46 protein-coding genes, 1 tRNA gene, 2 rRNA genes and 2 pseudogenes (2 of these 51 running past the window's edge) are annotated in these 56,433 nt (G+C 61.8%); 21 read left to right on the top strand and 30 right to left on the bottom strand.

What is annotated here, in order from left to right:
- Together NVV79_RS12375 and rrf are read left to right on the top strand one after the other, a co-directional pair.
- Positions 1-939: ribosomal RNA gene (locus NVV79_RS12375) — 23S ribosomal RNA — on the top strand (it extends 1,785 nt beyond the left edge of the window).
- A 132-nt stretch (positions 940-1,071) separates the two neighbouring features.
- A 5S ribosomal RNA gene (rrf, locus tag NVV79_RS12370) occupies positions 1,072-1,187 on the top strand.
- A gap of 234 nt (positions 1,188-1,421) precedes the next feature.
- Here rrf and NVV79_RS12365 read toward each other — a convergent pair.
- From NVV79_RS12365 to NVV79_RS12325, 9 genes and pseudogenes are all read right to left on the bottom strand, one after another.
- Complete coding sequence (locus tag NVV79_RS12365; protein ID WP_303989806.1) at positions 1,422-2,150, bottom strand: proteasome-type protease; 729 nt, start codon at positions 2,148-2,150, stop codon at positions 1,422-1,424.
- Between the two features lie 36 nt (positions 2,151-2,186).
- A complete protein-coding gene (locus tag NVV79_RS12360; RefSeq protein WP_303989804.1) occupies positions 2,187-2,987 on the bottom strand; it encodes a transglutaminase family protein in 801 nt (266 codons plus the stop codon).
- A gap of 2 nt (positions 2,988-2,989) precedes the next feature.
- Complete coding sequence (locus NVV79_RS12355; RefSeq protein ID WP_303989801.1) at positions 2,990-3,931, bottom strand: alpha-E domain-containing protein; 942 nt, start codon at positions 3,929-3,931, stop codon at positions 2,990-2,992.
- Between the two features lie 12 nt (positions 3,932-3,943).
- A pseudogene (locus NVV79_RS12350) lies at positions 3,944-5,352 on the bottom strand (circularly permuted type 2 ATP-grasp protein).
- Between the two features lie 408 nt (positions 5,353-5,760).
- Complete coding sequence (locus NVV79_RS12345; RefSeq protein ID WP_303989798.1) at positions 5,761-6,120, bottom strand: RidA family protein; 360 nt, start codon at positions 6,118-6,120, stop codon at positions 5,761-5,763.
- Between the two features lie 22 nt (positions 6,121-6,142).
- On the bottom strand, positions 6,143-8,752 hold the full coding sequence (locus NVV79_RS12340) for a dipeptide ABC transporter ATP-binding protein (RefSeq protein WP_303989795.1): 2,610 nt from the start codon (positions 8,750-8,752) through the stop codon (positions 6,143-6,145).
- Positions 8,739-9,725, bottom strand: a complete 987-nt coding sequence (locus NVV79_RS12335; RefSeq protein ID WP_303989793.1) for an ABC transporter permease — start codon at positions 9,723-9,725, stop codon at positions 8,739-8,741. The genes NVV79_RS12340 and NVV79_RS12335 overlap by 14 nt, the downstream gene beginning before the upstream one ends.
- 32 nt (positions 9,726-9,757) lie before the next feature.
- Positions 9,758-11,251 carry an ABC transporter substrate-binding protein gene (locus tag NVV79_RS12330; protein ID WP_303989789.1) on the bottom strand — a complete coding sequence of 498 codons (1,494 nt, stop codon included), beginning with the start codon at positions 11,249-11,251 and terminating at the stop codon, positions 9,758-9,760.
- A 62-nt stretch (positions 11,252-11,313) separates the two neighbouring features.
- Entirely contained in the window at positions 11,314-12,978 is a 1,665-nt protein-coding gene (locus NVV79_RS12325; RefSeq protein WP_303989786.1) for an ABC transporter family substrate-binding protein, read from the bottom strand.
- Between the two features lie 151 nt (positions 12,979-13,129).
- On the opposite strand from NVV79_RS12325, the gene NVV79_RS12320 reads away from it, so the two are divergent.
- Positions 13,130-14,458, top strand: coding sequence for an aminotransferase class I/II-fold pyridoxal phosphate-dependent enzyme (locus NVV79_RS12320; protein ID WP_303989783.1), 1,329 nt, complete (start codon positions 13,130-13,132; stop codon positions 14,456-14,458).
- Between the two features lie 70 nt (positions 14,459-14,528).
- Here NVV79_RS12320 and NVV79_RS12315 read toward each other — a convergent pair whose 3' ends face one another.
- The 6 genes from NVV79_RS12315 to NVV79_RS12290 form a co-directional block, all read right to left on the bottom strand.
- Positions 14,529-15,287 (bottom strand): sugar phosphate isomerase/epimerase, encoded by a 759-nt coding sequence (locus NVV79_RS12315; RefSeq protein WP_303989781.1) that lies wholly within the window; start codon positions 15,285-15,287, stop codon positions 14,529-14,531.
- Between the two features lie 38 nt (positions 15,288-15,325).
- On the bottom strand, positions 15,326-15,829 hold the full coding sequence (locus NVV79_RS12310; RefSeq protein ID WP_303989780.1) for a VOC family protein: 504 nt from the start codon (positions 15,827-15,829) through the stop codon (positions 15,326-15,328).
- A 67-nt stretch (positions 15,830-15,896) separates the two neighbouring features.
- Positions 15,897-17,144 carry an ABC transporter substrate-binding protein gene (locus tag NVV79_RS12305; RefSeq protein ID WP_303989778.1) on the bottom strand — a complete coding sequence of 416 codons (1,248 nt, stop codon included), beginning with the start codon at positions 17,142-17,144 and terminating at the stop codon, positions 15,897-15,899.
- Between the two features lie 22 nt (positions 17,145-17,166).
- Positions 17,167-18,261 carry an ABC transporter ATP-binding protein gene (locus NVV79_RS12300; RefSeq protein WP_303989776.1) on the bottom strand — a complete coding sequence of 365 codons (1,095 nt, stop codon included), beginning with the start codon at positions 18,259-18,261 and terminating at the stop codon, positions 17,167-17,169.
- A 5-nt stretch (positions 18,262-18,266) separates the two neighbouring features.
- Positions 18,267-19,199, bottom strand: coding sequence for a carbohydrate ABC transporter permease (locus tag NVV79_RS12295; protein ID WP_303989774.1), 933 nt, complete (start codon positions 19,197-19,199; stop codon positions 18,267-18,269).
- Positions 19,196-20,092: a carbohydrate ABC transporter permease gene (locus NVV79_RS12290; protein ID WP_303989771.1), complete on the bottom strand. Its 897-nt coding sequence runs from the start codon at positions 20,090-20,092 to the stop codon at positions 19,196-19,198. The genes NVV79_RS12295 and NVV79_RS12290 overlap by 4 nt, the downstream gene beginning before the upstream one ends.
- Before the next feature lie 193 nt (positions 20,093-20,285).
- Here NVV79_RS12290 and NVV79_RS12285 point away from each other — a divergent pair, with 193 nt between their 5' ends.
- The 4 genes from NVV79_RS12285 to NVV79_RS12270 all read left to right on the top strand — a co-directional run bounded on the left by NVV79_RS12285 (position 20,286) and on the right by NVV79_RS12270 (position 24,041).
- On the top strand, positions 20,286-21,098 hold the full coding sequence (locus tag NVV79_RS12285; protein ID WP_303989768.1) for an aldo/keto reductase: 813 nt from the start codon (positions 20,286-20,288) through the stop codon (positions 21,096-21,098).
- Positions 21,099-21,252: 154 nt separating this feature from the next.
- Positions 21,253-21,696 (top strand): VOC family protein, encoded by a 444-nt coding sequence (locus NVV79_RS12280; RefSeq protein WP_303989765.1) that lies wholly within the window; start codon positions 21,253-21,255, stop codon positions 21,694-21,696.
- A 101-nt stretch (positions 21,697-21,797) separates the two neighbouring features.
- Positions 21,798-22,820, top strand: a complete 1,023-nt coding sequence (locus NVV79_RS12275) for a LacI family DNA-binding transcriptional regulator (RefSeq protein ID WP_303989762.1) — start codon at positions 21,798-21,800, stop codon at positions 22,818-22,820.
- Positions 22,821-23,033: 213 nt separating this feature from the next.
- The gene (locus NVV79_RS12270; RefSeq protein WP_369684723.1) at positions 23,034-24,041 is read left to right on the top strand and encodes a LacI family DNA-binding transcriptional regulator; all 1,008 of its coding nucleotides are present in this window, start codon (positions 23,034-23,036) and stop codon (positions 24,039-24,041) included.
- Here the strand turns inward: NVV79_RS12270 and NVV79_RS12265 are convergent.
- Positions 24,038-25,066 (bottom strand): LacI family DNA-binding transcriptional regulator, encoded by a 1,029-nt coding sequence (locus NVV79_RS12265; protein WP_303989759.1) that lies wholly within the window; start codon positions 25,064-25,066, stop codon positions 24,038-24,040. The two genes, NVV79_RS12270 and NVV79_RS12265, sit on opposite strands and share 4 nt — an antisense overlap.
- Positions 25,067-25,206: 140 nt before the next feature.
- Between NVV79_RS12265 and NVV79_RS12260 the strand changes: the two genes are divergently transcribed.
- The 5 genes and pseudogenes from NVV79_RS12260 to NVV79_RS12240 all read left to right on the top strand — a co-directional run bounded on the left by NVV79_RS12260 (position 25,207) and on the right by NVV79_RS12240 (position 32,483).
- On the top strand, positions 25,207-27,984 hold the full coding sequence (locus NVV79_RS12260) for a glycoside hydrolase family 2 protein (RefSeq protein WP_303989757.1): 2,778 nt from the start codon (positions 25,207-25,209) through the stop codon (positions 27,982-27,984).
- A 224-nt stretch (positions 27,985-28,208) separates the two neighbouring features.
- Positions 28,209-29,291 carry an ABC transporter ATP-binding protein gene (locus NVV79_RS12255; protein ID WP_303989754.1) on the top strand — a complete coding sequence of 361 codons (1,083 nt, stop codon included), beginning with the start codon at positions 28,209-28,211 and terminating at the stop codon, positions 29,289-29,291.
- A gap of 89 nt (positions 29,292-29,380) precedes the next feature.
- Positions 29,381-30,658: pseudogene (locus NVV79_RS12250) on the top strand (extracellular solute-binding protein).
- Between the two features lie 59 nt (positions 30,659-30,717).
- Positions 30,718-31,599, top strand: a complete 882-nt coding sequence (locus tag NVV79_RS12245; RefSeq protein ID WP_303989751.1) for a carbohydrate ABC transporter permease — start codon at positions 30,718-30,720, stop codon at positions 31,597-31,599.
- Positions 31,596-32,483 (top strand): carbohydrate ABC transporter permease, encoded by an 888-nt coding sequence (locus NVV79_RS12240; RefSeq protein WP_303989748.1) that lies wholly within the window; start codon positions 31,596-31,598, stop codon positions 32,481-32,483. The genes NVV79_RS12245 and NVV79_RS12240 overlap by 4 nt, the downstream gene beginning before the upstream one ends.
- A gap of 91 nt (positions 32,484-32,574) precedes the next feature.
- Here the strand turns inward: NVV79_RS12240 and NVV79_RS12235 are convergent, their stop codons facing one another.
- Positions 32,575-33,405: an alpha/beta fold hydrolase gene (locus NVV79_RS12235; protein WP_303989746.1), complete on the bottom strand. Its 831-nt coding sequence runs from the start codon at positions 33,403-33,405 to the stop codon at positions 32,575-32,577.
- Between the two features lie 130 nt (positions 33,406-33,535).
- Between NVV79_RS12235 and NVV79_RS12230 the strand changes: the two genes are divergently transcribed.
- From NVV79_RS12230 to NVV79_RS12215, 4 genes are all read left to right on the top strand, one after another.
- Positions 33,536-35,719 (top strand): mechanosensitive ion channel domain-containing protein, encoded by a 2,184-nt coding sequence (locus NVV79_RS12230; protein ID WP_303989743.1) that lies wholly within the window; start codon positions 33,536-33,538, stop codon positions 35,717-35,719.
- Positions 35,720-35,949: 230 nt separating this feature from the next.
- Complete coding sequence (locus tag NVV79_RS12225) at positions 35,950-37,161, top strand: lytic murein transglycosylase (RefSeq protein WP_303989739.1); 1,212 nt, start codon at positions 35,950-35,952, stop codon at positions 37,159-37,161.
- Positions 37,162-37,334: 173 nt separating this feature from the next.
- Positions 37,335-38,327, top strand: a complete 993-nt coding sequence (locus NVV79_RS12220) for an alpha/beta hydrolase (RefSeq protein WP_303989737.1) — start codon at positions 37,335-37,337, stop codon at positions 38,325-38,327.
- Between the two features lie 149 nt (positions 38,328-38,476).
- Complete coding sequence (locus NVV79_RS12215) at positions 38,477-39,094, top strand: nucleotidyltransferase family protein (protein WP_303989734.1); 618 nt, start codon at positions 38,477-38,479, stop codon at positions 39,092-39,094.
- Here the strand turns inward: NVV79_RS12215 and NVV79_RS12210 are convergent.
- The 3 genes from NVV79_RS12210 to NVV79_RS12200 form a co-directional block, all read right to left on the bottom strand.
- Positions 39,091-39,501, bottom strand: a complete 411-nt coding sequence (locus NVV79_RS12210) for a VOC family protein (protein WP_303989731.1) — start codon at positions 39,499-39,501, stop codon at positions 39,091-39,093. The genes NVV79_RS12215 and NVV79_RS12210 overlap by 4 nt on opposite strands.
- 107 nt (positions 39,502-39,608) lie before the next feature.
- A complete protein-coding gene (gene bfr / locus NVV79_RS12205; protein ID WP_146290484.1) occupies positions 39,609-40,094 on the bottom strand; it encodes a bacterioferritin in 486 nt (161 codons plus the stop codon).
- Positions 40,060-40,371 (bottom strand): (2Fe-2S)-binding protein, encoded by a 312-nt coding sequence (locus tag NVV79_RS12200; protein WP_146290483.1) that lies wholly within the window; start codon positions 40,369-40,371, stop codon positions 40,060-40,062. The genes bfr and NVV79_RS12200 overlap by 35 nt, the downstream gene beginning before the upstream one ends.
- 426 nt (positions 40,372-40,797) lie before the next feature.
- Between NVV79_RS12200 and NVV79_RS12195 the strand changes: the two genes are divergently transcribed.
- Complete coding sequence (locus NVV79_RS12195; protein ID WP_303989726.1) at positions 40,798-42,066, top strand: tetratricopeptide repeat protein; 1,269 nt, start codon at positions 40,798-40,800, stop codon at positions 42,064-42,066.
- A 123-nt stretch (positions 42,067-42,189) separates the two neighbouring features.
- Here the strand turns inward: NVV79_RS12195 and NVV79_RS12190 are convergent, their stop codons facing one another.
- On the bottom strand, positions 42,190-42,885 hold the full coding sequence (locus NVV79_RS12190; protein WP_146290481.1) for a DUF599 domain-containing protein: 696 nt from the start codon (positions 42,883-42,885) through the stop codon (positions 42,190-42,192).
- Between the two features lie 176 nt (positions 42,886-43,061).
- Positions 43,062-44,099: an aldo/keto reductase gene (locus tag NVV79_RS12185; protein WP_303989723.1), complete on the bottom strand. Its 1,038-nt coding sequence runs from the start codon at positions 44,097-44,099 to the stop codon at positions 43,062-43,064.
- A 319-nt stretch (positions 44,100-44,418) separates the two neighbouring features.
- Here NVV79_RS12185 and NVV79_RS12180 point away from each other — a divergent pair.
- The 3 genes from NVV79_RS12180 to NVV79_RS12170 all read left to right on the top strand — a co-directional run bounded on the left by NVV79_RS12180 (position 44,419) and on the right by NVV79_RS12170 (position 46,749).
- Positions 44,419-44,495, top strand: a tRNA-Met gene (locus tag NVV79_RS12180).
- A 171-nt stretch (positions 44,496-44,666) separates the two neighbouring features.
- Positions 44,667-45,887 carry an O-antigen ligase gene (locus NVV79_RS12175; protein ID WP_303989720.1) on the top strand — a complete coding sequence of 407 codons (1,221 nt, stop codon included), beginning with the start codon at positions 44,667-44,669 and terminating at the stop codon, positions 45,885-45,887.
- A gap of 70 nt (positions 45,888-45,957) precedes the next feature.
- Positions 45,958-46,749 (top strand): DUF268 domain-containing protein, encoded by a 792-nt coding sequence (locus NVV79_RS12170; protein ID WP_303989717.1) that lies wholly within the window; start codon positions 45,958-45,960, stop codon positions 46,747-46,749.
- Positions 46,750-46,751: 2 nt separating this feature from the next.
- Here the strand turns inward: NVV79_RS12170 and NVV79_RS12165 are convergent, their stop codons facing one another.
- Genes NVV79_RS12165 through NVV79_RS12145 form a run of 5 tightly spaced genes read right to left on the bottom strand, consistent with a single transcriptional unit; the run spans position 46,752 to position 52,677 of the window.
- Entirely contained in the window at positions 46,752-47,756 is a 1,005-nt protein-coding gene (locus NVV79_RS12165; RefSeq protein WP_303989714.1) for a glycosyltransferase family 4 protein, read from the bottom strand.
- A complete protein-coding gene (locus NVV79_RS12160; RefSeq protein WP_303989712.1) occupies positions 47,753-49,651 on the bottom strand; it encodes a nucleoside-diphosphate sugar epimerase/dehydratase in 1,899 nt (632 codons plus the stop codon). The genes NVV79_RS12165 and NVV79_RS12160 overlap by 4 nt, the downstream gene beginning before the upstream one ends.
- Before the next feature lie 25 nt (positions 49,652-49,676).
- Positions 49,677-50,387, bottom strand: a complete 711-nt coding sequence (locus NVV79_RS12155) for an NTP transferase domain-containing protein (RefSeq protein ID WP_303989709.1) — start codon at positions 50,385-50,387, stop codon at positions 49,677-49,679.
- A 9-nt stretch (positions 50,388-50,396) separates the two neighbouring features.
- The gene (locus tag NVV79_RS12150) at positions 50,397-51,422 is read right to left on the bottom strand and encodes an N-acetylneuraminate synthase family protein (RefSeq protein ID WP_303989706.1); all 1,026 of its coding nucleotides are present in this window, start codon (positions 51,420-51,422) and stop codon (positions 50,397-50,399) included.
- The gene (locus NVV79_RS12145) at positions 51,403-52,677 is read right to left on the bottom strand and encodes a glycosyltransferase (RefSeq protein WP_303989703.1); all 1,275 of its coding nucleotides are present in this window, start codon (positions 52,675-52,677) and stop codon (positions 51,403-51,405) included. The genes NVV79_RS12150 and NVV79_RS12145 overlap by 20 nt, the downstream gene beginning before the upstream one ends.
- 18 nt (positions 52,678-52,695) lie before the next feature.
- Between NVV79_RS12145 and NVV79_RS12140 the strand changes: the two genes are divergently transcribed.
- Complete coding sequence (locus NVV79_RS12140) at positions 52,696-53,817, top strand: hypothetical protein (RefSeq protein WP_303989700.1); 1,122 nt, start codon at positions 52,696-52,698, stop codon at positions 53,815-53,817.
- Here NVV79_RS12140 and NVV79_RS12135 read toward each other — a convergent pair.
- The 3 genes in view from NVV79_RS12135 to NVV79_RS12125 are tightly spaced (each overlapping or abutting the next) and all read right to left on the bottom strand, a layout consistent with a single transcriptional unit that may run on beyond the window.
- Entirely contained in the window at positions 53,783-55,090 is a 1,308-nt protein-coding gene (locus NVV79_RS12135; RefSeq protein WP_303989697.1) for a hypothetical protein, read from the bottom strand. The two genes, NVV79_RS12140 and NVV79_RS12135, sit on opposite strands and share 35 nt — an antisense overlap.
- Positions 55,083-56,036: a GSCFA domain-containing protein gene (locus NVV79_RS12130; RefSeq protein WP_303989694.1), complete on the bottom strand. Its 954-nt coding sequence runs from the start codon at positions 56,034-56,036 to the stop codon at positions 55,083-55,085. The genes NVV79_RS12135 and NVV79_RS12130 overlap by 8 nt, the downstream gene beginning before the upstream one ends.
- On the bottom strand, positions 56,029-56,433 hold the 3' end of the coding sequence (locus tag NVV79_RS12125; RefSeq protein ID WP_303989691.1) for a hypothetical protein. It continues 756 nt past the right edge of the window; the window shows 405 of its 1,161 coding nt (coding positions 757-1,161); the start codon falls outside the window, past its right edge; it ends in the stop codon at positions 56,029-56,031. Before NVV79_RS12125 ends, NVV79_RS12130 begins: the two co-directional genes overlap by 8 nt.

Below are 56,433 nucleotides of genomic sequence, written 5' to 3'. Positions count from 1 at the left end.
CGGGTAAGTTCCGACCTGCACGAATGGCGTAACGACTTCCCCACTGTCTCCAGTATAGACTCAGTGAAATTGAATTCCCCGTGAAGATGCGGGGTTCCTGCGGTCAGACGGAAAGACCCCATGCACCTTTACTATAGCTTTACGCTGGCATTTGTGTCGGCATGTGCAGGATAGGTGGTAGGCTTTGAAGCAGGGACGCCAGTTCTTGTGGAGCCGCAAGATGAGATACCACCCTTATCGTCATAGATGTCTAACCGCGGCATAACAGTGTCCGGGACCGCGTATGGTGGGTAGTTTGACTGGGGCGGTCGCCTCCCAAAGAGTAACGGAGGCGCGCGATGGTAGGCTCAGAACGGTCGGAAATCGTTCCTCGAGTGCAATGGCATAAGCCTGCCTGACTGCGAGACTGACAAGTCGAGCAGAGACGAAAGTCGGTCATAGTGATCCGGTGGTCCCGCGTGGAAGGGCCATCGCTCAACGAATAAAAGGTACGCTGGGGATAACAGGCTGATAATGCCCAAGAGTCCATATCGACGGCATTGTTTGGCACCTCGATGTCGGCTCATCACATCCTGGGGCTGGAGCAGGTCCCAAGGGTATGGCTGTTCGCCATTTAAAGTGGTACGTGAGCTGGGTTTAGAACGTCGTGAGACAGTTCGGTCCCTATCTGCCGTGGGTGTAGGAATATTGAGAAGAGCTGACCCTAGTACGAGAGGACCGGGTTGGACGAACCTCTGGTGGACCTGTTGTGGCGCCAGCCGCATTGCAGGGTAGCTAAGTTCGGACGGGATAACTGCTGAAAGCATCTAAGCAGGAAGCCTCCTTCAAAACTAGTATTCCCTTGAGAGCCGTGGAAGACCACCACGTCGATAGGCCGGGTGTGGAAGCGCAGCAATGTGTGAAGCTTACCGGTACTAATAGCTCGATTGGCTTGATCGTTCTCATTAATCTATGTCCGCATAGACTGTGAAATGATCGGTTAGAAACACCAGTTTCAACCTCCTTGCATGGGAGAGGTTGAAACCAATACAGAACCAAAAAACCAGAATTCACTCATACGTTTTTCGCTGACCTTGTGGTTTTTGCGAGGAGCCCAAGACCCGATCCCATCCCGAACTCGACCGTCAAATTCCTCTGCGCCAATGGTACTAAGTCTCAAGGCTTGGGAGAGTAGGTCGCTGCAAGGTCTGCCAAAAACGTATGATCTCTTAGATGTCGAAATGAAATTCAAACCTTTCACCGGAAACGGTGAGGGGTTTTTCGTTTTTGGCTGGTTCGGTGAGCTCCAGGTGACCTGCTCCCCATCCCCTTCGAATGTCGCATAAGGCAAGCACCATGATGCCATGCCGCTAAGGCGATCGAAGCCAGTTTGTTTCTCGTAAAACAGAGACATGAAGAGCACGCGCCGTGCCAGACCACCCTCAGGGCTCGAAATCGGGCAGGCTCTTGATCGCGGATTTGAGCGCGCTCGACCAGCCTTCGGAAACCGTACGGAAATAGGGATCGTCCTGCTCGATGCGCTTGCGGTAGCCGACGGTGAAGCTGTCGCGCTCGCAATAGGCGAGGTCGAGCGGCAGGCCGACAGAGAGGTTGGCCTTGACCGTGGAATCGAAGCTCACCAGCAAAAGCTTGACCGTTTCGGCAAAGCCCAGGCCCTTTTCATGGGCACGGATCAGAATGGGCTTGCCGTATTTGGTCTCCCCTATCTGGAAAAAGGGCGTGTCTTCGCCCGCCTCGATGAAATTGCCTTCCGGATAGACGAGGAACAGGCGCGGCTCTCCGCCCCTGATCTGGCCGCCCAGGATGAAGCTCGCCCCGAACGCGTCGGCATTCTGGCCGGCGGGGGCAGCTTGGCGGATCACCTCCTTGAGCGTATCGCCCACCAACTGCGCGGTTTGGAACATCGATGGGGTGGCCAGAAGCGAGGGCGCGCGCTCCTCGACCGCCTTGGTGCGCTCGTCCAGCAGGCTGATCACCGCCTGGGTGGTGGCGAGGTTGCCGGCCGAGAGCAGCACGATGACGCGCCCGCCCGGCACCTGCCAGGTCCGCATTTTGGAAAAGGTCGAAATGTTGTCGACCCCGGCATTGGTCCGGGTGTCGGACATGAAGACCAGGCCGGTGTCGATCTTGAGGCCTACGCAATAGGTCACTTGAATTTGCCCCGACTCGCGATATTCAGAAGACGATTACTGCTCGACGGTGATACGGACCGCAAGCCGTTCCTCGGCCTGGCCCAGCCTGATCCCCATGACGGGCATGGCATCGCGATAATCGCGCCCGCAAGCGACGCGCACATAGCGCTCATCGGGAGAGATGCCATTGGAGCTGTCGAACCCGGCCCAGCCCAGGCCCTCCACATAGGCTTCGGCCCAGGCGTGACTGGCTGTCTGTTCATCCGCGCCGTCCAGCCGCAGATAGCCGCTGACGTAGCGGGCAGCAAAGCCCAGCCGGCGGGCTGCGGAAATGAAGATATGGGCGTGATCCTGGCACACACCCTGCCCCTGGGCCAGCGCCTCCTCGGCGGTGGTGACCGCGTTGGTGGCGCCCACGGTATAGGCGACACGCTCGCGCACCAGAGCCATCAGGGCATGGAGTCTTTCGATCTCGCCGCCCTCGCCCTCGCCCACGACCTCCGCGAGCGCCGCCACGCCCTGGCCGGGCCGGGAGAGATCGGTGGGCTGGCGGAACAGCCACAGCGGAGCGAGGCCGCGATGGGGACCGAAAATACCGTTGGCGTCGACGGTATCGACCACCCCCGAAGCAGTAACGATGATGCGATGGGGCTCGTCATTGATGCTGAGCAGGCGCGTATCGTTGTCGAAGGCGTCGTCATAGCGCACCTCCTCGCGGGCGCCCTCGATCGAAAGCGACCATTCGGTCACCGTCTGAGTAGGCCCAGATTTGGGCACCAGCCGCAGGCGCTGGAGCGCGTAGAAGAGCGGCGCGTCGTAGGAATATTCGCTGATATGGGAAATCCTGAGCCGCATCTTCAATAGAACCGGTAATCGACCGCGATCTGGTCGGCGAGTGCGGCGTTGGAGCGCAGGAATTCGGTCAGGAACTCGTGCAGCCCCTCTTCGAAAATATCGGCGATGGTCGCCGATCTGAGCTTTGTAAGCATGTTCTGGGCCATCTGGTGGCTGGTGTGGCGCGTGCCGTATTCCTCGGCGAGAAAGCCCAGCGCGTCGCAGATGCCCGAATGGCAATAGGCCAGCGAGCGGGGCATACGGCGATTGAGGATGATGTAGTCGGCGACGTTGGCCGGGGTGTATTCGCCCTCATAGCTCCAGCGGAACGACCGTTGGGCCGATACCGAACGCAGGATGGTCTGCCACTGATGGGTGTCGAAGGTCGAGCCCACCCAACTTACCGAGGGCAGCAGCACCCAGTATTTGACGTCGAGGATGCGCGCCGTGGAGTCGGCCCGTTCCATCAGCGTGCCCAGCTTGGCGAAATCGAAGATCTCGTTGCGTAGCATCGTGCCATGGAAGGCGCCGCGGATCAGTGCCGTCTCGCGCTTGATGGCATCGAGCACCCAGGGCAGTTCGCGTTCATCCACCTTTTGCCCCAGGATGCGGCGCAGGGCCATCCAGGCTTCGTTGACGCTCTCCCAGACCTCGCGGGTCAGCGAGGTGCGCACCAGGCGCCCGTTGATGCGCGCGGTTTCCATGCACGTCATGACGCTTGAGGGATTGTCGGGATCGCGCAAGAGAAAATCGACGACGGCGGCCGCGTCATAGGGACGGTTGCGCGCATCGAACGCCTGGCGCACGCCGGCGCTGGTCATCACCGACATCCATTCGTCCGTGGCGGTTCCGGTCTGGGTGAGCGCCAGCCTGTGGCCGGTATCGACGAGCCGGGCCATGTTCTCGGCGCGCTCGATATAGCGGTTCATCCAATAGAGCCCGTTGGCCGCCCGGCCTAGCAGCATGGGCGCTTCCCCTCAGTCATCGAGCACCCATGTGTCCTTGGTGCCGCCCCCTGGGAGGAATTGACCACCAGCGAGCCTTCCTTGAGCGCCACGCGGGTGAGCCCGCCGGGAACGATGTGGATGCGGTCGGACACCAGCACGAAGGGGCGCAGATCCACATGGCGCGGCGCCAGGCCCTTTTCGGTGAACACCGGACAACTGGAAAGCGAAAGCGTGGGCTGGGCGATATAGTTGGAAGGACGGGCGCGCAGCTTTTCGGCGAACGCCTCGCGCTCCCTGCGCGACGCCGCCGGGCCGACCAGCATGCCGTAGCCGCCCGAACCGTGGACTTCCTTGACCACCAGCTCTTCAAGGTGTTCGAGCACGTAGGCGAGGCTGTCGGGCTCCGAACACCGCCAGGTGGGCACGTTATTGAGGATCGCCTTGCGGCCGGTGTAGAACTCGACGATCTCGGGCATGTAGGAATAGATCGCCTTGTCGTCGGCGATTCCCGTGCCCGGCGCGTTGGCGATGGCGACGTTGCCGGCGCGGTAGACGTCCATGATGCCGGGAACGCCCAGGATGGAATCGGGCGAAAAGGTCAGGGGATCGAGGAAATCGTCGTCGACCCGGCGGTAGAGCACATCTATGGTCTTGTACCCTTGCGTGGTGCGCATGGCGACGCGGCCGTCGACCACCCGCAGGTCCTGCCCCTCGACCAGTTCGACCCCCATCTGGTCGGCCAGGAAAGCGTGCTCGAAATAGGCGGAGTTGAAGATGCCCGGCGTCAGCACTGCGATGGTCGGGCCTCCGGCGCAGCCGGTCGGCTTGACCTTGGCGAGGGATTCACGCAGGAGCTGGGGATAGTTCTCGACCGGAAGGACCTTTATCCGGCCGAACAGCTCGGGAAAGAGCTGCATCATGGTTTCCCGGTTCTCCAGCATGTAGGAGACGCCCGACGGGGTGCGGGCGTTGTCCTCGAGCACGTAGAATTCGTCCTCGGCGGTGCGCACGATATCGACGCCGATAATGTGGGTATAGACACCGCCGGGCGGGCGCACACCGATCATTTCGGGCACGAACGCCCTGTTGCCGGCGATCAGCTCGCGTGGGATCCGGCCGGCCTTGACGATCTCCTGGCGGTGGTAGATGTCGTAGAGGAAGGCATTGAGCGCCCTCACCCGCTGTTCGATCCCCTGCACCAGCCGGCGCCATTCCTTGCCCGAGAGGATGCGCGGGACGATGTCGAAGGGGATGAGCCGTTCGGCCGCCTCGGCGTCGCCATAGACGGCAAAGGTGATGCCGGTGCGGCGGAACACTTTTTCGGCGTCGCTCGATTTTTCCTTCAGCCAGTCGACGTCCTGGGCGTCGAACCAGCCCTTGTAATCTTGGTAAGGTGATCTTGCCTGACCACCCAGGGTCATCTCATCGAATGTGCTCACGCCATACTCTCCTGCAATGATTGAATTGGAGAGCGTAAAGATTGGCAAGTATTTTCTTAAGGTTAGCCAAATTGATCAAAGAATGACCGGCTTGCGCAATTTTTGTTCAGTACGGCGGCGCAAGAACAGGCAGGACGGGGCCTTGGTCATGCCAGCATGGACGACAGCGCCGAGGCAGATTGACTCTGTCGGGCAATGAGAAAGCCTCCACTCATGCTACTGTCGACATGCCGGCGCCGGGCGAAGAAGCCCTCATGGGCGCCGGGACTGTTCGTTACAGCATCCAAACTGGGGCGCTAGCGCGGATGACAGACTTGGCCCCGGACCTGCTTTTGCGCGCCGGTCAAGGTGCAGCCATTTCGGGAAGGCGCGGCCTTCCGAGCTCGGCCAACGCCTCCCCCTGCTTTCCTAGTTTTGCGGCAATGCGGCGAGGACCTGAATCTCGACCTTGATATCGGGCAGCGCCAGGCGCGCCTCGACGGTCGCTCGGGCGGGCGTGTGGCCTTGCATGACCCACTTGTCCCAGACCTCGTTCATTTCGGCGAAAGTGCCAATGTCGCTCAGCCAGATATTTACCTGGACCAGGTGTTCCTTGCTGGTGCCGGCATCGGCCAGTAATTCGTCGATGCGAGCGAGGATGTCGCTGGTCTGGTCCGCGACGCTGCGGCCCTCGCGTTTTGCTGCAGTCATGCCCGAGAGATGGACGTTGTTCCCGTTGATAACGATGCCGCTCATGCGTGGGCCGACGTGTATGCGTTTGATGGTCATGGCAATTCCTTCGTGTTGAATGTCAGGCGGAGATCAACTCCGCGGCGCGCCGAGCCAGGCGGTCGCGTTCGATGACGGGATCGGGGATCGGCACGGCATCGAGCAGCGAGCGGGTATAGGCATGGATGGGGCGGTGAACGACCTGTTCGGCCGTACCCAGTTCGACCATTTCGCCACCCAGCATGACGCCGATGCGGTCGCTGAGTTCGGCTACGATGGCAAGGTCGTGCGCGACCAGCAGGTAGGCCACGCCGAAGTCGCGCTTGAGCTCGCCGAGCAAGGCAATGATGTCCTGTTGGATCGAGACGTCCAGCGCCGAGACGGGTTCGTCCAGAACGACCAGCTTGGGATCGAGCATCAGCGAGCGGGCGATCGCTATGCGTTGGCGCTGTCCGCCGGAGAATTCATGCGGATAGCGGTCGAGCGATGCCATCGGGAGACGAACACGATCCAGCATGGCGCGGGCGCGGGTTTCGACATCGCTGGTCGCACCATGGATCTGTGCCGGCTCGAGCAGCAGGTCGCGCACCGTCATGCGTGGATCGAGCGACGTATAGGGGTCCTGGAAGACCACCGACATGGAGCGACTGGCTGCCCTGCGCGCGGCTGGGCTGGCCCGACCGAGATCGACGCCTTCGAACAGCACTCGACCGGCGGTGGGCTTGTGCAGGCCAAGGATGGTGGAGAGCATCGTGGTCTTGCCGGAGCCGGATTCGCCGACAATGCCGAGCGTTTCGCCCGCATTGAGGTCAAAGCTCACATTGCGCAGGGCGTGCACCACGCGGTCACCCCCTTTGATTGTGCGCGAGCGTGGCCGCAGGAATTGGCGCGAGAGATTTTCAACCGTGAGAAGCGGCTGGGCCGAGGTCGAAACGGGTTGCGCCGGATTGGTGGTGACGGCCTCGCCGAGGCGCGGGGCCAGGCTCAATAGCCGGGTGGTGTAGGGATCGCGCGGGGCGGAGAAGAGCGAGAAGACATCCTGCTGCTCAACGATCCTGCCGGCACGCATGACGGCGACACGGTCGGCAATGCCGGCGACCAGAGCCAGGTCGTGGGTTATGAACAGCATGGCGGCATTGGTCTTTTCACGCGCGATGCGCAGGGCGTCGAGCACCTGGGCCTGCACAGTCACATCGAGCGCCGTAGTAGGTTCGTCGGCGATGATCAGGTCGGGGTTATGGATCATGGCCATGGCGATGACGATGCGCTGGCGAATGCCCCCGGACATCTGGTGCGGATATTGCTCAAGACGGGACTGCGGATCGCGGATGGCCATCAGCGTCATCAGCTCGATCGCACGTCTGCGCGCTTCGGCAGTGGAGATGTCGCCGGCAATGCGGAAGGATTCCTCGAACTGCGCCCCGATGGTCAGGACGGGATTGAGGCTCGTAGAGGGGTCCTGCAGAATGGTCGCAATGCGGCGACCGCGGAAGGCGCGCCAGTGCTGGAAATCGAGCCCGCCCATGTCCTGCCCGTCAAAGCTGACGCGGCCCGATTGCATGGCACCTATCGGCAACAGGCCAGCCAAGGCCAACGAGGTCAAAGACTTGCCACTGCCTGACTCGCCGACCAGGGCCAATACTTCACCTCGGGCAATGCTGAGATCGACATTGTCGACGGCTGGCCTGTCGGCGCCCGGAAAGCGAACGCTGAAGCTGGTGAGGTTGACAAGACCATTGGCCGGCGGGGCGGGCACATTGGTCTCCGCCTTGTAGCGCGCGCGGTGTTCGATCAAGGGATTGGTCGGGTTGGCCTTCGGATTGAAAGCATCGCGCAGGCCCTCGCCGACATAGTTGATGGAGAGTACGATCATGATGATCAGCAGGCCCGGCGCATAGAACATCCATGGACGGGTCAAGACGGCGGTCTGGGCATTGGCAATCAGCAGGCCGAGCGAGGTATCGGGCGGTCTTACGCCGAAGCCGAGGAAAGAGAGGCCGGTTTCCGAAAGAATAGCGACGCCGACCAGCAGGGCCGTGGCAACGATGATGTGGTCGGCCACGTTCGGGATCATGTGGCGGAGCATGATGCGGGCATGACCGGCGCCCATGACACGCGAGGCCTTGATATAGGGCAGCTCACGCAGGCTGAGCGAGACGCCGCGTACCAGCCGCGCCACCGAGGTCCAGAACAAGGCCCCCAACACCAGCGACAGGCCTAGCCAGGAGACGCCCGAATTGCTCATGGTGTTGCCGAGGAAGGCAGCCAGCGCAATGGTGGGAATGGTCAGGACCAGATCGACCAGGCGCATCAGCGAGGCATCGACCAAGCCGCCGAAATAGCCGGACATCACGCCAACCAGCGTGCCGATGACCGTGGCGATCAGCGCGACTGTGCCGGCGATGAGCAGCGACTGCTGCATGCCGCGCATGACGAGGGCCAGCATGTCGCGGCCCAGCGTGTCGGTCCCAAGCGGATGCAGCCAGGATGGCGGCTGGGACAGGTCCGGCGTGATCTCGGTGAAGCCATAGTGCCAGAGCATGGGGCCGAAGATGGCAACCAGCAGCAGGCCGGCCAGCAGAAACGTGCCGAGCAGGGCAAGGGGGTTGGAACGGAAACGGCGGATGGCGAGGCCGAAGCGCGACCTGGAAGTATAGGCAGCGGCCACCGGTACGGGTTCAGGCTTGGCCATAGCGGACCCTCGGATCGATCAGGGCGTAGAAGATGTCCGCCAGCAGGTTGAAAAAGACGACGGCAATGGCGGCGACCAGCAGCCAGGCCATGACGGCGTTGGCGTCGCGGTTGGCGATGGATTCGAGCAGGAATCCCCCCATTCCGCGCCACTGGAACACCGTTTCCGTGATGACGGCGCCCGAGAACAGGGCCGGCAGGTCGAGCGCCACCACGGTGACGATGGGTATGAGGGCAGGGCGCATCACATGCGAGCGGATGATCCGCCCGCGCGAAAGGCCGCGCAACACGGCAAAGCGCACATGATCGCTGGACAGCGATTCCACGACGGCGGTGCGCTGATAACGGCTCCAACTGGCATAGTGGATCATGGCGAGCACGATGGTCGGCAGGATCAAATGCCCGGCCATGTCCGCCATCAACGGCAGGAATTGCTGCGGTGCAGGTACCGATACGTCGCCGACGGTGAAGAAGATGCGGGCATTGGCTGCCTTGTTGATGGCGATACCGAGCTGCTTGAGCAGCACGGCCAGCCAGAACGAGGGCAGCGCGATGAGGATGAAGGCGGAGGTGGAAATGAAATGGTCAGCGGGGCGGTTGCGGAACAGTGCCGCGGCGGTACCGGCAATCAGAGCCAGCAGTGTGGCGATGACGATGGCGACGGTCACGAGGCGCAGGGTAACACCGACACGGGGCGCCAGTTCCTGGCCGATATTCTGGTTGGGTTTGACCGAGGGACCAAAATCACCCTGCACGACGCCGCCCAGCCAGGTGACGTAACGCAGGACCACCGGCTGATCCAGGCCAAGGCGCTGTGCCTCGGCCTGGATGACGTTCTCCGGAATGGGTGGCTGACGCTCACGCATTTCGGCAAGGGGATCGCCCGCCATGGCGACGAGGATGTAGACGACAAAGGTCGAGACCAGCAGGATACCGATGCTGTTCAGCAGGCGGCGGCCAATCAGGGTGAGCATGTCATCTCCTCATCGCTCGGGCAGTGACGGCGTCAGGGCGTCGCGATCGGACGGATGCGGCCCCAATGCCACCACGGCACGGAGTAGTCGAGCTGGTCGGCCCAGCCGAAGAAGCGCTTCGAACGCGCATAGTAGGTGCCGTACCATAGCAGGGGCACGAATTCGCAATCACGGTTCCAGATTTCCTGCAGGTGCTTGTAGGCCGCGCCGCGGTCCTCGCGGGTCAGTGCGGACCGGCCGGCTTCATAGGCGGCGTCGGCATCCTTGTTGTGGTGCAGGCCCATATTGTTGAGGCCGGATGACGAGTATTTGGTCGCCGTGATCTCGATGTCGGGGGACATGGTGCCGCCAACGATATAGAGGTCGAAATCGTGTTCCTTGCGAACCCGCTGGGACCATTCCACCGCGCTGAGGCCGGCATATTCAACGCTGAAGCCGACAGCTTCGAGGTTCTTGGCGATGATGGCGCTGAGCGCCTTATGGCCATAGAACGTATCCATATAGAACATGCGCAGCTTGCCGCGCGAACCATTGGCGTCGCGGGTGAGGCCGCTTTCATCGAGCAGGCGCTCGGCTTCGGCAGCGTCATGACCGGGTGCCTTGACGTCGGGATTGAAGGCCCATTCGACACTGCCGAGCAGGTAGTGATCCCAGGCCGAGCTGGCGCCCGGATCGGTGATCTTGGCGATATCGTCGCGGTTGACGGCCTTGGCGATGGCCTCGCGCCGCCGCCGGTCGGCCCAGAGTTCGCTGCCATGGTTGAAGTCGAGCAGCGCCATGCCCGGCCCCTTCCCACGCATCAACTCGACATTGTCGGCACCCTCGATGAGGTGCAGGCGATCGAAGGTCAGGGTGTCCTGCGGGAAGAAGTCGGCTTCGCCGCGCACCACCATCTTCACGCATTCATCGCGATCGGGCTGGATTTTGAGGATGATGCGGTCGATCTCGGGCTGCGGTCCCCAATGGTTCTTGACCTTTTCGAGGATGATCTGTTTGCCCTTTTCCCATTCCACGAGGCGGAACGGGCCTGAGCCAACAGGCTTGAGATTGTAGGGATTGGTGTCCCAGTCCGTGCCTTCGTAGAGGTGGCGCGGCAGGATGTGGGAGAAGATGAAATTGCCCAGCTGGACCAGGAAGCCCGAATTCGGTCCAGTCAGGTGATAGTCGACCGTATAGTCGTTGACGGCGACAAGGTTCTCGACGTCGGTCAGGAACATGGCGCCGGTATAGCCCATCTTCTGGGCGTGCAGATGGGTGTAGACCACGTCATGGGCGGTCATCGGCACGCCGTCCTGCCAGCGCGCGGCCTGGTTGAGGTGGAAGCGCCAGCGGCGGGCACCATCCAGCATTTCCCAGTGAGTGGCCAGGTCCGGATAGGAGCCGTTGAAATTGTACCACTCGGTCAACACCATACGATTGTAGATGTTATTGCAGACAAGATAGCCGGCAGTGGCAGTGTAGTTGCGATGCACGTCGTTAAAGTGCACCGCGTCGTGCGGGGTCGCCACGACGAAGTCGATGGTCATGATTGTCTCTGCTTTGCAGGGGAAGGGAGGGACGGGCATTGCCCGTCCCGGAGAGTGGCGCCTTATTCAGCGGCCTTTACGCCCCATTCCTCGATATTCATCGTGGTGCCGTATTTGGACGGGTTCACGAAGAGGTTGGCGTAGCTGTCCGAATAGACTGCCATGTTGGTAATGGGGAACAGGGGAACCACGACGCCGTCCGCCAGGAGAGCACGGTCGAGCTCATTGGTCAGTTCGACAGTCTTCGCGTCGTCGAGCGTCACCGAGATTTCCTCGACCAGGGCATCGACCGTCTCGGATGAGTAGCCAAAGTAATTGCGGGCGGCCCCGGTCTGGTACCACTGAGCCAGCGACAGAGCGCCGAGATCGAGCGCGGTGGCGGTCGTGTAGATGTCGAAATTGCCGGCTTGAGCTTCAGGCGTATAGCGCGTGCGGTCGGCGGCATCGATGGTGACGGTGATGCCGATCTTGGCCAACTGGGCTTGAGCGAGTTCGGCCAACTGCATGCGGATGGGGTCGGTGGAATAGGTCAGGACTTCGAGATCACGCAGGGGCGTGCCATCGGGCAGGTTGAGCTTGCCATCCACGACAGCGTAGCCGGCCTCGGTCAGGATGGCGAGCGCGCCATCGACATCGCCGGTGCCAACGCCGGTCGCGCCGGTATTGTCCTGTTCGGCGAGCACCCCGCCGACGGTCTGGCCGGGAATATAGGCCGTGCTGGTCATCGGCTCGGCAGCTTCGACGTACTGGCCGACGGTGCGCATGGTCATGTCGGCAATGTCGAGCACCTTCGTGATGGCCTGGCGCAGGGCGAGGTCGCCCATGACGTCGCCATTGGCCTTTAGGCTGAAGTGGTAATAGGTGAGCGTGGGACCGACCTCGACATTGACGCCGAACATCTGGTTGACCTGCTCGACGGTGTCGAGCGTGGCGCCGCCATAGACGGCGTCGATTTCGCCGTTCTGCAAGGCGGTTACCTGCTCGCCGACCGAGGCAATGTAGCGGAAGCGGATCGTGTCGAGATGGGCGGGATTGCCGTACCAGGCCGGGTTCTTGACCAGGGTCATGACGACGCCGTCTTCATAGCCCTCGATGACGTAGGGACCCCCGGAAACCGTCGGGGCGTTCTCCGAAAGACCGACATTGAACGAGGTTGCCAGGTCGCCATAGGTTTCGGCGACGTGGGCGGGGAGGATGAAGGGGAACAACGTCTGCCAGGGGGCGAAGGGGCTTTCGAAGGTGAAGCGCACGGTCTTGCCGTCTTCGGACGCTTCGGTCGCGGAAACGAGATCATAACCCTGGGTAAAGGCGGCAAGGCAATCCGGGCAGGCTGCCGGGTCCTGCACCTGCTGGGTGTAGATGAAATCGGCGGCACTGATCGGGGTGCCATCGGACCATACGGCCTCCGGGCGGATCACATATTCGACCACCATCGGATCCTGGCTGACGATACCGGCGGACACGAGAAGCTGGCTGTTGAGCGTTACCCCGGCATCGGTGCCGGTCAGGAACGGGTGCGGATAGAGCGGCCACAGCTGCTGTCGATTGGTGGTGATATCCCCCGTCGCTGAAACCGGATTCCAGTTTGGCGGAGAATTTGTGGAGGCGAGCGTCAGTTCTCCGCCAAAGGACACGGCAGCCAGTTCGGCGGCGGTGAGCATGGGCGCGGTGAGGCTGGTGGCGACGAGGAGGGTGGCAATCGACAGGGGGATGCGCGCAGTCAACATGGGTTCCTTCCCAGGACAGGTGGGGGTGAACAAGCTCGGAGACACAGGAAAGGCTCGGGAAAACCAGGGCCCGTCGAAGATTGAGGCTAGACCTGCACTTTTGTTCTGGTCAATATTGGTATGTTCATAAACATAACGCACACGTGACGAGATGACCGCCCTGGAAGAGATCGTAAAGCGGGTGCCGATGCGCAATGCGCGGGCATTGAGTCGTACAGTGATGGAAATGGTGGCAGACGGCCAACTGCTGAAAGGCGAGCAAATGCCTACCGTTAGGGCAGTCGCCGCGGCAATGGGCATGAGTGCGGCAAGCGTGGCGGCCGCCTGGCGAGAACTGGTGGATTGGCGCGTGCTGGAGACCAATCGCCGAGGTGGAACAAAAGTTCTCGGCCCGCCGCTGGCCCCCCGGGCTACCCGATACGATACGATGATGAGGGCCTCCGAGGGCATAGCCCTCAATCTGGGCCATCTCATCCCCGACCGCACTATCCTGCCACCACTGGCACCCGCGCTGATGGCGGTTGGGCAGAGCCTTGAAATCAATGCCAACGATCCGGTGTCAATCAGCCCGGCCCTGCGCCGGGCGATAGAACCCAGATGGCCCTTCCCTCCCAACTATCTGCTGGCCACGCATGGCGGCATCGGTGCGGTGGAAATGGCGCTGCAGGCCTCGGTTAGGCCCGGTGACCGGGTAATCGTCGAGGCGCCGACCGTGTCGCGCGTTCTCGATATTCTCGAAGCGATGGGGGCAACGCCGGTACCGGTCACCCGGGGGGAAGGCGGGCCGGACCTGGGGCAATTGGAGGCCGCCCTGCGTGGACGGCCATCGGCCTTTGTCTACCAGCCTGTCGGCGGCCACCCCACCGGCATGGGCGTCTCGGCTGAATGGGTGGCACAGGCCACCAAGCTGCTGCGCGATATCCGCATGCCAATCATCGAACTGGTGCAGACGCCTTTGCTGCATACCGAGTCCTGGCAATCACTCGGCCGGCACCTGCCCCATGCTGTGGTGCATATCCACGCCTATAATTTCTTCTTTGGCTCAGATCTGCGCATCGGCGTGGCGGGGGGCAGCGACTATTATATCGACCGCATGTGGCAGCAGCTGACCTTCTCGTCAGGCTGGACCAGCCGTATCCTGCAGGATGCGCTGGCCTTTCAGCTTTCAGACCCTGGCGCCCTGTCGGAACTTGACCGCTACGTCGCAACCTGCCGCCAACGGCACCGGGCCTTCACCAAGGCCCTGCGTCGTGTTGGCTTCGATCTGCCCGAAACCGTCGGGCCTGCCATCTGGCTGCCGGTTCCGGACGAATATGTGATGACAACCCAGATGAGCAGTCGCGGCGTGGTCGTGCATCCGGGAAGCTATTTCTCGTCGATACCTCTCGAACGTGACCATGTCCTGCTGAACGGTACGACCTTGGCGCAGGGCCAGGACGACATGGCCCTCACCCTGGCTCGGGTCGCGGGCCTCGCCTGAAGAAGGCCAAATAGAAGTATCGAGGCGAGCTAAGTCGCCGCATGGCACCACGCGTGCCAAGCGATCCTGGTTAGAGTCCCAGGGCCTTGAGATGGTAGATCGAGCGGCTGGCGAAACGCTGCCAGTCCCCCGGATTGTCATGTTCGGTGACGATGTGATCGGCCCTGGTCCGGCGGAACAGCGGCACGAGAGCGGCCCAGTCTATGATGCCGTCGCCTGTGGCGGTCCAGCCATCATCCAGCGTGGTGCCGAGCGGGGCCGTGTCCTTGGTTTGGATGGCGATGATGCGGTCGGCGTACCGCCTGAGCTCCGCAGCCGGGTCGGCGCCCGCCCTTGTGATCCATCCACAGTCGATCTCGAACCAGACGTCAGGCCCGGCAGCCTCGAAGATATGGTCGATCGGTTTGCTGCCGTCCGGTAGCGGGACATATTCGAAGTCATGATTGTGCCAGGCCACCTTGAGCTCGTGCGGCCCGGCCGTTTCCGCGCCGCGGGCGAGCTTTTCACCCAGCCCCCGCCAATAGTCCGGCGTGTTTTCGCGCTCTTCGACCGCGACATAGGGCGGGATCAGCACGGTAGCGCCCAGCGTGAGCGCAATGTCGATGAAGCGGTTCGGCTCACTGACCAGGCCTGCCAAGGGCATGTGGAAGCCGTAGCAGGCAAGACCCGCATCATCCAACTGGCGCCGGAACAGCTTTGGATCGGCCTCATAGGCCGGCAGCCACGGCTCGATCGCGTCGTAGCCCATCGCCTTGAGCACAGGCAGTTGCGCCGCGAGCGGCGGAAAATTGCGCGAGGAATAGAGCTGGTAGGCGATGGGGTAGGGCATGATCGCAATCTTCGGTGGGAAGAGCTGGAAAAAAGGGGCTAATCGGCCGAATGTCGATCGCCCTGGGGCTGGGCTTCCTTATCCTTGTCGAATTCGAGCAGTTCCACCATCACGCCAAGGTCCTTGACCGTGTCGTAATAGGCGTAGCGGCCATGGCCGCCGTCGAATTCGCCGCGTTGCAGCAGCCTGTGGCCTTTTCCTTCGAGATAGGCGTCACGTTTGGTCAGGTTGCGGGTGCGGAAGGCGATGTGGTGGCAGCCGGGGCCTTTTTCCTCCAGCAGGTCGCGCCAGGCGCTCTTTTCCGGGCCCGGCTGGAGGAATTCCACGTCGATATTGCCGAACTTGAACATCATGATGCGGCAGCCGACCGAGGCGGGCTTGCCGTTGTAGATGGCTTGTGCCTCGTCGGGCTCGGCGGCCTTGCCTTCCTCAGGCACCGGCTTGCCGGTCAGGTCGGAAAACCACTGTGCGGATTTCACCACGTCATCGGTGACGAAGCAGATCTGCATCACTTCGTCTTCATCAAGCAGGCGCTTGTCCATTGAACTTGTCCATTCGATTGGGGGAGGCCGGCGGCCCGAAGGTCGCCGGCCCAGGGAGGGACTTTTGTCAGCCCAGGATGGTCTCGTAGTTCTCATGCATCTGGGCGATGGCGTCTTCGACACTCATGTTCGGATCGCTCCAGAAGTTGAAGACAACGTTCCAGATCGAATCCTGCCAGTCGGCGTCGGCGGTATTGTGCGGGTTCTGCACCTGCTGCGCCGGGTCCTCGAGGATGCGGAGCACTTCGGTGGAGCATGCGTCGAGGCTTTCGGCCGGAGCGTCGAGGCGCACCGGGGTCGAGCCCTTGGCCGCGGCGAACTTGGCCTGCTCGCCCGGATCGAGCACTTCGGCGGCGAAATCGAGTTCGGCCGCCTGTATATCGTCGGCCTGGCCGCCGAGCAGGCCCCAGGCGTCGACCGTCACGACGACGGCCTGCGCGCCGGGGATTTCGATGCAGCCGAAATCGGTGCCCGCGACCTTGCTGGCGCCGAGCCATTCCCCCTTCATCCAGTCACCGTGGATCTGCATCAGCGCCTTGCCGGTGATGACCTCGTTGGTGGTTTCGTTCCAGGGGCGGTTCTGCGCTTCGGGGCCGGCCTCGTTGGCGAAGAGGCGCAGTGTTTCGAGGGCCTTGGCAAAGGCTGGGTCGTCCAGCGCGGCCGGATCGACCTCTTCGCCATAGATGCTCTTATAGATGTCGGGACCGGCCACGGCCGCGATCAGCGCATGGGTCAGATAGCCGACCTGAAACGGCTGGCTGCCGACGGCGAGCGGGGCATAACCGGCGTCGCGGATCTTCTGGAAATCGGCGAACATGGCGTCGAGGGAATCCCATGCAGTAGGATCGACCCCGGCCGCCTTCGCGACCTCCATGTTGTAATAGACCATGCCGTCGATATGCAGCGCCTGCGGCACCTTGACGATCTCGCCATCGACCGAGATCGAGGCAGCGACGGCCGCCGGCAGGTTCTCGACAATGCCATTGTCATTGAACCACTGCGTCAGCGGGAAACCCAGGCCCATGCCGGCAATGTCACGATAGACGCCGGGATTGGATTCCATGAAGACGTTGGGCGGCTGGCCGCCGGTGACCAGGCTCATCAGGTTCACATTGGAGCCGGTATCGTGCGGAATGGCGATATCGGTCCAGGTATGGCCCTTGGCCTCGATGCCGGCCTTGATGACATTGAGGGCGGCGATTTCCGGCGGGGCGGACCAACTATGGTAGATGACCAGGTCGGTCGCCATGGCACCCGATGCAGCGGTGCTCAGCAACAGGCCGGCGACAATGCCGGCAAGTCTCTTGTTAGACATCGTTCTCTCTCCCTTGTTGTAGTTACATTCTCTGCCCGGTACGAGCGTCGAACAGGTTGGCCTTGCCCTTGAGGTAGCTGACGGAAACGGACTGGCCCGGCGTCAGGCGTGCAGCGGCGTCGGGATCGACGCGCAAGGCAAGCACATCGTCTTCGAAGGTGAAGTAGGCGCTGGCATCGGGGCCGGTGCGCTCGGCATATTGCACCGGCACGGTGAAAGTGGCGGCCGTCGCGCTATCGGCTGCGAGCGTAAAGTGCTCGGGACGCAGGCCGGCGATGATTTCAGCCCCGTCCTGCGGCGGCGCGAGGAAGGGATAGTCGGACACGTCGAGCCGCACGCCGGAGGCGAATACGGCCTCGGTCTTGCCGGCGGCCAGCGCCAGTTTCGCCGGGCGCAGGTTCATGGCGGGGGAGCCGATAAAGCCGGCGACGAACAGGTTGGCGGGGCGCTCGTAAATCTCGTCGGGTGTGCCGAACTGCTGGATGACGCCGCCATTCATCACCGCGATCTTGGTCGCCATGGTCATGGCTTCGATCTGGTCATGCGTGACGTAGACGATGGTGGATTTGAGCTGGTCGTGCAGCTTCTTGATCTCAAGCCGCATCTCGGTGCGCAGCTTGGCATCGAGGTTGGACAGCGGTTCGTCAAACAGGAACACGCCGACATTCTTGACCAGCGCCCGGCCGATGGCGACACGCTGGCGCTGGCCGCCCGAGAGCTGGCCCGGCTTGCGGTTGAGCAGCGGCTCGATCTGCAAGAGTTTCGCCGCCCAGGCAATACGCTTTTCGATCTCCTCACGCGGCAGCTTGCTGGCCGAAAGGCCGAATTTGAGGTTTCCGTGCACCGTCTTGGTCGGATAGAGCGCGTAGGACTGGAACACCATGGCCAGCCCTCGATCCTTGGGATCGAGATCGGTCACGTCGCGCTCGCCGATCATGATGCGGCCGTCGGTGACGTCGAGCAGCCCGGCCAGCAGGTTCAGCAAAGTGGTCTTACCGCAGCCGGAGGGGCCGAGCAGCACCAGGAAATCGCCATCGTCGATGCTGAGGTTGAGGTCATCCAACACCTTCATCAACCCGTAATTCTTGGTGATGTGCTCGAAGCTGACGCGGGGCATATCGATCAACCCTTGATGGCGCCGGCAGTGATGCCCTGCACGAAGAGCTTGCCGACGATGAAATAGATGACGAGCGGAGGAATGGCCGTGAGCAGGGCCGCGGCCATATTGTCGTTGTAGCGGACGGTGCCGGTCGAGATGGTGATGAGGTTGGCCAGGTTCACCGTCATCGGCTGGGCGCCCATGCCGCCGAAGGTCACCCCGATCAGATAGTCGTTCCAGACCGAGGTGATCTGCAGGATCAGCACGACGATGAGGATATTGCCGCTCATCGGCAGGATGATCTCGAAGAAGATCTTCCAGAACGAGCCGCTATCCATGATGGCGGCGCTCATGATCTCCTGTGGAATGTCCTTGTAATAATTGCGGAAGATCAGCGTCAGCACAGGCATGGCCAGCACCGCGTGGATGAGCGCCACGCCCCAGATGCTGCCATAGACCTTGAGCGTCGCCGTCATCGAGATCAGCGGGAACATGATGATCTGGAACGGCACGAAGGCGCAGATGAACAGGATGAAGAGGAAGGTACCGGCCCATTTGACGTTCCACAGCGCCAGCGCATAGCCGGTGACGATGGAAAGGCCGATCGACAGGATCAGCGAGGGAATGAGGATGGCCACCGAATTCCAGAAGCCGACCTTGAGGCCCTCGCAGCGCGTGCCCGAGCAGGCGCTGTTCCAGGCATGATCCCACGCCTCCAGCGTCCAGATATTGGGCAGAGCGAACATGGCGCCCTCGCGGATCTGGTCCATCGTCTTGAACGAGGTGACGATGACGACATAGAGCGGGATGCAGAAGAACAGGGCGCAGATGGCGAGGAAGACCAGTACGGCGATGGAGCGGCCGGTAATGACCTTCTTCCGGCGCGGGAAATATGGCGCGCTGTGCACGGCGATCTCGGCGCCAAGGGCTTTTTGGGATGCGGTGAGGTCGGTCATCGCATGGCTCCCTGGGCACGGCGCTGCTGCCAGGCGGTGAGCAGCACCAGCGGCAGGAAAATGATGGCGGTGATAACCAGCATCAGCACGGCGGCAGCCGAGGCAAAGCCGAGATTGCCCTTGGCCGACAGCGCCTGGATGGTGAAATAGGCCGGCACATAGGTCGACTGGCCCGGTCCGCCATTGGTCATGGCGACGATGACGTCATAGGCCTTGATGACGCCCAGCGAGAGCAGGATGGCGCAGGTGACGAAGGTGAACTTCATCATCGGGATGATGATCTCGGTATAGAGCCGGAACAGGCCGACGCCATCCAGGCGTGCCGCGCTCCAGATTTCCGAGTTGATGGATTTGAGCCCAGCCAGCATCAAAGCCATGTAGAAGCCGGCGCTTTGCCAGACCGAGGCGAGAATGACGCCGTACATAGCGGTTTCCGGCCGGGCCAGCCAACTGGCATTCACCCAGGTCAGGCCGAGGGAGTGGATGAAATGCTCGGCGCCGAGCTCGGGATTGAAAATCCAGCGCCAGGCGGCGCCCGTGACGATGAGCGAAATGGCGAGCGGGTAGAGAAAGACGGTGCGGAACAGGCTTTCGCCGCGTTTCTCCCGGTCGATCATGGCCGCGAGGATGAAGCCGAAGACGATGGCCAGCGCGCTGCCCAGGCCGAGCACGATAAGGTTCTGCAGCGAAATCATCCAGGCGTCGTCATTGAACAGGCGCTGGTATTGCCGTCCCCATTCGGACCAGTCGATCTCGTATTCCGGCAGGCGACGGCTGCGCGTCAGCGACAGGTAGACCGTCCACAGGATTGCGCCAATGAAGGCAACCAGCGTCACCACACCTGCTGGCAGCAGGGCCAGTTGCGGCGACCATCGGCTCCACCGAAAGGCCATGCTCGTCCTCCCTTGCACGCCGCGGCGGGATTATTCCGCTCTTCGGCGTGTCAGCTCTTGCGGGCAATATTATCGTTAAACTAGGTTTACGCGGAACGATCCGTCAATAGGCTTTTCGCTTGCCGGATACGTGTTTTGATCGACCAATAGGTCAGCCGGACTGCCAAAATCCAAGCGAGCGGAGATGAAAGTTATGCAAAATCAATACGATATACCGGCCATGGGCTTCGGCACGTATGACCGCAAGGGCGAGGCCGGCATCGCGGCAATGCTGGTGGCGCTGGAGACGGGCTATCGCCATCTCGATACTGCCCAGGATTACGGGACCGAAAAGGAGGTGGGCCAGGCCGTGCGGCGCTCGGGGGTGAACCGCGCCGATATCTTCGTCACCACCAAGATCAAGACGGGCAATCTGGGGCCGGGCGCGCTGGTTCCCTCGCTGCGGCAGAGCCTGGACAATCTGCAACTGGACCGGCTGGACCTGACGCTCATCCACTGGCCGTCACCCAACAATGCCGTGCCGCTGCCGGTCTATATCGAGCAACTGGCCGAAGCCCATGCTCTCGGACTGACCCGCCTGATCGGCGTTTCCAACTTCACCATTGCCATGCTGGAAGAGGCGCAAGCCATTCTCGGCGATCTGCCAATTGCCAACAACCAGTTCGAGCTCAATCCATTGCTGCAAAACAAGAAGCTGGCAAACTATTGTGTCAGCAAGAAAATTTCTGTCACCTGCTATCTGCCCATTGCTCGCGGCATCCTCGGCGACGTGCCGGTCATCGCCGAAATCGCCGCTCGCCATGGTGCGACGCCGGAGCAGGTCGCCTTGGCCTTCGAATTCGCCAAGGGCTACATCGCCATCCCCACATCGAGCCAGGCCGACCGCATCCGCTCCAACTATCTGGCCACGAAACTGGTCCTTTCCGAAGCCGATATCGCCGCCATCGAGACCGTGGATCGCGGCCAGCGCGTCATCGATCCGGCCTGGGGCCCGGACTGGGATTGAGATCATTTCTGGCTGTTGACAACGCCGTGGCTTGGGATAATACCTGTCGTATTAACGTTCCTATTAGGTCGCCCTTTCTGACATATCGGGGCGGTCCGCTGGCCTGTCGCCAGCGGAAACGATCAGTCATGGCCGCAATGTCGGCGGAGGAATCATGAAGGGCATTACCAGTCTCGGACACGTCGCGATCAATGTGATCGATCTCGAAAAGTCGCTGGATTACTACGTCAACAAGCTCGGTTTTCCCGAAATGCTGCGGCTCAAGCGCGACGACGGCGATACCTGGCTGGTCTATCTGCGCATTACCGACGAGCAGTATCTCGAAATCTTCCCGGGTGCCGAAAATGAGCGTGCGCCGAAGAGCTGGCATGCCAATGGCATGACCCATATGTGCTGGACCATCGACGACCTCGACGCGACCGTTGCGCGCATCAAGGCGGCCGGCATTACCCTGCTCTCCGAGCCCAAGGCGGGGCTGGATGGCAATCGCCAGGCGTGGCTGGAGGATCCCGACGGCAATCGGATCGAACTGATGGAAATGCATCCGGACTGCCTGCAGTATCAGGCCATCCAGCGTCTGCGCGCAGAAGGGGTCTAGTTTACCGCCGGTTCTGGTGTGTATTGTCGCACATGATTTTGATCTTCTCTTGTCGGCTTTGTAAATCCGCGTATTGGCAGCGTGTCGAGTAGGTTGAAATCATGGGCAAATCCACCGTTCGCTTGAAGGATATCGCAGACCGGACCGGATTTTCGGTCAATACGGTATCCCTGGCACTGCGACAAAGCCCGCGCATCCCCGAAGAGACCTCGATCCTCATTCGCGAAGCGGCCGAGGCACTCAACTACTTGCCCAATCACGTGGCCAAGTCGCTGGTCAGCCGCGAAACCAAGACTATCGGGCTGGTGCTGACCGACGTCACCAACCCCGCTTTGACGCAAGTGGCCCAGGCGATCGAAATGACCCTCTCGGAGCGCGGCTATTCCACGCTCTTTGCCACCTCCAACAACGATCTCGGCGAGGAAAAGCGCGTCATCGAAATGTTCCGCTCCCGGCAGGTGGACGGCATGCTGATCTATCCGCGCAGCCACCGCGAGCTCGATCATATCCGTCGCTTGCGGCGGGCGAACTATCCGGTGGTGCTGCTGGTGGGTGATCCCGATGCCGGTATCGACGCCGTCTGCATCGACGAACGCCGTGGCGCCTACAGGGCGGTGCGCCACCTCATCGATATCGGCCATAGCCGGATCGCCATCATCGACACCTCCAATGCCAAGGGAAACCTGGAGAAACGCGACGGCTACGAGCAGGCGCACCGGGAGGCCGGCCTGTCGATCGACCACGATCTGCTCGCCGATCCCATGGGGAATACGGTCATTCGGGGTTATTGGGCCATGGACCGCCTGATGAGCATGCGCGTGCGCCCGAGCGCGGTGTTTGCGGCCAATGATTCCCTGGCCATCGGCGCGCTGCGCTGGACCCAGAAGAACAATCTGCGGGTGCCCGAGGATGTTGCCATCATTGGCTTCGACAATATCGAGTTTGCCGAGCACGCGGCCACCCCGATCTCTTCGGTCAAATACGAAGTCGAAATGGTGACGGAGCTGGCGGTGGAGCGGCTGCTGCAATTGATTGCCGCGCCGGATGGCCTGCCCGAGCCGCGGGTCACCATGATTGACCCCGAGCTCATCGTTCGCGACAGTACGGCGGGCAGGGCAGGCTAGCCTGGAAATGCATCGCCTTGCGGTGCGGTCCGGGCGATTGCCGGTTGCGTGAGCCTCCGATCCCCGTGGCACACGTTGCTAATACTTGATAATGAGTGCTGATCATGTATTAGCATTGGGGCAGATCGAAACGGATTCCCCATGCCCAGGTCAGCCGACACAATCGAGCCGCAGACAATGCGAGGAAAGCGCGGTGGTGGGCGGCGGGTGACCATGACCGACGTGGCGCGCGAGGCAGGGTGTTCGCAGGCGACGGTTTCCTTCGTGCTCAATCATGCGCCGGGGATCAAGCTTTCGGCGGAAACCAAGCAAAGGGTGTTCGAGGCGGCGCGGCGGCTGGGCTATGCGATGCCGCCGGTAGCGGGCGCGGCGGTATCGACGGCGCGGCGGCGGCGGATCGGCTTCATCGCCGACCAGTTGGCGACCAGTCCGGAGGCCATGGTGGCCATCGAGGGGCTGACCCAGGCGACGCGGGCCAGCGGCGACGTGGTGCTGGTGGCCCATACCCATAATGATGAGGAATTGGAGGCCGAGCTGATCCGCACCTTTGTGGAACAGCGGGTGTCGGCCCTGGTCTATATGACGATCTTCACCCGCGAAGTGGAGCTGCCGCAGCAATTGCTGGGGCTGGAAATGCCGGTTTTCCTGCTCAATTGCTATACGGCCAGCCAGATCTATCCGGCCGTGGTGCCCAGCGAGATCGCCGGCGGGCAGCGCAGCACGCGGCACCTGATCGAGCAGGGGCATCGGCGCATTGCCACGATAACAGGCGAAATCTGGATGGAAGCGGCGCAGGACCGGCTCAAGGGCTATCGCCGGGCGCTGGCCACGGCGGATATTCCGTTCGATCCGGCGCTGGTGGTGGAGGGGGATTGGTCGGCCAGTTCGGGCTATGACGCTACGCGCAAGCTGCTGGCGCTGCCCGAGCCGCCGACGGCGATCTTCTGCCAGAACGACCGGGAGGCCATCGGCTGCTACGAGGCGCTCAAGGAGGCCGGATATGACATTCCCACCGACATGGCGGTGGTGGGCTATGACGATGAGGAAATCTCGCGCCATCTGCATCCGCGGCTGACCACGTCGATCCTGCCGCATCGGGCCATGGGGGCTTGGGTGGTGGAGCAGCTCGGCGAATTCGTGCCGGGGCAGGGGCGCTATCCGCTGGTCAAGCTGGAATGCCCGCTGGTCGAGCGGGATTCGGTTGCAAAGCCAAAAGGTTAGGTGTCGGGGGTGAGCGGGGCGATCGAGCTGCGCTCGATCAGTTCACACTCGATCTTGACCTTCTGCAGCCGTTCGTCCTGGTCGGCATCATTGTAGCTGTCGAGCAGTTCGGCCACGGCCCAGCGGGCCATTTCGTCATGCGGCAGCACCATGGTGGAGAGCGGCGGCTCCATATTGGCCGCCAGGTCTTCGTCGTCGAAACCGATGATGGAAATATCCTCGGGAACGGAGAGGCCCAGCATGCGGGCGGCGTCGTAGCAGCCCATGGCCATGCGGTCGTTGAAGCAGAAAATGGCGGTGGGGGGCTCGGGCAGCGACATCAGCGCCAGCGCCGTCTCGCGGCCGCCGCGGATGGTCCAGCCGGCCTGGATCACCAGGGATTCATCGACCGGCGCATTGAATTCTGCCATGGCCTGGCGAAAGCCCTTTTCGCGATCGACGGCCGCTTCGACGATGATTTCGCCGGTCATGTGGGCGATGCGGCGGTGGCCGGCGCGCAGCAGCGCCCGTGTTGCCGTATAGCCGCCGACCAGGTCGCCGGGCACCACCGAGGGGTAGCGCAGCTTGCGCTCATAGCAATTGAGCAGCACCAGCGGTAACTCGGAAAAGGCTTCGGGAACAGTGACTTGCCTGGTGATGAGCGAGGCGTAGATGATGCCGATGGTCTTCTGCGAGACCAGCAGATCGATGGCTGCCTGCTCCAGCGCCGGGTCGGAGCGCGTGCAGAAGGTTGCGACCGTCACGTCCTGCAAAGCGGCTTCGTCGCGGGCGCCTTCGATGAAGGGCGTGGCGAAGGGGGTGGTGGAGACTTCGTCGAGCATGAGGCCGATGACGCGCTTGCGGCCCTCGGGCACCGGGTGGGCCTTGCCGCGCCGATAGGACAGGGTTTCGGCCGCCTCGATGACGCGGCGCCGGGTGGCCTTGGACACACGGGCATTGGGAACGCCGTTGAGAACCAGTGAAACGGTCGCCTGTGACACGCCGGCCAACTCGGCCACGTCCACCATCGTCGCTCGCTTTTCCACCCGTTCACGCTCCACCGCTAATCGTCCCCAAATGTTAGCAGACTGTTAGCATCGAGCGCCACGCAAGAACCCCTCTTGTCAACCAGATCACTATGGTCCTATGGTGATAAATATATAACTAATATTGGTTGAGGGTGGAAATGGAGCGGACTGGTCTCGCGCAGGCGGCGGATACGGAAACGGGCACACGTCGGCGTCTGTCGCTGGATGGGGTCTGGCAGTTCCGGCACGAGGATGGCCCCTGGCGTGAGGCGCATGTGCCCGGCCCGTGGCAAGCCGAATTCTCTGACCTCGTCGATACGAGCGGGCGCGCGGTCTACAAGCGCAGCTTCACCCTGCCGGACGGCTGGGCCGCCCAGGAACTGGTGCTGCATTTCGGCGCCGTCAGCTATTTCTGCGAAGTGCTGCTGAACGGGCAGGTGGTGGGCAGTCATGAAGGCGCCTTCCTGCCCTTCGACATCGTGCTGCCGGCAGAAGCGCTCAAGGCGCAGAACGAGGTGGAAGTCCGCGTGACCATGCCTTCGGCGGATCGCAGGGTCTATCCCGACTATCCGTTCGGCGAAGTGCCGCATGGCAAGATCAGTTGGTATGGCCGCATTGGCGGGCTGTGGCAGTCGGTTTCGCTGGAAGCCCGCGATCCGCGCCATGTCGACGATGTCGTGGTGACGGCTGACATGGATGGCAAGGTTGCGGTTGCGCTGGGCTTTTCGGCGCCCGCGGCCGGCATGGTGGCGCAGCTTTCGGTGCTCGACGCCAATGGTGATGTCGTGGCCGAAACCAGTGTGACGGCTGCCAGCCAGGTTTCGGCGAGCCTTGCCGTGGCCGGAGCGCTTCTCTGGTCCACCGACGAACCCAATCTCTATTCGCTGGTCGTGGACCTCGGCACCGACACGGTGACCACGACATTCGGCTTCCGCACGGTGGAAGCGCGCGACGGACAAATCCTGCTGAACGGAAAACCGCTCTATATGCGCGGCGCGCTGGACCAGGATTATTACCCCGACGGCATCTATACGCCGCCATCGCTCGAATTCCTCGAAGACCAGGCGCGCAAGGCCAAGCATCTCGGGCTCAACCTGCTGCGCTGCCATATCAAGGTGCCGGACCCGCGCTATTACGAAGTGGCCGACCGGCTGGGCCTCTTGGTCTGGACCGAAGTGCCCAATGTCGCCAATTTCACGACCGATTCCGCCCGGCGGATGCGCGAGACGATGGAAGGCATTCTCAAGCGCGACCGCAACCATCCTTCGATCATCGCCTGGACGCTGATCAACGAGGATTGGGGCACGCGGCTGGTGGAAAATGCCGAGCACCGGCAATGGCTCAAGGACAGCTATGACTGGCTGAAAGCCGAGGACCCGACCCGGCTGGTGGTCGACAATTCGGCCTGTTTCCCTAATTTCCACGTCAAGTCCGATATCAACGACTATCACTATTACCGCTCGGTGCCGGAGCGCCGCCAGGAATGGGACGATATCACGGCCCAGTTCGCCGCCGGCGCCGACTGGACCTATTCGACGCTGGGCGATGCCGAGCGGCGTGGCGATGAGCCGCTGATTGTTTCCGAATTCGGCGTATGGGGCCTGCCCGATCCGAGCAAGCTCCGTCGCGAAGACGGCAGCGAGCCCGACTGGTTCGAGACTGGCTCGCCCTGGGGCGATGGGGCGGCATTGCCGCATGGCGTCGAGGAGCGTTTCGGCGCGCTGGACCTGGCCCGTACCTTCGGCTCGTTCGATGCCTTCATCGAGAATGTGCAGTGGTACCAGTTCATGAACCTGCGCTACCAGATCGAGCAGATGCGGCTGCATCCCTCGATCATGGGCTATGTCATCACCGAACTGACCGATGTGCATTGGGAGGCCAATGGGTTGATGGACATGGAGCGCAATCCGCGCGTGTTCCATGACGTCTTTGCCCAGATCAATACCGATACGGTGATCGTGCCGCGGCCCGAACGCTATGCGGGCTATGCCGGCGAAACGCTTGCTATCGACGTGACAATCGCGACGGGCGGCAAGGCGCTCCCCGATGGCGCCACCTTGCGCTGGTCGGGTGATGCGTCCGGTTCGCTCGCTATTGCGGCGACCGGCCCCGTTTCCGCTACCAGCCCGCAAAAGCTCAAGATCGACCTCCCGGCCAGCGGCGCGAGCCGCATGGCACGTCTTGATTTTGTGCTCGAGGCTGGCGGCGATGTCGTGGCGCGCAATAGCTGCGACATCGCCCTCTATACCAGGCGCGATACCTCGGCGCTGCCGACGATTGCCGCGGCCGATGCCGGGCTGGCCACCTATGCGACGGGGTTGGGCTATCGCGTGGTGCCGGCAGGCGAAGCCGATATCGTGCTGTGCCATGCCGTTGACGGTGCCGATGTCGAGGTGATGAAGGCGGGTGGACGCTTCCTGATCCTGGCTGACGGTTCGGTCGAGACCAACCGCAACCTGCGTACCGACATGCCCGACGGCGAGCTGCCGCATCGCAGCATCGTCGCCGATGGCAAGACCTTCCGCCCCAGCCTCGACCAGCATCTGCCGGGCATCAGCCTGGTGGAACGCGACGGCACGATCTGGCGCGGCGACTGGATCGCCGGCTTCTCCTGGATACGGCGCGACGGGCCCTTCGCCAATATTCCGGGCGGCCCGATCTTCGATCTCAGCTTTTCGGGCGTGGTGCCGCATCACCTGCTGACCGGCTTCCGGCCCTGGGAATTCGGCAACAATGTCCATGCCGGCATGGTGGTGGGCTGGGTGCACAAGCCCGCAGCGATCATCGGGGAGAAACGCGTGGGTCGTGGCGGGGTGGTCGCAACCACTTTCCGGCTGACAAGCGAGGCGCCGGGCGCCGATCCGGTAGCGGCGGCATTGTTCGATGCGCTGGTGGTGGCGACGAAGGAGCTGCAGCGGGACGAAGGGAAGTACTGACCGTTGGGCGTTTCCCCTTCTCCCCTCGTGGGAGAAGGTGCCCGAAGGGCGGATGAGGGGGATCGGGACCAGGTTCCGGCACCCAAGCATGGGAGGGCGCAGCCCCTCACCCGGTTTTCCGCTGAACGCGGAAAACCACCCTCTCCCACAAGGGGCGAGGGGAGAAGAGCCTAAAGCGCTGGAAAGACGGCAAAGCCGCATCAGCCAAAAACGAGGAGGAATTGATGGCCGATATAGTTCTGAACGAGGTCAGTAAGTCCTACGGCACGGTGCAGGTGCTCGACAGCGTGTCGATGCATATCCGCTCGGGCGAGTTCATCGTGTTCCTCGGGCCGTCGGGCTGCGGAAAATCCACCTTGCTGCGCATGATTGCGGGCCTTGAAGAGGTCAATGCCGGGCAGATCCATATCGGGGATACCAGGGTCGATCAGTTGCCGCCCAACCAGCGCGGCGTCGCCATGGTGTTCCAGAATTACGCGCTCTATCCGCATATGACGGTGCGTGAGAATATGAGCTTCGGCCTGCAGAATGTGGGCACCGACAAGGCGGAGATCGCCCGCCGGGTGGACGATGCGGCGCGGATGCTGGAAATCGGCGCGCTGCTCGACCGGCGGCCGAGCCAGCTTTCGGGCGGCCAGCGCCAGCGCGTCGCCATTGGGCGGGCCATCGTGCGCGAGCCCAAGGCCTTCCTGCTCGACGAGCCGCTGAGCAATCTCGATGCCGGATTGCGGGTGCGCACGCGGGTGGAACTGGCGCAACTGCACCAGCGCATCGGCACGACGATGATCTTCGTGACGCATGACCAGACCGAGGCCATGACGCTGGCTAGCCGCATCGTGGTGATGAACAACCGCCGCATCGAGCAGATCGGCACGCCGATGGAGGTCTATTCGCGGCCGGCCAGCCGGTTTGTCGCCGCCTTTGTGGGCTCGCCCTCGATGAATTTCCTTGATGTGGCCGAGGTGAGCGAGGCCGAAGGCAAGGCGCTGATCCATGCCGGCGGTGGCGTGGTGCCGACCGATATCGCGATCTCGACCCTGCCATCGCGCGAGGGGCTGACGCTGGGCGTGCGGCCCGATGCGCTCAAGGTGGTTGCCGATGGCGGAAGCCTTGATGGCACGGTCGAGCTCGTGGAGCGGCTGGGCGACCGGACGCTGCTGCATGTGCGGCTGGCGGATGGAGCGCTTGTCGTGGCCGAGGACGGCGGCAAGAGCATGCTGGAGCCCGGCGTGGCCGTCAGCCTCGCGGCCGACCGCAGCGAAACGCATCTCTTCGACGCCGAAGGCGCCGCCTATCACTCCAACTGACAACGCGTTCCGGGGTGCGGGCTACAGGCTCAATGCGACGCACCAACCGCAGATCCAAGCATAGAGCAGCAACCTTTTGGGAGGAAAGAATGACGAAAAATCTACGTCGCCTTGCTTTGGCTTCGACCGCATTCCTTGCGCTCGCATCCGGCGCCTTCGCACAGCAGACCGTGGTGTGGTGGGACTTCCTTGCCGGTGGTGATGGCGTGCGCATGAAGGCGCTGATCGATGCGTTCAACGCCGAGCATCAGGGCGAAATCACCATCGAGGGCACGACGCTCGAATGGGGCACGCCCTTCTACACCAAGTTGCAGACTTCGTCGGCCATTGGCGAAGGCCCCGATATCGCCACCTACCACCTCAGCCGCATTCCGCTGGCCGTCGATAGCGGCACGCTGAGCGAAATCACCGACGAGGACATGGCGGGCGCCGGCATTTCCGACGCCGACTTCACCACGGCCGCCTCGGATGCCGGCAAGGTCGACGGCACCCGCTATGCCGTGCCGTTCGACCAGCATGGGCTGATCCTCTATTACAACAAGGACATGCTCGCCGAAGCCGGACTGCTCGGCGACGATGGTCTGCCGACGTTGGTCTCGACGGGCTCGACAACTTCAACGCGATCCTCGCCCAGTTCACCGGCGACGGCAAATACGGCATCTCGACGCCGACGGGCGACCGCTACCGCACGATCTACAGCCTGTTCGGCCAGCAGGGCGGGACCATGTTCGATGCCGATGCCGGCGGGTTCTTCCCCACCGACGAGGATCTGACCAAGCTGACCAATGCCATCGAGGTCGTCAAAGGCTGGGTGGATAGCGGCTATACGCCGGTGCAGGTGGAAAGCCCGGCGGCCCTGGCGCTGTTCAGCTCGGGCCAGAGCCCGTTCTTCATCATGGGCAATTGGGAAGTGCCGACCTTCGTCGATCTGCATGCCAAGGGCGAGCTGTTCGAATGGGGGGCGGTGGAACTGCCTGTTCTCTTCGAGACCAAGGCCGCATGGTCGGATCTCGCATGCTTTCGTCATTCCCGCCAATTCGGGCAAGGAAGCCGATGCGGAGAAGCGCGCCGCGGTGATGCAGGTCATCGCCTGGATGGACCAGCACAGCCTGGACTGGGCCGGTGCCGGCCATATCCCGGCCTATAATGCGGTGCGCGAGAGCGCGGAATTCAAGGCGCTGAAGCCGCAATCGGACTATGCCGGCTTTGCCGATACCGCCGTGTTCGATCCGCGCACCATCCTGGCCGGCCCTGCCGCGCCGCTGGGCGATGCCTGGAGCAACTACATCAATCCCGCCACCACCGGCGAGATCGAGCCGGCCGACGCCGCCGCGCAGATGCGTGACGACCTCAACGGCCAGTTGTAGAATCCGGTGGCCGGCGCCCGCGCGGGTGCCGGCCATCCCATGACCCGGGAGGTATGGCTATGCTGCGGGACAGGAAACAGGAATATCTGACGGCGCTGATCCTGGTCGGGCCCTTCATCCTGATCTATGGGGCCCTCTTCGTGTGGCCGACCATCCAGATGGTGCTGCTCAGCTTCACCAAGGCGCCGCTGATCGGGGTGGGCGACTGGGTCGGCTGGGACAATTATGTGAAAATCCTCAGCCAGAAGCTGTTCCATTCGGCCTTCTGGAACACCGCCTGGTTCGTGGTCCTCACCGTCATTCCCAATACGCTGATCTCGCTGGCCATCGCGCTGGCGGTGAACCGGCTCAATGGCTGGCTGCAGGGCCTGGTGCTGGCCTGTTTCTTCCTGCCCTATATCCTGCCGGTTTCGGTGGTGTTCCTCACCTGGAACTGGATCATCGATGTGCAATACGGGCTGGCGCAGGGCGTGGTGGCCTTGTTCAATGGCGGTGAGCCCAAATCGCTGACGCGCACCATTCCCCTGTTCATGCCCACGGTGGCCTTCGTCACGGTCTGGTGGACGATGGGCTTCAATATCCTGCTGTTCATCGCGGGCCTGCGCAACATTTCGCCTGAAATCTACGAGGCGGCGCAGCTCGACAGCGCCGGCCGCTGGCGGCAATTTTACCGTATCACCTGGCCGCTGGTCTGGCCGGTGACCGTATTGGTGCTGACCATCCAGCTCATCGCCCAGCTCAAGATTTTCGACCAGGTCTACCTGTTCTCGATCGGCGGGCGGCAGGATGCGACGATCACCCTGGTGCAGTATATCTACAAGCTGGCCTTCCAGCAGAACAAGGGCGGCGAGGCCGCCACCGCAGCCGTGCTGCTGTTCGGCATGATCATCGTGCTGTCGGTGCTGCAATATCAATTGCTGCGCGCGCGAGGTGAAAAATGAGCGCTGAAGCCCTTTCCGGCAGCCAGGCTGCCGTTGTCGCCGAACGCAGCCGGCGCGACCGGCCGCTCGACCTGGTCGGCATTGTGCTGACCGCCATCACGCTGCTCGTGGCGCTGGCCTCGTTCTTCCCGATCTACTGGGCGATCATCACCTCGGTCAAACCCGATGGCGAGGTGATTTCGGGCAGCAATTCGCTGTGGCCCGGCCGGTTCGTGTTCGACAGCTATATCCATATCTGGAACAACACCAATATCGCCATCTGGTACGTGAATTCCATGGTGACATCGCTGATTATCACGGTGCTGGTGATCGTCAGCTCGGCCGGCTGCGCCTATGCGCTGAGCCAGCTCGATTTCCCCGGGCGGCGGCTGATCTATGTGCTGATCCTGGCTTGTTTCATGGTGCCGATGCAGGCGCTGATCGTGAACCATTTCGTGCTGATGGCACAGTTCAAGCTGCTCAATACCTGGGCCGGCATCATCCTGCCGCAGCTCATCGTGCCGGTGGTGATCATCGTCTACAAGCAGTTCTTCGACTCCGTGCCCAAGGAGTTCCGCGAGGCGGCGCAGATGGACAGCGCCGGCCATTTCAAGATCCTGTTCCGTATCTACCTGCCGATGAACTGGGGCGTGACGGCCGCCTTGGGCATCATCACCTTTATCGGCGCCTGGAACGCGTTCCTGTGGCCGTTCCTGGCGGCGACGGGCGAGGCGACGATGACCGTGCCCGTCGGCATTACCCAGGTGAAGGATGCCTATGGCATCGTCTATGGCAAGCTCATGGCCTCGGCCGTGGTGGCCGGGCTGCCGGTGGCCATCGTCTACCTGATCTTCCAGCGCCGGGTGACGCAGGCGATCATGCTGTCGGCGGGCGTCAAGGGGTGATGAGGGCGAGGCCTGGTGCCACGCCCTCCTTCGACAGGCTCAGGATGAGGGTGGTTCGAGGCTCGCAAGAACTCGCACCTCACCATGAGGGCTACTGCCCGCTGAACCGGGCCAGGGCGGCCAGCATGGCGGCGTTGAATTGCGCCGGTCTCTGCAACGGGGCAAAATGGGTGACGCCGGGCATGATGACCCGCTCGGCGCCGGGAATGGTCTCGGCCAGATAGCGGGCGTGTTCGGGCTTGATGAATTCGTCGCCCTCGCCCTGCATTATGGTCACCGGCACGGCGATTTCGGAAAGCTGCGCTGACGTGTAGTTCGGCTGTGTGCGCTGCATGAGGCCGACGGCTTCGACAAAGGCGTCGAAATCATCAGGGGTGGCGGAGAGCGCGGCATAATCCTGCTTGTGCCGCGCAAAGCAGCGATCGACGGTGGGCGTGGGCACGAAGGGCAGGGCGCCATCGGGATCCATGTTGCAGGCAAAATAGAGCACGCCCGCTACGCGATCGGGGTGGGTGGCGCCCAGGATCAGCGCAATGCAGGCGCCGTCGCTCCAGCCGACAAAACCGGCGCGCTCGATGGCCAGGGCATCCATGAGGGTGAGGACATCGTCCGCCATCAGCTCATAGCTATAGGGCTTGCCGTCGCGCGTACTGCGGCCGTGGCCGCGGCTGTCGACCAGGATGGCGCGATAGCCGGCGGCAACGAGCGCGGCGGCCTGATGGCTCCAGTTGCCGGAATGGCCGAGACCGCCATGCAGCAGGATGACCGGCTGGCCCTGGCCGATGCTGACATACCAGATATCGGCGCCATCATGGGCGAGGTGGCCGGCATGCTGCGGGGCGGGCAAAGGCGGGGTTCCGTCGCGCTCGAAGAGGACGAGATCGTCATCGGTGAAGGCGGCCGGGGTGTCGTGCTGGGTCATTTCGTGCTCCATTCGCGGGCAAAAGGGCCGGGTAGAGATTGAACCTTCCTGCCGGCCCAGCGTATCCACATCGGGTGGCGCTGCAATGCCGCCCGATCCGCCCTTCGCCGAATTTGCCGGATATTGTCCAATGCGCCACCTGCTCCTGCTGCTGCTGTTCGTGCTTTCCCCTGTCGCCGTCATGGCGCAGGTTCCGGGGATCACCCCTGAAACGACGACGAGCAGCGACGCCGGAATCGACGAACTGATCCGCATTATCGAGAATGACGAAACGCGTGCGGCGTTGATCGAGCGGCTGAAGCAGAGCGGGACGGAGGTGACGGCGCCGGCCGAGACCGCGCCCGACCTCAATATCGTTCGCCAACTGGCCGAATATACCAAGACCGTCGCCGAAGGGGCCTCGGCCACCCTGCGCTCGCTGGCCGGGGTGTTCGTCGACCTGCAGCAGGGGCTGAGCGGGGCGCTGGAGGCGGATCTCGAAGCCTTCTGGGACGTGGCGGTGGGTGTACTGCTGGTGGCCCTGGGCCTGCTTGCCAGCTTTCTGATCATCCGGATTATCGTCACCTGGGCCAGGGGCCGCATCGCCCAGCGGGTGGCCGGGCGGGGCTGGATGTCGCGTATATTGGGGGCGCTGGCGGCGGCGCTGGTGGATTTCGGTTCGGTGCTGCTGGCCTGGGCGGTGGGCTATGTGGTGGCCCTGGCGCTGGTGGGGCAGACCACGGGGCAGATGGGCATCAACCAGTCGCTGCTGCTCAATGCGTTCCTGCTGGTCGAGCTCAGCAAGCTGGCGGTTCGCGTCATCCTGTCGCCACGCTTCGAGCCGCTGCGGCTGATCCCGGTCAGTGACGACAATGCCGCCTATTGGTCATTCTGGATCGGGCGGATCATTTCGCTGCTCGGCTATACATTCCTGTTCGTGACGCCGCTGCTGGCGGCGAACCTGTCGGTTGGCGCCGCATCGGCAGTGCAGGTGCTGGTCATGGCGACGGCCGTGACCATCGGCATTATCGTCGTGCTGCAGAACAAGGACGACGTGCGGACCTGGCTGGCCGGGATCGCGACCAAGCGCGGCCATGACGGCACCGGGCAATTGCTGATCCTGCTCGGGCGCTACTGGCACATGCTGGCCATCATCTATCTGGTGACGCTGCTGGTGGTGTGGTTCGCCAACCCCGAAGAGGCGCTGCCCTTCATGCTGGGCGCCACGGTGCAATCGCTGGTGGCTGTTCTGATCGGGGTGGTGATTGTCGGCTTCATCTCGCGCTTCGTCAGCGCCGGCCTGCGCCTGCCGGGCGATATCAAGCAGCGGTTGCCGCTGCTGGAAGCGCGGTTGCGCGCCTTCGTGCCCACGGTGATGGAAGTGGTGCGCTGGGTGGTGATCGCAGGCGTGGTGGTGGCCATTGCGCAGGCCTGGGCCCTGTTCGACTTCGTCGGCTGGATCGGCAGCGAAGCCGGGCAGCAGGTGGCCGGTTCGGTCATCTCGGCGGCGCTGATCGTGCTGGCCTGTATCGTGCTGCATGTGGTGGTGGCGTCGTGGGTCGAGTATCGGCTCAATACCAGCGTCGGCAAGGTGCCGACGGCGCGCGAGAAGACGCTGCTGAACCTGTTCAAGAACGCCTTCACCATCGCCCTGGTGGTGTTCGGGCTGATGCTGGCGCTGGCGCAGATCGGGGTCAATATCGCCCCGCTCCTGGCGGGCGCCGGGGTGATCGGCCTGGCTATCGGTTTCGGGGCGCAGAAGCTGGTGCAGGATATCATCACCGGCATCTTCATCCAGTTCGAGAATGTGATGAACGAGGGCGACGTGGTGGCCGTGGGCACCACGTCGGGTGTCGTCGAAAAGCTCACCATCCGCTCGGTGACCATCCGCGACCTTGGCGGGACGGTGCATCTCATTCCGTTCTCGTCGGTCGACCAGGTCTCCAACATGATGCGCGGTTTCTCGTTCCATGTGGCCGAGATCGGCGTGGCCTATGACAGCGACATCGTGCAGGTGAAGCAGGCCATGCATGACGCGTTCGACGCGCTGATGCAGACCGAGCACAAGGACAGCATTATCGACGACCTCGACATGCAGGGCATTATCGCCTTCGCGGCCTCGGCGGTGACGGTGCGGGCGCGCATCAAGACACTGCCGGGCAAGCATTGGGGCGTGGGGCGGGCCTATAACGAGGTGTTGAAGGCCATCTTTGCCGAACGCAATATCGAAATCCCCTATCCGCATGTGACCTATGTGCAGGGCGGAGAGGCGCGGGCCTCGGGCCGCGTGCTGCCGCCGCGACCGAGCGAGGACAAGGGGAAGCCGGACGCCTGAACGCAGAGCATCGCGCAGAAAAGTGGGAACCGGTTTTCTGCATGAAGCGATGCGACGACAAAGAGATAGAGTGGCCCTTGGCGTTCGATAGAACGCCGCCCACTCTATCGTGATCGGGCGGGGCATTTGCCTTAAGCCGATCTTAATTTGGTGGGTTAAAATAGTGTTACGCGCGCCAATTGCGGTGGCGCAGTCGTGACTTTCAGTCTTTGCGTATCACGAGGCCTGTCATGTTGTTTTTAGGGGGCAGTAGCCTTGCCCGATTTCTCCCGGCGCTGGCCATTGCCGGCGCGCTGAGCCTTTCCGCCATTGCGCCCGCCTGGGCCAACAGCGCCGATTTCGTGCGGAGCCTGTGGCCGCAGGCCGAGGCGCGCGGGGTGAGCCGGGCGGCGTTCGAAGCGGCGTTTTCCGGCTATAACTACATCCCCAAGGTCATGGAGCTGACGCGCAAGCAGCCCGAATTCTCCCAGACCGTGCAGCAATATATCGACAAAAGGGTGACGGCGGGGCAGGCGCAGAAGGGCCAGGCCATGCGCGCCGAGTGGAACCAGACGCTCACAGGCAGCGAGCAGCGCTGGGGCGTGCAGCCGGAAATCGTGCTGGCCATCTGGGGCATGGAAACCAATTTCGGCGGCTTCATGGGTGGGGAGAACACCATCCACGCGCTGGCGACGCTGACCGAGGGCGGCTATCGCGCCGACTTCTTCCGCGAGGAATTGCTGACGGCTTTGCGCATCGTTTCGGATGGGCATGTAAGCGCGCGTAACATGACGGGGTCATGGGCCGGGGCGATGGGGCATACCCAGTTCATGCCCTCGAGCTTCATGCGCTATGCGGTCGACTATAATGGCGACGGGCGCAAGGATATCTGGAATTCGGTGCAGGACGCGCTGGGCTCGACCGCCAATTACCTGCACAGCTTCGGCTGGCGGAAGGGGGAGACCTGGGGCTACGAGGTCAAGCTCCCCAGCGGCTTCGATTTCGCGGCGGCGCGGGGGATCGAGAAGGCGCCGCTGAGCCAGTGGCAGGCCATGGGCATACAGCGCGTGTCGGGCCGGGCCTTCCCGCGGCCCAGCGATGTTGGGCGGCTCTATATGCCGGCCGGCGCCAATGGCCCGACCTTCCTGCTGCTGCCCAATTTCGATGTGATCAAGCGCTACAACAATTCGGACAGCTATGCGCTGGCGGTGGGGCATCTGGCCGACCGCATCCTGGGGGGCGGCAATTTCGCGACGGCGTGGCCGGCGGGCGATTATGCGCTGACCAAGGCGCAGAGGGCCGAGTTGCAGACGCTGCTGAGCCGCGCCGGATTCGATGCCGGCTCGCCCGATGGGGTGGTGGGACCGCGGACGCGGGCGGCGGTTCTGGCCTATCAGGGACGGGTCGGATTGCCGGCGGATGGTCACATCTCCGGGAGACTGCTGGATGCGCTCAAACGTTAACCATTCGTTAACGGATTGGGAGCAGCTTTATCGGGCTTAAGTAGAGGGCAGGCTGGCTATCGAGCATTCGAGGCGCCTGCCCTCGCCCATTTCCGGCGCCCTCCATTGCCACAAAATCCCCGGCTTTGCTCGCTAGGCGGGCGGTCTCCCAATTCTCTGGTTCGTGAATGATCATGCCGTTTCGTCGCGCCCTTGCGGTGCTCCTCCTCCTGCTCGTCCTGTCGGCACAAGCCTTTGCGCTGTCTGTCATGGACCCGTTCAACCTGCCGGCGGTCATGGATGGCGGCACGGTGAAGGTGGGCGATGGCATTGCCTATGCCGACGGGCCGCGGCACAAGCTGGACGTCTATGCGCCCGAGGCGCGGGGGACGTCGGCGCCGGTGGTGTTCTTCGTCTATGGCGGGGGCTGGAACCGGGGCGAGCGCAGCGATTACCAGTTTGCCGGCAGGGCGCTAGCGTCGCGCGGCTTCGTCGTGGTGATCGCGGATTATCGCCTGGTGCCTGAGGTGACCTATCCGGGATTTCTCGAGGACAGCGCCAATGCGCTGCGCTGGGTGCAGGACAATATCGCCTCCTATGGCGGCGATCCCACGCGGCTGTTCCTGGCCGGCCATTCGGCTGGGGCCTATAATGCCGTCATGCTGGCGATGGACCCGTCATTCCTGCGGGAATACGGCGTGACCATGCCAATCCTGGGCGTGGCGGCCTTGTCGGGGCCGTATGATTTCTACCCGTTCGAATATGGCGAGGTGCAGAACGCGTTTGGCGCGGCGCCCAATCCGCAAGGCACGCAGCCGATCAACCTGGTGACGCCGGAAACGCCGCCCATGTATCTGGCGACCGGCACGACCGACCCGATCGTGCGCATGCAGAATACCGAGCGGTTCGCCCAGAAGCTCAAGGATAGCGGGGTCTGGGTGACCACGCGCTATTACGAGGGGTTCGGGCATATGGAGCCGGTCATCGCCATGGGGGCGATGTGGCGCTGGCGCATGCCCGTGCTGGACGACATGGTGGCCTTTTTCCAGATGTTCGGCGCCTTCCCCAGCGGCGTGCCCTATGTGGCCGTGGCGCCCAACCCGCCTGAGCAACTGCCGGAAGCCATCGCGCCGATGGAGCAGATCGTGGACGAGCTTAACGCCATGTTCCAGCCGATCGAGAATTAACGCATCGCAGAATCAAGCAGTAGACCTCAACCTGATGGTTCGACGGGCTCACCATGTCGAAGGACGAGGTCGCGGCGATATGGTGCCACGCCCTCGTGGTTCGCCCTTCGGCAAGCTCAGGAGGCTCACCATGAGGGCTGTTGGGACAGATGCCGACCGATCATCTCCGATATTCTGGCGCTGATCCGCAGGCGCAGCGTGATGCGCTCGAAGCCATCATTCGCAATTCGGCGCTGCTGATGGGTGTGCTGGGTGGGATGCGGGAACTGGCGCTGCCCGACATGCTGCTGGGGTCGGGGGCGATCTACAACACGGTCTGGAATGTGCTGACCGGGCGGCCGCCGCTGACGGGGATCAAGGATGCCGATGTCGTTTATTTCGACGATAGCGACCTGTCCTATGAGGCGGAGGATGCGGCCATCCGGCGGGCGGCGGCGCAGTTTGCCGGCCTGCCGGTTCCGGTCGAGCTGCGCAACCAGGCGCGGGTGCATATCTGGTTTCCGCAGAAGTTCGGGACGCCCTATCCGCAGCTGAAATCCAGCGCGGAAATGATGCTCTATTTCGCGTCCAGGACCCACGCAGTGGCGGTGCGCCTGGAGGCGGACGAGCGGTTGAGCATCTTCGCGCCATTCGGGCTCGACGATATTTTCTCGTTCCGCATCACGCCCAATCCGACGCTGGACAATGCCGCCACACATGCGACCAAGGCCGCGCGGGCCAAGGCGGTGTGGCCGGAGCTGACGGTTGTGCCGTGGCCTGAAGCCTAAGCCGGGTCGAGCCTGACTGACTCCGCAGAGCGGCGGACGGGGCCGTGAAAGACGGCTTCGATATTGTTGCCATCGGGGTCGAGCACGAAGGCGCCGTAATAGCCGGGGTGGTAGTCGCGTTCGCCGGGCCGGCCATTGTCCTTGCCGCCGGCGGCAAGGGCGGCCTTGTGGAAGGCATCGACCATGTCGCGGCTGCGGGCCTGGAAGGCCAGGTGGATATGGGTCGGCACGGTGCGGGCATCGGCGCCATCGACGAAGAGTTCATCGACCTGGAACCAGCCTTCGCCGGCATGCTCGATCTTGACATCGAGCGCGGCCAGCACCTTTTCGTAGAAATAACGGGTAGCCATGTAGTTCCTGGCGCGCAGATGGACATGGTCGATGAGGCGGCCGGTATGCCAGGTCATGGACGTCTCCGTTGCCAGAACGGCAAGGGCAAAAAGAAACGGAGGCCCCTGCTTTCGCGGGGATGACTCCGTGGGAGAGGGGCGGCACCTCCGCCCCGCATTCGATGTTATTCGGCTTCGTCGGCCGAGGCCGAATTGAGCTGGCCGTATTTCTCGGGGCCGATCTTGTCGAGCAGTTCGAGCTGGGTCTCGAGGAAATCGATATGGCCTTCCTCGTCGGTCAGCAGCGCCTCGAACAGGTTCTTGGAGACATAGTCGCCAAGCTGTTCGCAGAGCTCGCGGCTGGCCTTGTAGGCGGCGCGGGCGTCATATTCGCCGGCGAGATCGGCTTCGAGCACTTCCTTGATGGTCTGGCCGATTCGCAAAGGCGCGACGCGCTGCAGGTTAGGATGGCCTTCGAGGAAGATGATGCGCTCGATCAGGCGATCGGCATGATGCATTTCTTCAATGGATTCGGCGCGTTCCTTGGAGGCCAGCTTCTTATAGCCCCAATCGTCGAGAAGACGAAAATGAACCCAATACTGATTGACCGCACCGAGTTCGAGAAAGAGGGCTTCGTTAAGCCGCTCGATGACTTGTGCTTCGCCTTTCACGACGTACTCCACTCCGTTGCTGCTTGAGCTTTTCGAGCCCAGTCGGAAGCGAGAGGACTTCGCCTGACTGTTGGGCTTGCTGGCTGTGGTAGTTTTCGGTGACGCGAACGATAATGTCCACCACATTCGGCACGCAACCGCCGCATTTGGCGCGGCGATTGAGTTCCGAATAGACCTTGGCCGGCACGACAAGCTGCCACGGATCGGCACGGAGCAGGTCGAGGACTATATCCTCGATCTCCTTCGACGTAATCATGTTGCACTGGCAGACGAGCATGGGCTGCGACGGGTCGGTTGGGCTTGCTGGCGCGCATAAAGCGACCGGATTAGGTGAATGTCAAGGTCATGTAATGTCACGTCCCTAACGGGCCGTGCCATTCCATGGTCACGCTGCGGCTTTGCCGCTGCCGTGGTCATTGCATGTCGCATGCCTAACAGGTCGTGCCATTCCATGGCCGCGCTGCGGCTGCGCCGCGCTTGCGGTCATGTAGTCTCACCATGAGCATAGGCACACTGGCGCTTCCCCCGGACTTGATCCACGGGTCACTCTCAACCGGCACAAGCGGCGAGAGACCCGCGGATCAAGTCCGCGGGAGGCGGTTGTGGGTGGGCAAGATGGTGGGCTGTATAGGAGACGATGCCTTGGCTTGCTCCTGTGTGGGGCTTGGGTAGAGTGTGGCGGCGGCTGGTGGAGGAGAGTGCCATGCGCGGATTGAAGGGCTTGCGGCGGGGTCTGTTGGCATGGGCCTTTGTTGCGCCGGTGGGAATGGCGGCGGCGCCGGTGCTGGCCGGTCCGGCATTCGATGCCTGTGCGGCGGCGGCGGCGAGCCAGTTCGAGACCGGGTTTGAAAGCATCGGCCGCGAAAGCTGGGAGATCGACACCGATGCCGCCATCGACGCCTGTACCAAGGCGCTGGCCGCGGAGCCCGGCTCGGCCCAGGTCAAGGGCTGGCTGGCGCGGGCCTATTATGCCGATGGCGATACCCAAAGCGCCGTGCCGCTCTTCGAGGAAGCGGCAGCGGATGGCAATGTGGTGGCGCTGGCCATTTTCGGCGACATGCTGACCACCGGCGACGGCGTGCCGATGGACATGGAGCGGGGCGCGCAACTGCTGACAGAGGGGGCGGAAGCCGGTTTCGCGCTCGCGCAGAACAGCCTTGGGCTGAGCTACGATTTCGGCGAGGGGCTGACGCAGGACTATACGCAGGCGGCGCGCTGGTATCGCGCGGCGGCCGAGCAGGGGATGAGCAAGGCACAGTCCAATCTGGGGCTGATGTATGAGGAAGGGCTGGGCGTGCCACGCGACTATGTCGCCGCGGCGGCCTGGTTCGAACTGGCGGTGGCGCAGGGTGATGCCTCCGGCCAGGTCAATCTGGGCAAACTGCTGCAGGATGGGCTGGGGCGGCCAGCCGACCTGGCGCAGGCGGCCGAACTCTATCGGCTGGCGGCCGACCAGGGCGATATGTATGGTCAGAACAACCTGGCCTTCCTGCTGGAGAATGGCGAAGGCGTGGAGGCCGATGTCGCGGCGGCGGCAGAACTCTATCAGCAGGCGGCCGACCAGGGCCTGGCGCTGGCCAAGCACAATCTGGCGCTGCTCTATGAGGACGGCAATGGCGTGACGCAGGACTATAAGCGGGCGCTGGAGCTGTATCGGGAAGCGGCGGAAGGCGGGGAAATGCGCGCTGCGGTCAATCTGGGCCTGCTCTATCTCGACGGGCTGGGCACCGATGTCGACTATGAAGAGGCGCTGAAATGGACCCAGCTTGCCGCCGATAGCGACCAGCCAATCGCGCTCAACAATATGGGACATATCTACGAGAACGGGCTGGGCGTCACGGCCGACCGGGCCACGGCGATCAGCTATTACCAGCAGGCGGCCGACCAGGGCTATCAGCTCGCGGCAGACAACCTGGTGCGGCTGACCGGGCCGGCCGGCACTGGCGCATCGGGTAAGACCAAGACGAAGTAATGGTCCAGCAGCCCTCATGGTGAGCCTGTCGAACCACGAGGGCGTGGCACGGTAGCTTCTCCACTCGCCCGCCCCCATGGTTCGACAAGCTCACCATGAGGTCTTTGAGGCAGGAGCGTCTCCTTAGCCTCGCTTTTCCTGCTGGCGGCGGGCCGCGATGATGGCGGCCGAGGCCGCGGTGCGGTGGGCCGAGGAAAAGAATTCGCGATGCGCCAGGATCAGGATGGTGACGAGGCAGGCGACAATCGGCAGCCATTCGGAGGCGAACCAGGCCACGGTGGCCACCGAGAAATAATAGGCGCGCACACCGCTGTTGAAATTGCGGGCGCCCAGCGCGTTCATGGCGGTGATAGCCTCGATCTCGGGCTCTGAAATCGGGCTGGAATGATCGAGCGCGCCCAGCATGATGCAGAAATGGTTGAACTGGCGCAGCGACAGCGTGAAGGCGAAAAAGGCCAGCACGAACATGGTCAGCATGACGACCAGATGCAATTGCACATCCAGCGTGGTGTAGACCCGATCCAGCGACAGCGAATTGAGCGTGGTCATCAGCGCCGGCACCTGGCCGAAGACCGCGAAAACGGCCAGGATCAGCAGGACGGCGGTGGAGGCCAGGAAGCTCACCGAGCCCATGATATTGCCCGACAAGATGGCGTCGAACGGGGATTCGCGCAGGGCGGCATTGGCCACCCAGCGGCGGCGCTGCATGTTCATGATGGCCGATAGCGAGGGCCGCATCCGCTCCACCAGCGGCACGACGATATTGTAGGCGAAGTAGCAGATCAGCGGAAACAGGGTGGAGATCAGTGTCGTCGACAAGGGTAGCCCTCGCTCTTGAATCCGCGATATCCCGGCTTGACCGGAATGCATATCCGCTTTCCATAACCCGCCGCGTCATTCCCGCGAAAGCGGGAATCCACTCTGGACTGCCTCAGCAAAGAATGGATTCCCGCTTTCGCGGGAATGACGCAGTAAAATGGGGGTATCCCGTCCCATCAGATGGGGCGTGGGTAGCGGCGGTGGATGGCTTCGATCTCGGCCAGCAGGTCCGGCGACAGGGTGACGGCACGGGCGCCGATGGCATTGGCCAGCTGTTCGGTGCTGGTGGCGCCGATGATGACCGAGGTCATGAAGGCGCGGGTCAACGCGAAGGCGATGGCCATCTGGGCCGGATCGAGCCCGTGGCGGGCGGCCAGGGCCAGATAGTGTTTGCCGGCGGCTTCGGAATGTTCGTTGAGCCGCCAGAAACCCTTCTGGTAATCGCCGCGGCTGCCCTTGGGCATGTTTCCGTCGAAATATTTGCCGGTGATGAGGCCACCGGCCAGCGGTGAATAGGCGAGCAGGCCGACATTTTCGTGGTGGCTGAGCTCGGCCAGGTCGAGCTCGAACTGGCGGCGCAGCAGGTTATATTCGTTCTGCACGGAGACGAGGCGCGGCAGGCCCTTTAACTCGGCGATACGCAGCCATTGGGCAATGCCCCAAGTGGTCTCGTTGGAGACGCCGACATGGCGCAGCTTGCCCTCCTTGACCAGCGCACCCAGCGTTTCCAGCATGTCCTCGATATTGGCGAGCACGTCGGCCGTGTCCTGCTTGTGGGGCGCGTAATCCCAGGAGCCGTCGAAATTGTAGCTGCCGCGGCCGGCCCAGTGGATCTGGTAGAGATCGAGATAATCGGTCCGCAGGCGCCGCAGGCTGGCCTCGAAGGCCTGGCGCAAGGTCTTGCCACTGGTGCGGCTGCCATTGCGGATGAAATCCACCGGGCCGCCGGCGACCTTGGAGGCGAGAATCCATTTGTCGCGCTTGCCGGTCTTGCTGAACCAGGTGCCGATGATTTCCTCGGTACGGCCCGAGGTCTCGGGGCTGCGCGGCACGGCGTAAATCTCGGCCGTGTCCATGAAATTGAGGCCCGCTTCCAGCGCCATATCGATCTGGGCATGGCCCTCCGCCTCGGTGTTCTGGCTGCCCCAGGTCATGGTGCCCAGGCAGAGTTCGGTCACCAGCAGGTCGGTGCGGCCAAGCGGCTTCAATTTCATCAGGTGTACCTCGGAAACTGGTAAGGAAGGGCGGCCACCCTAAAGCATTTCGTCGTTTGGTTGAAACGCCGAAATGCTCTAAATCCTTGTTCCGTCGTGTTTTCCGAGCTGCAGGGCCATGGTCCCTGCTGCTGGAAACACCCTGGCCGGTGCCGGCTGAATGGACGGGGTGGCGGGGGCAAAAAATCGCATCGTCAAAAAAGCGTCATGCAGCCTGCTTTTGGGGTTGAGCTATCGGCCCCGAGCCCCTATATACGCCTCACGTCGCGACCACGGTCGCAGTGATGACGGCCCACCGGCACTGTTATCGACTATTTGACGCGGGATGGAGCAGCCCGGTAGCTCGTCAGGCTCATAACCTGAAGGTCGCAGGTTCAAATCCTGCTCCCGCAACCAAAAAACCCCAGTTAAGCCCGGCGCTTAGCTGGGGTTTTCCTTTGTTCCATAGCGATCGGCTGATCGGGGACAGGTTGCGGCATTGTTGTCAGACAGTACGAAAGTGCCGGCAAGCGCCGTTGCTGGTCTCACATGGCCATGGCAAGAAGGGGCTCAATCTTGTGGAATCCCATGACCCTACGCCCTGCCATCCTGCTGATCGCCCTTGTCGCGGCCTTGGCCATGACTCCTGTCGCGCCGGAAGCCGGTAATATCATCTATCTGGCCGCCGGAGCCGTTGCCATAATCCTAATGCGTCCCAGTCTCGCGGCTTTCTACAGGCCAATCGTGTGGATGCCGTTTGGCGGGCTGTCGCTGGTTCTCGTTGCCTATACTTTCGCGGCGGGTGGGGTCGCCGGTGTCCTTAGTGTGCTTTATTTTGCGCCATTTCTCGCTGTTTGGCCGTTGATCTCTCTTGCGCGCGCCGATGCTGGACCCGAGCCCGCCATGGTGGCGCTACTCAGCCTGTGCGGTGTTGCCGGTGCCGCAGCGGTTGCGGTGGGAGAGTTCGCGGCAACAGGCACGATGCGCGCGGGAGCGAGCGTCGCCAATCCGATCCATTTCGCCGATGTTGCACTGGCCTGTGGCGTGCTCGCAACCATCGGGGCAGTCTACGCGACAGGAGCATTGCGCATCATTGCCTTGTCCGGGCCGGTTTTCGCCGCTGCTGCCGTGTTGTTGTCGGGGACAAGGGGGGCCGTGGTCGCGTTTGTCGCCATGGCATTCACCGCTCTCGTCCTCGCGGTGGTCCTGCGGGCCATCTCGCGAAGGCATTTCGTTATGGCGCTCGTGGCCGCAATGGCAATTATCGCTGCGCTGGCTCTGGGCGCGGGGCAGATTTCCGGCGTCCAAAGGGTTGTGAATGACGTAAAGGACCTGATGCAATCGGAACTGCCGGCGGGCAATTCAACGAACCTGCGGCTGCAAATGTACAAAGGGGGGCTGGATGCCTTTGTCTCGTCCCCGGTGGTCGGACACGGCCCCTTTGCCTATGTTGCGGTTGCTGAAAGCAGTGTTGGCGGTTCCTTTGAAGACGCGCCGCACCTGCATAGCGATTTAGCCAATTTTGCTGCAAGCGCCGGTATCTTGGGCGTCTTGGCCTATTTCCTGCTTCTGCTGGCCCCCCTGGCCGAGGTTTTTCAGAATAGGCGAGTTGTGCCAAAGGGACTGATAATCGTCGTCGCGTCGCTGACCGTCGGCTATCTCGTCATGGGCCTTACCAATGCGATGTTCGGTATTCTCTCGGTAACGGTGTTCTTTTCCACGATCTGCGTCGTTACAGGTCTGCTCGTGGAGCGGCCGGCCCGGCAGGTGCCTGCAGACCAACTTGAGGTCGCGGAAAGGGTGGGGTAGATGTCTACCAGGTTCCATCCTTGTTCGGTGATATATGTCTTTTCGCTCATTCGTTAAGCGGACTCCGGGGTTGAGGACGCTTGCATACTGGGCGTTCACCGCCAACAAGAAAGGTCTTCTGAACCCGCTGGTTCTGGGTCGAACCGTTGGCTACATGCCCAAATTCATGGGGCAGTTTCAGGATCTCAAGAACGACGCCGGGTCGCGCGGTGTTGCAATCAAGATCAAGGACGTCTTTCCGGTGGCGCTGGACTACAGCGTCAATCACGTGAACCGGCATTATTGGTTCCAGGATATTCATGTGGCCCAGAAAGTGATCGATGGATCACGCGGAAAACCGGACCATCTTCATATCGACATCGGGTCGCGTATCGAAGGATTTATCCTGGCCCTGATTGCGGCACGCATCAATCTTGTGTTCGGCGAAATCAACATGCCCAAGATTGCCTTCGAGAATACCGAACTCCGTTTCATCGATCTGCAGAATATGTCGCCCGAGCAGTTTGCAGGCGCGACCTCGGTCTCGTGCCTGCACGTGATCGAGCATCTCGGGTTGGGCAAGTATGGCGACGCGATAGACGCGCTTGGGCACTTCAAGGTGTTCAGTGATTTCGCACGGGTGCTGGGCCCCGGCGTGCCGCTTTATGTCAGTTCGCCCACGTCGAACGAGCCTGGAGTCGTCTTCAATGCCGGACGGCACCTCGATCCGGTGGAAATGTATCAGGAAGCAGAAAAGGCCGGCTTCACCGTGCTGGAAAAGGCGTTTGTCACGAGCGCATGGTCGCTGTTGATCGACCCCAGCGACGAAGAGATGCGTGCCGATCCCTATGGCTGCCTGATCCTGACGCTGATCAAGCGTTAGCCTTAGGCTGCGTCGGGCCGTCCGGCCCCCAACCGCAATGCAGCGATGCCGGCCAGCATGTAAGTGCCGGCCGCTATTATCCAGGCATGATCCGGCCACTGTCCTGCAAGCCAGGCGGCTGGTAGCACCAGGACAATATTGGCGGCAATCAGGCCCAGCGTTACTGTACGATGTCCGCCGAGCAGCCGCGAGACCCGCTGGTAGGTGTGGCTTCGATGCGCCTGGAAGACGTTCTTGCCGTCCCGGAAGCGACGCAACAGGGTGACCGTGGCGTCCGCTGCGAAGGCTACGCCGAGAATTGACCATTGCCAGAGGCTGAGCCATCCCAGCTTACTCGTGGCAATGGCTATGGCGAGGATCAGGAAGCCCAAAAACGTACTGCCAACGTCGCCCATGAAGATTTTAGCAGGCGGCCAGTTCAGGGCCAGGAAGGCCAAGGTTGCCGCAATTGCCGAAAGTGCAAGCAGGCCCAGGGCGTGTGTCCATGGCTGGTTTGCGGCCTGGGCCGCGAGTAGCAATGCTGCGGCGAGCATGAACACCGCTTGCGCCCCGGCAAATCCGTCTATCCCATCCATGAAATTGTAGAGATTGACCCACCAGACGCCCGCAACGATCAGCAGCGCCGCCATCAGAACTGCTCCCATGACATTGCCCGTCTGCCAAGGGGAGGTGAGCGCGATGACCAGGATACTAACCAGTATCAACTGCACGAGCAGCCTCAGCGTAGCCGGCAGAGACCAGCGGTCATCGGCAAGGCCGAGAACCGCAATAGCGGCGGCCAGGACAACCATCGTCAACGTGTCGAAATCCGATGCAGCGCCAATGAGCAGAATGCCAAAGACCGTGCCGAGCGCAATGCCGACGCCACCGCCAGTAGGTGTCGGCGCAACATGGGAGGAACGCTCATTGGCTTGCTGAAGCAGCCCCAGGGACGCAGCCCGCCGAATAAGCGCCAGGGCCGTTGCTGCACTTATGGCGGCCGATACGAGAACCATGAGGAAAATCATGTCATACTCTTGTCGTCGACCGCAGCATTCGTGGAATTTTTGGCGTTCACGAGATCGAACAGGATCCGCCGGGCAACAGGCTCATCCTCGTCGAGAAGCGCCCGCTCGAGCCGCATAATTTTCTGGTCGAGGCTATCGAATGGCCAGACTGTCGGAGCAGCCTTCAGGATCATCGGCTGCCTGGTTCTTTCAACGCTTGCCGGATCATAGAAGAGTTCTTCGTGGGTCTTTTCGCCGGACCGCCGTCCCGTGACTGTAATAGCGATGTCGCCATCGGGGTTGTTGGCGTCGCGAATTGTAAGGCCGGCCAGATGTATCATGTTCTCTGCCAGATCGCGGATGCGGACGGGGTCGCCCATTTCCAGCAGGAAGGTGTCGCCCCCTTCGGACATGGTCGCGGCCTGGACAATGAGTTCTGCCGCCTCATGGATGGACATGAAATAGCGGGTCATTTCATTGTCGGTGACAGTAACCGGGCCGCCGGAGGCGATTTGTTCCTTGAAGAGCGGGACAACAGAGCCATTTGAGCCCAGCACATTGCCGAACCGTACGGTACAGAATTTCTGCCGGGTGTCTTCAATGCGCGCCCGATTGGCGTAATAGCCGACGATAAGTTCGGCCCAGCGCTTGGTTGCTCCCATGACGTTAGGGGGACGAACGGCCTTATCGGTCGAAATCAGGACGAAATTCTCTACGCCCGCGTCGAAGGACTCGGTCGCGATGACATTGGTGCCAAAAACGTTGTTGCGAATGCCCTCCAGCGCGTTTGCTTCAACCAGCGGGACATGCTTGTGCGCTGCAGCGTGGAAAACGACCTGCACGCCGTGTGCCTTCAAGGTCCGCCGCACCAGCGCCCGATCTCCAACGGAGCCGAGTACCGGCACGATCTGCAGGTTTGACCGCAGCGCGCGCTCGATCTGATAGAGAGCAAACTCGTTGGCTTCGAGCAGCACCAGTTTTCTGGGGCGCCATTTGGCAATGAGGCGACATAGTTCCGAGCCGATGGAGCCGCCCGCGCCGGAAACCAGGATCACCCTTTCCTCAAGAATTTGCTGCAGCAATTCGGGATCGGCAGGGACCGCCGACCTGCCGAGGATGTCATCTATGTCGATTTCGCGGATCTGGCTTATCAGATAGCGCCCCGAGGCGATGTCCGAAATGGCCGGGACCGCACGGATCTTGAGTTGATGCTGCGCCAGGTCGGCGACAATCTGCTGTCGGCGCTGTGCGCTGATCGACGGCATGGAGAGGATCACCTCGGTGACGCCGGTTGTTTGCAGAAGTCGCCCAATCTGGGCTGGCGAATGGACACGGATTCCGGCGACGTCTCGGCCATGCATGGCCCTGTCGTCGTCAAGGAAGCCGGCGACGTAAAGGCTTCCATCGCGACGCAGGGCCGTGGCCAATTGTGCACCGGCGGCACCGGCACCGTAGATCGCGACCTGCCCGGCATATTTACGGCGCATCGGCGACCACAGCAGGTATTTGGCCGTAAACCGGCTGCCGCCGACAAAAAGAATGGCCAGCGCACAATAAATCAGCGGTACCGAGCGCGGCACCGTGCTCAACCGCAGCAGTTCAAACGCGAACAGAACGCAAATCCAGCACAGCGTTGCGAGGACTGCGGCCTTGGCGGTGGTCCACAGGGCGCGGTCCGGCAGGTATCGTATGACCGATCGATACAGGCCGAGGCGCACAAATATCGGGATGGCGACCACTGGGGCGGCCAGCAGCGTCAGCAGATGCAAGAAGTCTGGGGTGTAGATGCGGTTCAGCCGCAGCGCATAGGCGGCCCAGGCGGAAAACAACAGAACCACGAAATCAAAGACCAGGAGAATGAGTCTTTTGAGGCTCCTCGGAACTTTGTTTAGCAGCTTGCTGATTGATCGTAGCACGTGGATGCCGTTTCGAGGTGGGGGTCTATTCGACACTGGCGCGCAGCAGGTTGGGAAGCGTGGCCTGGTCCAGGCGCATGATCAGATGTTCCGCGGCGGCGAAGTCCGCAGGCGTATCGACGGTGTAACGACGGTCCATGTCGAATTGCGTGTCCAGGTCGGCCGGCAATTGGAAGGCCTGATATTTTCTGCCAGGAAACCTGTTGCGGTACATGACCATTGTCGAGTGTTCGCGAATGGGGTCGTTCGCGTCCGTTGCCGCCTCTGCCTCCAGAAAGAAATCGGTTTGTGCGATCTGGACCGAAAGTCCGGTGGGGAGCACAGGCGGTTCGTCCCACCACTGGCAATACTTCATGTGGGTCGTACAGAAATAGTCGGCCTCGGTGATCACAAATTGGCGCAGCGCCTCGGCGATGAGGTCCGGCGTAACGAACGGGTTGTCGCCCGTCAGGAAAATGTTCGTGCTCGATCCGTCGCGTACCGCCGCCGCGACGCGGCCGGCCACGTCGCTTTCGGAGCCACGGAACACATCGATGCCAGCTGCTTTGCCGTAGCGAACAAGCACCTCATCGGCCGTGCGGTCTGTCGTACACAATATTATTCTGTCGACTACGCCGCTCGCACGGGCCGCCTCTACAGCATAGGAAATGAGCGGCCTGCCCCCGAGGGCGTACATGGATTTTCCAGGGAGTCGGGAGCTGTTGAGGCGAGCCTCGATGGTGCAGGTTACTGTCATGGCCGGCCTTCAGAAATCATGTTGCCGAACCGGATCGAGGGCCTCGATGTCCTGATTAAGCGTGCGGCCGATGAAGTCCTCGTATCGCGACGGATCGTTTTCCGCAGCCGGGCGAAGCGAGACCAGGTCGTCGCGGGTCAGGACATGTCCCTGTCTCAGTCCGTCCTTGTAATACAAGCCCTTGCGGAATTCGTGCTGATAGTTCTGTTGCGCTTCGTAGCTGGTCAACTGCTTTTCGCCACTGCCGATCATTTTCTGCGCCAGTTCCATGCGATCGACGAAAGCGTCTACTTCCGAATTGGTCCAGGATATCTTGTGATCGCGGAAAACCTTGCCTTCCCGGCTGTCGGTGAAGTGGAATTCGAAGAGCTGGGCCCCAAGGCCCGCGGCGACTTCCGCCGCCAGTTGGCCCTCATAGTGGTCGGAATAGCCGACGGCGCATTCAAACTGTTTCTGATATTGCTGTATGACCCCGAGATTGATGAATTCGGGCGGGCAGGGATAGGAGGTCGTGCACTGCAGCAATCCGACGCTGGAGGCCCAATCCGGCCCCAGCATCGTGCGGCAGCGGTCGATGACCGCGGTTACTTCGTCGAGACTGGCCAGGCCTGTCGAGAAAATTACCGGCTTTCCCGATCGCACGAAGACGTCGGTGAGCAGGAAATTGGTCAGGTCACCCGAGCCCACCTTGAGGATGTCGATTTCGTCGGCAAGCTCGTGATAGAGGCTCTCGCTCCATACCGAAGCGCAGCTCTGTTTGCCCGATGCCCGTATCTGCCGCAAAAGCTCCCGATACTGCTCCGCTGTCAGCTCGAATTTCTGGAAATGGCGATGCCGGTTCTCGTCAAATTTCGGATTTACCAGGCCATCGGCACTGTAAATCTGCAGTTTGATCACGCCGGCCTTGGACTCGCAGGCCATTTTGACCAATCGGGTCGCGTAGGCGAAGTCACCCTCATGATTGCCGCCGATTTCGAGAATGATCATGGTCTCGCTCGTTCCGGCAAACGGCTTCTTATGCAACGTTCCAACCATGATTTACCTCCGCGGTAGTTTCGCTGGATTTGAGCAGAAAGTGCCCGATCTTGGGGTTGCGTCCAAACACGGAGAAGAACTCGGTGCTGTAGACGTCACAGACCGGATAGCGTTTGAAAATGATCGAACGCTCATTGGTGAAGGTGGCGTTTTCCGCCAGGGGTCGCAAACCCAGTCCGTCATGAAAAAACAGGTTCATCGTCTCCCGCCGAACGGAGTGTACGATGTCCGCGTTGAAGGTGAGAGCCGAGCGCAACGCACCTGATACGACCGCGTCATTATATTGCGCCATCTCATAGATGCACGCCGCATACGCGACTTCGCTGCCGCTTCTGCGGTGATGGTCCATCAGGCACTGGGCTACCGCGTTTTTCTCGAGTGCCTCCGGGTCGGCTCGTTCGACGACTGTCGCCGTGCCGCTGGGGAAGTCGATCGAGGATATGGCATTCCGTTCGCCTCCACAGAAGATAACCACTTCGCTGGGTCGGGCAGCGCTTCGCGATGCAAAGGCCAGCAGGGGCTCTATGCCCTCGACGATGGTGGAGAGTGGAGCGCGCGTGAAATAATTGAGGGTGAAGGCGGGAATGGCAGGGCAGTGGCTGGCGAGGAGCGAGCGCCGGGCTTCAATCAGTTTATCACTGTCATTGGACAGGTTCTTGCCGTGGCGTCTGTAGCTGAAGAGCGGCAGGTTAATATGTTCGCCCTTGCCAGTGCCGCTGAGCGCCAGCCAGATATCGTATCCGTCCTGCATGAGAATTTCGACATTGTAACCGCCGCTGTCGCGCAGGAAATCCGAGCGGATCAGGCAGCAGGCGCCATGCATGGGAATATCGGGACGCTTGGCAAAGTCGATCACGCTGTTCTTGTAGAACTGGCTTGTCGTCTCTCCGCGATCATTGACGAAAAAATAGTCGGTGGACACATAGTCCGCCGCCTGCGACCGGGCTTTTTCAACCATGACCTGGATTGCCGATTCATGGAGGAAATCGTCGGCATCGAGGCGCAGGATGTACTCACCTTCGCAAATCGCCAGAACCTCATTGGCCGCCCGCTTGAGGTTGGTATCTTTTCGGGACAAAATCCGGTCAAACGCATACTGTGCGGCGAATCGAGACAGCTGTGCCTCCACGTCCGTGGAGCCGTTGTCGACAAGAATAATCTCGACGTTCTTGTAGGTTTGGCTAAACACGGACTCAATGGCGCTATCCAGATACTGCCATTGATTGTGGTTTAGTATGTAAACCGTAACTCTCATCTATTTCCGAGTTCTATCTTGATATTGCTGATCAAAGAGCATGAGCCAATCGCGAACATGACGGCTTCAGGCAACAAGCCCTGGCGTACCCAGAAGATGTTTCTGGACCTGACCAGGGAGGGGGTTGACTGCCGATTGTTCATGAGCTCCTTTGATCATTGGACGAAGACACAAACATCGCGCCATCAGCTTACAGCCGAGTTCAGCCAAGCTGAACTCCTTCATGCGCCAGGATATCCGCGCAACAATAGTATTCTCCGCCTGGTTTCCGGAGTTGTTTTCGCTTTCCGTTTCCTGCTGGCAGGACTGACGGGCCCCCGCCCAAGCCAGATCGTGGTCGCTTGCCCCGGCCTGCTGATCATCATGGTCGCACTTTTATTGAAGCTGCGATACGGCTGCAAGGTCTGCATCGACCTCCGTGACAACTGGCCCTCGACCTTGAGCGGCTTTTTTCCGGCGAAGCTGCGCCCGGCCGTCAAGGCGGGATTCACCTGGTGGCTGGCTATCCTGCTCAGACTTGCCGACGATATCGTGGTGCCCAGCGAGAACCTGCGCGAATTCGCCATGAGGCTGGTCGACAAGCCGATCATCAAGATCCCCTTCCTGCTGGACCGGGATCGCGTTGCCGACATGGCTCCGCGCGATGATGGCGGGGATATGATGTTTCTCGGTTCGCTGAACAGCTTTTTTGACTATGACGTCTTTGAGCAGGCCGCGTCATACTGTGCAGCGAATGAGATTGTATTTCACATTCTGGGGGACGGCGATTTCCTGGAGGATGTCCGTGGCAGATTTGCCGGCAGCGACCATGTGCATATTCATGGCCGCGTGTCGTACGATGAAGCCATCGCCATTTCGCATCAGTGCCGAATTGGGCTCTATCCATATCGGCGGAATATGGGTTTTGATAATCACGAGACCAACAAGCTGACCGATTACCTGGTGATGGGACTGGTCGTATATTCCTCCGTGCCGCTGCCTATCGATGCGGCGTATTTCCGCACATTTCCGTCGCTTCCGGACGACAGTGCTGCGGCGTTCCCCAGTAAGCAGGACATCCGGGAATACGGGATGTCCTTGTTTGTGGGTAGCTATCTGGACCGTTTCATTGCGAGCGGATTGTACGCAGCCAGTCCCTGATCTGCGTATAGGTTTGCGCGTGGGACACCAGGTGCGCATTCGCCGTCACCAGTTCGCGCGCCTGATCATAACCTTCCTGGTGTGCGAATAGAGACGGGATGCCCCGGACCGCGGCGGACAATCCCATTGTGGACGATCCGGTAATGACACCGTCCCTGTCCCGCAGGGAGAGCGAACTTTCGATATCTTCTGCGCGTTCGTAGGACAGGTTTTTGCGCGCGATTACCTCCGGCAGGCGCTCGGCACGGACGACGGCACGAGGATGACTTCGCAAGGTGAACTCGAGATGCGGGAAGTCCTCGGACATACGCAAGGCCAGAACCGTTGCGTCGTCGGCAAACCGCGGCTGCATTGCTATGAGAATGCCGCGAGACGCCCCGGCTGTCTCGCCGATCGTCCCTCCCGTCGCGTCACCGGATATCAGTTCGACCTTGGCATTGCCGTAGTTGATCCCCTGGTAGATGGATTCCGCGATGGCGAGCTTGTCGGGAACCGTTCCTGGCATGGTGGCGTCCAGCAGCGCGACAGCAGGGTGCGCGCCGGACAATACACCGTGTTGATACTCGATGGCATTGAGCCCGCGCCGCCGCGCGGCCAACAACATTCCCTGCATGTTGACATCGGCAAACCGGCAAAAGTGGACGGTCTCGAAGCTGTTGGCGTCGAACAGTTTTCCGAACCGGGCGGAAAATCCCGCCAGCCGCGACAGATATGTCAGATGATTACGCCAGAAACCCAGGCGTGAAATGGGCAGGTTCGCCGACATCAGCGCGTCGTATATCGCGACGCCCCAGCGGTACGAACTGGGATGCAGCAACGGCGCCAGGCTGATCGCCTGTGAAATCTGGGCGCTTTCGTCGGGGACAAAAGCCGGCATTGCAGGAGTTGCGAGCACGACAGATTGGCATTGGATGCCGATATTCTTGTTCCAGATACCGGCCGGGCTCTCGTACAGGTCCACCGGATGGTCAAGCCGGAGATCGCCGCTCTGTCCGGCAGGCAGTGGTTTCGGCTTGAGCGCGTTACGCAATTCGCGCCTGAGGGCGGTAATTCCTGAACTCCCGGCGTGGCCGCCCTGTGCAGATGTTCGCCGGTAGAGCTTCATATGGAGATAGAAAAAATACCCGGTGCGGATGGATATGCCATCGATCGTCATCTCGATGGACCGGCTGACATCACGCAGGCGGCGCAGCAGGTCGGTATTGGCGTGATAATCCCGGTCTGCACCGGCATAGAGCGGAGCGTCGTCGGACGGCCAGTCGGTGTCACCCACGCGAGCCGACCAGACCAAGGAACCTGAGACCACGCTTGACGGCCTTCTTTGTCGAGCGCTTGAGATCATGCGTGCTTGGCGGCGCCTGCGTATTTCTCAGGTCTGTCGGCTCCCCGGCATAGGCCGCGAGGAACTCCATCAACTTGCCGACCCCGCTATCCGAGACGTGGCGCTCATCATCTTCCCAGAAGCCGGGTTCACGCTGGAGGGTCTGGGCATGCTCGAAGCTGGGGAAATAGTAGCAGCCGGGTTGCTCGTCCAGGAATTCCTGCAGCGCAGCGTAAAGCGCATATTTCGAGCGTGCATTGGCGACGCGGATGTCTCGCTTCTGGAAGGTGGCATGCAGCGGAACCGGCGACACCGTGAACAGGATATTGACCGCGGGATTGACGGTCCGGATCGCGGCCGCAATGCGGGCCAGGGCGTCCTTGATCTGGGAGACCGTCATGACCCTCAACTCGAGCTGGTCTCCCAAGGCACGCTGAACGGCGAGCGGCGGCAGTTGCCGGCAGACATGCTCGGTTCCGTTATCGACGATCACGATCTGCTCGTTCAGACCGAGCGTCACGGCCACATTATCCACTTGCGCCAGCCAGGCGCGGTCCGCTTGCACTTGCCCGGCGAACCAATCCTGAAGGGTCTCCGGGTTGTCCTCGCGCTTCGATTCCAAGGCCGGTGCATAGGCGGCGCTGCCTGAGCCGAATATCGCCAGCGTGCTGGAATTGCGAGCCAGCGTTTCCAGATAATCGGCGATAGTGGCCGGGGTGTAGAACAGGCCGGCCCTGGTCAGCCGTGCATCTACATTGCGCGCCTTCAACACGCCAACGACGTTCTCGGCGAAGCAGCTGCCAATGGCAAAGAGCTTTCCCGACATCATGTTGCCGGGCAAAATCACGTCTCTGAAGATCGTCTGGCGGTCGCGCCAGCGCATGTTGGGCTTAATCATAGGTGAGCTGCCGGTGCCATTTTGCGATGATCATCAATAGCATGAAATAGGCGGAAAAAAGGAACACCGGATGTATCAGCAGGTGGAACTTGTCCGAGGCGATCATGCTGTCAAGATAGCGTATGTAGAGGAAAAAAACAAAAACAGAAACCAGGCCGAGATTTACCTTGTCCAGGAAAACAAAGGCAAATTTCAGCAACAGTACTTTGATTGCCGTTGAGACGACAAGCATCCCCGCCAGTGTAAAGACGTCCGGACTCATGGCCATGTAGACGCAAGGGAAACTGTCGCCCAGCACGCTTTGATCGGACCGCAGGGAGATCGCGCGGGATACTTCGTGGAAGAAGCTCTTGCCCTCCGATTGTGCCTCGAAGAAGTTCCAGAAGATGGATGTCCT

It is taken from the genome of Devosia ginsengisoli, from assembly GCF_024707105.1.
Taxonomy (GTDB): Bacteria; Pseudomonadota; Alphaproteobacteria; order Rhizobiales; family Devosiaceae; genus Devosia; species Devosia ginsengisoli_A.
Note: the sequence above shows the minus strand (reverse complement) of the source record. Positions and strands in the feature narration are given on the sequence as shown.

What these genes read in the sequence shown, in the direction of transcription:
- NVV79_RS12155 (WP_303989709.1), bottom strand. Translation starts at nt 50,387, where the DNA reads ATGACAGTAACCTGCACCATCGAGGCTCGCCTCAACAGCTCCCGACTC.
- NVV79_RS12230 (WP_303989743.1), top strand. Translation starts at nt 33,536, where the DNA reads ATGCGCCACCTGCTCCTGCTGCTGCTGTTCGTGCTTTCCCCTGTCGCC.
- NVV79_RS12345 (WP_303989798.1), bottom strand. Translation starts at nt 6,120, where the DNA reads ATGACCATCAAACGCATACACGTCGGCCCACGCATGAGCGGCATCGTT.
- NVV79_RS12340 (WP_303989795.1), bottom strand. Translation starts at nt 8,752, where the DNA reads ATGGCCAAGCCTGAACCCGTACCGGTGGCCGCTGCCTATACTTCCAGG.
- NVV79_RS12300 (WP_303989776.1), bottom strand. Translation starts at nt 18,261, where the DNA reads ATGCCCCGCGTCAGCTTCGAGCACATCACCAAGAATTACGGGTTGATG.
- NVV79_RS12165 (WP_303989714.1), bottom strand. Translation starts at nt 47,756, where the DNA reads ATGATTTTCCTCATGGTTCTCGTATCGGCCGCCATAAGTGCAGCAACG.
- NVV79_RS12200 (WP_146290483.1), bottom strand. Translation starts at nt 40,371, where the DNA reads ATGCTCGTCTGCCAGTGCAACATGATTACGTCGAAGGAGATCGAGGAT.
- NVV79_RS12145 (WP_303989703.1), bottom strand. Translation starts at nt 52,677, where the DNA reads ATGAGAGTTACGGTTTACATACTAAACCACAATCAATGGCAGTATCTG.
- NVV79_RS12255 (WP_303989754.1), top strand. Translation starts at nt 28,209, where the DNA reads ATGGCCGATATAGTTCTGAACGAGGTCAGTAAGTCCTACGGCACGGTG.
- NVV79_RS12220 (WP_303989737.1), top strand. Translation starts at nt 37,335, where the DNA reads ATGCCGTTTCGTCGCGCCCTTGCGGTGCTCCTCCTCCTGCTCGTCCTG.
- NVV79_RS12310 (WP_303989780.1), bottom strand. Translation starts at nt 15,829, where the DNA reads ATGGACAAGCGCCTGCTTGATGAAGACGAAGTGATGCAGATCTGCTTC.
- NVV79_RS12235 (WP_303989746.1), bottom strand. Translation starts at nt 33,405, where the DNA reads ATGACCCAGCACGACACCCCGGCCGCCTTCACCGATGACGATCTCGTC.
- NVV79_RS12335 (WP_303989793.1), bottom strand. Translation starts at nt 9,725, where the DNA reads ATGCTCACCCTGATTGGCCGCCGCCTGCTGAACAGCATCGGTATCCTG.
- NVV79_RS12195 (WP_303989726.1), top strand. Translation starts at nt 40,798, where the DNA reads ATGCGCGGATTGAAGGGCTTGCGGCGGGGTCTGTTGGCATGGGCCTTT.
- NVV79_RS12260 (WP_303989757.1), top strand. Translation starts at nt 25,207, where the DNA reads ATGGAGCGGACTGGTCTCGCGCAGGCGGCGGATACGGAAACGGGCACA.
- NVV79_RS12355 (WP_303989801.1), bottom strand. Translation starts at nt 3,931, where the DNA reads ATGCTGCTAGGCCGGGCGGCCAACGGGCTCTATTGGATGAACCGCTAT.
- NVV79_RS12130 (WP_303989694.1), bottom strand. Translation starts at nt 56,036, where the DNA reads ATGATTAAGCCCAACATGCGCTGGCGCGACCGCCAGACGATCTTCAGA.
- NVV79_RS12175 (WP_303989720.1), top strand. Translation starts at nt 44,667, where the DNA reads ATGACCCTACGCCCTGCCATCCTGCTGATCGCCCTTGTCGCGGCCTTG.
- NVV79_RS12360 (WP_303989804.1), bottom strand. Translation starts at nt 2,987, where the DNA reads ATGCGGCTCAGGATTTCCCATATCAGCGAATATTCCTACGACGCGCCG.
- NVV79_RS12225 (WP_303989739.1), top strand. Translation starts at nt 35,950, where the DNA reads ATGTTGTTTTTAGGGGGCAGTAGCCTTGCCCGATTTCTCCCGGCGCTG.
- NVV79_RS12240 (WP_303989748.1), top strand. Translation starts at nt 31,596, where the DNA reads ATGAGCGCTGAAGCCCTTTCCGGCAGCCAGGCTGCCGTTGTCGCCGAA.
- NVV79_RS12295 (WP_303989774.1), bottom strand. Translation starts at nt 19,199, where the DNA reads ATGACCGACCTCACCGCATCCCAAAAAGCCCTTGGCGCCGAGATCGCC.
- NVV79_RS12210 (WP_303989731.1), bottom strand. Translation starts at nt 39,501, where the DNA reads ATGACCTGGCATACCGGCCGCCTCATCGACCATGTCCATCTGCGCGCC.
- NVV79_RS12285 (WP_303989768.1), top strand. Translation starts at nt 20,286, where the DNA reads ATGCAAAATCAATACGATATACCGGCCATGGGCTTCGGCACGTATGAC.
- NVV79_RS12305 (WP_303989778.1), bottom strand. Translation starts at nt 17,144, where the DNA reads ATGTCTAACAAGAGACTTGCCGGCATTGTCGCCGGCCTGTTGCTGAGC.
- NVV79_RS12245 (WP_303989751.1), top strand. Translation starts at nt 30,718, where the DNA reads ATGCTGCGGGACAGGAAACAGGAATATCTGACGGCGCTGATCCTGGTC.
- NVV79_RS12270 (WP_369684723.1), top strand. Translation starts at nt 23,034, where the DNA reads ATGACCGACGTGGCGCGCGAGGCAGGGTGTTCGCAGGCGACGGTTTCC.
- NVV79_RS12150 (WP_303989706.1), bottom strand. Translation starts at nt 51,422, where the DNA reads ATGGTTGGAACGTTGCATAAGAAGCCGTTTGCCGGAACGAGCGAGACC.
- NVV79_RS12215 (WP_303989734.1), top strand. Translation starts at nt 38,477, where the DNA reads ATGCCGACCGATCATCTCCGATATTCTGGCGCTGATCCGCAGGCGCAG.
- NVV79_RS12275 (WP_303989762.1), top strand. Translation starts at nt 21,798, where the DNA reads ATGGGCAAATCCACCGTTCGCTTGAAGGATATCGCAGACCGGACCGGA.
- NVV79_RS12315 (WP_303989781.1), bottom strand. Translation starts at nt 15,287, where the DNA reads ATGCCCTACCCCATCGCCTACCAGCTCTATTCCTCGCGCAATTTTCCG.
- NVV79_RS12320 (WP_303989783.1), top strand. Translation starts at nt 13,130, where the DNA reads ATGACCGCCCTGGAAGAGATCGTAAAGCGGGTGCCGATGCGCAATGCG.
- NVV79_RS12280 (WP_303989765.1), top strand. Translation starts at nt 21,253, where the DNA reads ATGAAGGGCATTACCAGTCTCGGACACGTCGCGATCAATGTGATCGAT.
- NVV79_RS12290 (WP_303989771.1), bottom strand. Translation starts at nt 20,092, where the DNA reads ATGGCCTTTCGGTGGAGCCGATGGTCGCCGCAACTGGCCCTGCTGCCA.
- NVV79_RS12330 (WP_303989789.1), bottom strand. Translation starts at nt 11,251, where the DNA reads ATGACCATCGACTTCGTCGTGGCGACCCCGCACGACGCGGTGCACTTT.
- NVV79_RS12325 (WP_303989786.1), bottom strand. Translation starts at nt 12,978, where the DNA reads ATGTTGACTGCGCGCATCCCCCTGTCGATTGCCACCCTCCTCGTCGCC.
- NVV79_RS12185 (WP_303989723.1), bottom strand. Translation starts at nt 44,099, where the DNA reads ATGAAATTGAAGCCGCTTGGCCGCACCGACCTGCTGGTGACCGAACTC.